Genomic DNA, 57,671 nt, shown 5'->3' on the forward strand with positions numbered 1-57,671 from the left:
ATATCGGAAACCGCGCCGTCCGAGCCCGGAACCAGCGGCAGACCGAGCTTGCCGGCGGTGCGCTTGGCCTCGATCTTGTCGCCCATCGTGCGGATATGTTCGGGCTTGGGGCCGATCCAGGTGATGCCGTGGGCTTCAACGATATCGGCGAACTGGGCGTTCTCCGAGAGGAAGCCGTAGCCGGGGTGGATCGCATCGGCATGGGTGATCTCGGCCGCGGAGATGATCGCGGCCATGTTGAGATAGCTGTCTTTCGCAGCCGGCGGCCCGATGCAGACGGCGTGGTCCGCGAGGCGCACGTGCATGGCATCAGCATCGGCGGTGGAGTGCACCGCGACCGTTTCGATCCCCATTTCATGCGCGGCGCGGTGGATGCGCAGCGCAATTTCGCCGCGGTTGGCGATCAGCAGGCGGGAAATGGCCATGGGGCGCGCGGCCTCAGGCGATGACGACGAGCGGCTGGTCGAATTCGACCGGCTGCGCGTTTTCGACCAGGATCGCGGTGATCTTGCCGCCAGTGGGCGCGGTGATCGGATTCATCACCTTCATCGCCTCAACGATCAGCAGCGTGTCGCCTGCCTTGACCGTCTGCCCGACCGTAATGAACGGCGCGGCGCCGGGTTCGGGGAAGAGATAGACGGTGCCGACCATCGGCGAGCGCAGGGCGTTGGCGTGCGTTTCCGCAGCAGGGGCTTCGGCAACTGCAGCCGGAGCCGCCGCGGGGGCCGGTGCAGCGGCGGGTGCGGGCGCATAGTTCATCACCGGAGCGGCGGTGATCGTGCGGGCAACGCGGATCTTGCGCGTGCCGTCCTCGACTTCGATCTCCGTCAGGCCGGTATCGGAAAGCAGTTCAGCCAGTTCGCGCACCAGCGCGCTGTCGATTGCCATTTTGGCGCCCTCGTCGCCGCGGTCATGCCCCATTTTGTTGTCCTCGCGGGTATACCAATCCAAAGCGGGTTCCATGCCCGCCGCGTTGCACCTAGGCAAGGAAAACCCGTAAGCGCGGCGTGGAAAACGCCCGCATGGGTCAATCAGAGCCGGCGCGCGCCTTCGAGGGCAAGGAGGTAGCTCAGCGGCCCGAAGCCCGCGATGGTGGCCTTGGCCGCCATGCCGACAAAGGACTTGTGGCGGAAGGCCTCACGCGTGTGCGGGTTCGAAAGGTGGACTTCGATCACCGGGGTGCGGATGGCCAGAATCGCATCGTGCAGCGCCACGCTGGTGTGGGTGAAGGCACCGGCATTGAGCAGCACGGCCTTGGCACCGACCGCCTGCGCTTCATGAAGCCAATCAACGAGATGGCCTTCATGGTTCGACTGGCGCAGATCGATTTCGAGACCGAGTTCGCGGGCGCGATCTTCGAGCATCCCTGCGATATCATCCAGCGTGGCCGAGCCGTAGATCTCCGGCTCGCGCGTGCCGAGCAAGTTGAGATTAGGGCCGTTGAGGACGAAAACGGTCTCTGGCATGGCGGGCTCCGGCGAAGGCAATGGCAAGGCAAACGGCTCTGATAGAGCGTGAAACCAGCCGCGCAAGCCTTGCGCGTATCAGCGCCTGGCCCGCTCAGCCCTTCCCATTATCCGCCATCGGCGGCGGTGCGCCCGGTTCGCCGCCATCGTCGATGGACGCGGCGGGGTCGTCACCGTCCGGATTGTCATCGCTTTGCACGACAGGGTCGGGCTGCGAGATGGCTTGCGGCTGGTTGGTTGCGGCCAGCGATTCGGCAGCCTTGGCCTTCTTTTCCGCCGCATCGGCCTTGGCCTCGACCGCCGTCATGCGCTCCTCGAGCGCACTCACGCGGTCGACGTCGCAGCCGGTCAGCAGCAGCGAAAGCGCGGCCGCCGCGCCAGCGAGGGCGAGGCGGCGCGCGAGTGGCCGATTGGCGGAAAAGAAGCGGTGTGCGTCCATGCTGCCAAGCGTCATAGCAGGCAAAGATTACCCGAAACTAACCAAGCAGGTGCTTTTTACTGATCCGTGCCGCGTGCCTTGCCCCACTGGCGGGCCGCCGTGTAGCCGAGATAGGCCGCGCCGAAGAGCGCGTAGAGCGGCTCGGGCAGACCGGCGAAATAGGCGGTCATCGCGTCGGTCATCGCGCGGGCGGAGGCGGGGCGCACGGCGCCGAGCAGGCCGAGCGGGATGGCCCAGAGAATCATGGCGTACATCACGTAGAGGAAAGTCGGGCGGGCAAGCGCCACAAAGCGGCGGGAAGCGGCGGGGAGGGGCCGGGTGGTCATGGTGGCTGCGTCCTTTCAGGGGGGATGGGGACGCCGGGCCAGATAGCGGCAAAAGGGTGTGTAGGAAAATGGTTTGGAGCTGCGGGCAGGCTCCACCCCCACCCACCCCGCACCCCACCCGAATTATCGCTACCCCCCGTCCGGTTTATGGCAATGGACGTGCTGCACTGCGGTAGATAGGGCAGTGGCCTTGCTGTCATGCTGATGTAAACAGATGGCATCGCGCAGGTTCAGGGGCAGGCATTTGGTCGAGGCTTTGCGGCGGATTTCTTTCGGGCGGGGCCTGCTGGCGCTGAGCGCGCTGGTCTCGGGCTCGTGCCTCTATGCCGCGGCGGACGAGACTGCCGCGCCTGCGCCATCGCTGGACGAGCGGCGCGCTGCGCTGATCGAGCCGATGCTCGAGGACTACTGCTCGCGCTGCCACAACGATTTCGATCATGTCGCAGGTCTTTCGGTCGCCGACCTCAAGGCGAGCGACATCGCGGCGGGCCGCAATGCCGAGGCTTGGGAGAAGATCCTGCGGCGCGTGGCGGCGGGCGAGATGCCGCCGCACAGCAAGAAGCAGCCCGATCCTGCGATGCGGGCGGACTTCGTTTCGTGGCTGGATGAAGGCCGCGCGCAATACGTCGCGGCGCATCCCGATCCGGGCGCGGCCCCGGTGCGGCGGCTCAACCGGCGTGAATATGCCAATGCGGTGCGCGATCTGCTGGGCGTGGAGGGCGACTTTGCCGCCGCGCTGCCGCCGGACAATTCCGGCTTCGGCTTCGACAATATTGCCGATGTGCTCAGCGTCTCGCCCACCTTGATGGAGCGCTATGTCGCAGTCGCGGGCAAGGCGGCGCGGCTGGCGACGGGGCTGGTGCCCAAGCGCGATTTTGTCACGACATGGCAGGTCGCCAAGGATGGCTCGGTGATGAATTCGGGTATCCCCGCCTTCAACGAGCGCGCCGGGGCGGACCTGCCGCTGGGATCGCGCGGGGGGACGGCAGTGCGCTACACGGCGCGCTGGGACGGGGCCTATGACATTGCCGTCTGGCTCAATTCGAACACCAACAACGAAAGCGACCGGCTGCCGGAAGACCGCTTTGCGCTGCGCGTGCCGATGAAGGCGGGCGCGCACCGGATCGCGGTTTCGTTCCGGCGGCAGACCTGGCCGAACGAGGCGGTGCAGGTGCTGCGCAACTCGACCGACTATGTGCCGCTGCCGGTGGACAAGCCGGTCGATCTGCCGCTCGATGTATGGGTGGACGGCCAGCGCGCGGGTACGATGACGGTGCCTTCGTTCCGGGTGCACCCGCGCTATTCGCAAGCCAATTTCCCGCGCGACGTGCTGCAACTGGATGTGGCGGGGCCGTTCGATGCGGCGGGCAATGCCGATCTCCCGAGCCGCAAGGCGGTGTTTGTCTGCCAGCCAAAGCGGGCGGCGGAAGAAGCACCTTGCGCACGGCGTATCCTTGGCGGTTTGGCGAAGCGCGCGTGGCGCGGGCCGGTGAGCGCGGCAGAGCTGGCACCGCTTCTGAAGATCTACGAGGGCGAGCGTGCGGCGGGCGGATTTGAAAGCGGCGTGGAAGCGGGCATCGAGGCGCTGCTGGTCTCGCCGCGCTTCCTTTTTGCAGTGGAGACGCCGCCTCCGGCCGGCAAGGTTGGCAGCGTTATTCCGGTTTCCGACTACGATCTGGCGACGCGGCTTTCGCTGTTCCTGTGGAGCTCGATTCCGGACGAGCGGCTGCTCGCGCTGGCGGGGCAGGGCAAACTGCACCAGCCCTCCGTGCTCAGCGCCGAGATCGCGCGGATGCTGGCGGACAAGCGCGGCGAGGCGCTGACCGAGAATTTCGCCGGGCAGTGGCTCTATTTGCGCAATCTGGATCAGCAGCGGCCCGATATCACTGAATTCCCGCAGTTCGACGTGCCGCTGCGCGCCGCGATGGCGACCGAGACGCGGATGTTCTTCGGCCATGTGCTTTCCGCGAACCGGCCGGTGACGGACTTCATCCGCGCGGACTACACGTTCCTCAACGAGCGGCTGGCGCGGCATTACGGGATCGAGGGCGTGCGCGGACCGGCGTTCCGCAAGGTCGCGTTGGGGGCGGACATGCCGCGCGGCGGGCTGCTGGGGCAGGCGAGCATCCTGACCGTGACGAGCTATGGCAACCGCACCTCGGTGGTGAAGCGCGGCAAGTGGATCCTCGACAACATGCTCGCCTCACCGCCGCCGCCGCCGCCGGCGGATGTGCCAGCGCTGAAGGCCGAGCACGACGGCAAGAAGCTGACCGCGCGCGAGCAGCTGGAGCTGCACCGCGCTAATCCGGCCTGCGCATCGTGCCACCAGCGGATGGACCCGCTGGGCTTTGCATTGGAGAACTTCGACGCAGTGGGTGCATGGCGCGCGCAGGATGCGGGGCAGTTGATCGATGCGGGCGCGGTGCTGGCAGACGGGACGGCGTTCAAGGGTTTCAGCGGCTTGCAGCAGATTCTGCTGGATCGGCGCGAGGAATTTGCGCGGGCGTTCACCGAGCGGCTCATGACCTATGCCCTGGGGCGGGGTCTGGGACCGCAGGACATGCCTGCGGTGCGGGCCATCGCGCGCGAAGCGGCCAAGGATGACTGGCGGGTGCAGACGATCATCAAGGGCATCGTGATGAGCCCCGGCTTTACCTTGCGGCGGGTTCCGACGCCGCCGACCAACGTGGCGCTCGCCGCGAGCGGATGGAGACCGCATCGATGATCATCAAACGCGCGAGCCTCAGCCGCCGTACCGTGCTGCGCGGGCTAGGCACTACGCTGGCGCTGCCGTTCCTTGAAGCGATGATCCCGGCGGCGCGCGCGGCGGAGGCGGCGGCTCGGCCCAAGCGGTTATCGGTGTTCTACACGCCCAACGGCATGACGATGGACGCCTATCGCCCGGTGGCGACGGGTGCGGACTATGCCTTGCCGCCAACGCTCGCGCCGCTGGAGCCCTTCCGCAGCGACGTGGTGGTGGTGAGCGGGTTGGGCCATCCGCAGGCGGCGGCATTCGGGGACCGACCGGCGGGACATGGCCGTTCGTGCCCGGCGTTCCTGACCGGCGCCCATGCGCGGCAGACCGAGGGGCCGGACATTCGCTGCGGCGTTTCGATGGATCAAGTCTTCGCCGCGCATCTCGGCGAGACGACGACGATCCCCAGCCTTGAACTCGGGATCGATCAGGCGAGCCTGCTGGGCAGCTGCGACATCAACTATTCCTGTGCCTATACCAATGGCATTTCGTGGCTGACGCCGACGGTGCCGCTGCCGGTCATGGCCAATCCGCGCGACGTGTTCGAACGTTTGTTCGGTGATGGCGAGGCGCTCGATCCCGCGAGCCGGCTGGCGCAGGCGCGGCGGCAGGCCTCGATCCTCGACTATGTGCGCGAGGATGCGGCGCGGCTCTCGCAGGCGCTGGGCGCGGAGGACAAGCGCAAGCTCGACGAGTATCTCGACGCGACGCGCAGCATCGAGAAGCGCATCCAGCGTGCGGCGACGGGGCCGCAGGCAGAGGCGGGAAGCTTTGCCGAGCCGGCAGGCATCCCGGCAGACTTTGCCGAGCATGTGCGGCTGATGATCGATCTGCAGGTGCTCGCCCTGCAGGCGGACCTCACGCGGGCCGCCACCTTCATGCTGGGGCGCGAGATCTCGAACCGGACTTATCCCGAAATCGGCGTGCCGGATTCGCACCATATGCTGAGCCATCACGGCAAGAACCCCGACAAGATGGCCAAGCTCGCGGTGATCAATCGCTATCACATGGAATTCTTCGCCTATGCGCTGAAGCGGCTCAAGGAGACGCGCGACGGGGCAGGATCGCTGCTCGAAACCACGCTGGTGATCCGGGGTTCGGCCTTCGGCGATTCCAACGATCATGACTTCATGGACTTGCCGGTGATCGTGGCGGGCGGGTTGGTGCAGGGCGGGCAGCATCTCGGCGTGGGCAAGGGGACGTCGATGTCGAACCTGCTGCTGACCGGACTCCAGTTGCTCGATGTACCGGCCGCGAAGTTCGGCGACAGCACCGGGACGCTGGCGGGGCTGGTGCGTGCGTAGGCTGGCGGCGTTCCTGCTGGCGATGACGCCGCTGCCCGCCATCGCGCATGGAGCGGACGATATCGCCCGCGCGATTGCGGATGATGATCCCGCGGCGCTGGCGGCGGCGCTGGCGCATGGGGCGGATGCCAATGCCGCGCTTGAATATGGCGAGACGCCGCTGGCGCGCGCGGTTGAGACGCAGGATCCGGCGCTGGCCGATGCGCTGCTCAAGGCCGGGGCAAAGACCGACCGCGCCGATGCGCTGGGCATGACACCGCTGCTGCTCGCCTGTGAGCGCGGTAATGGCGCAATCGTGGCGGCGCTGGTGGCGGCGGGCGCGCCGGTCGCTCAGTCCAATGCGGACGCAGTGACGCCGCTGGCGATGTGCGCGCGGTTTTCCGATGCGGAAGGTGTGCGGGCGCTGCTGGCGCGCGGCGCGGCGGCTGAAAGCGCCGATCTGCGCGGGCAGACGCCGCTGATGTGGGCCGCTTCCGCAGGGCGGCTCGATGCGGTTTCGGCGCTGCTTGCGGCGGGCGCGCAAGTGAACCGGGAAACGCCGAACGGCTTCACCCCTCTGTTCTTTGCCTTGGCGAGCGGGAAGGCCAATCTGGCGTCCGCGCTGATCGCGGCTGGGGCGGATGTGATGCATCGCGGGCCGGAGAACACCAGCGCGCTGCAGATGGCGCTCTACCAGAAGAACTGGGCGGCGGCGGAGGAACTGGTGCGGCTGGGCGGCGGCGATGTGTCCGAGCTTGACCGCGAGGGGCGGCGGCCGCTCCATGTGGCGGCGGCAGCAGGGCAAGGCTCGCTGGTGGCGGCGCTGCTCGAGCGCGGGGCCGAGCCTGATGCGCTGTCCGGCCCGTCCAAGATCACTTGGGTGACCGAGGCCAATTTCGGCATGCCGCCCCCGCCGGTGCAGCCGACGACCGCGCTGATGGCCGCGGCCAAGTCGGGACAGGCGGATGTGATGTGGCAGTTGGTGCGGGCGGGCGCGAACGAGCATTTCGTCGATGGCGCCGGGGTCAACCTCGTGCTGGCAGCGGCGCAGGGGCGCGATCCGACCGCGCTGACGCTGGCGATCGAGCTGGCGGGGGATGCCAACGTGATGGACAAGGACAAGACAACCGCGCTCCATATGCTGGCAGGCGGACCGTTCTTCCCCACGCTTCCGGCGATGCTGCGCGTGTTGGCGGCGAAAGGCGCGCGGGCGGACCTTCCCAACGCCAAGGGCAAGACCGCGCTGCAAGTGCTCACCGATGGGCTTGCCACGGTGCAGGCCGCGTTTCATGAAGTCTATCCGGACAAGGCGGCTGTCTTGGCCCAGTCGCACTGAGTTGCCCCACTGATTTTCTCTGCAGAAGGACCACTGCCGATGACCCGAGCAAGACCGTTCCTGATCGCCGCCGCACTCACCGCCCTGGTGGCTGGCGGGGCCGCCTCCATCGCTGCCTCGCCTGCCGAGACGATTGCGGCGCGGCAGGCCAATTTCAAGAAGATGGGCGGCGCGATGAAGGCGCTGAAGGATGAGCTGGGCGGCGGGGCTGACAAGGCCAAGCTGCTTGCCGCCGCGCGCACGCTGGCGGCCACGGCGCGGACGCAATGGGTGCTGTTCACGCCGGGGACCGGGCCGTCCTCGGGCGTGAAGACCGATGCGCTGCCGGCGATCTGGACGCAAAAGGGCGCCTTCGATGCCGCCTCTGCCAAGTTGGTGGCCGAGGCAGACAAGCTGGTCGGGATTGCCGGATCGGGCGACACTGCGGCGGTGCTGGCGCAGTTCAAGGCCGTTGGCGGCACGTGCGCAGCCTGCCACAAGCAGTTCCGCGCCGAGGACTGAGGCGAAGAGGCCATTGGGGATGAGCACTGAAGACGAAACCGTGAAGGTGTGGGACCCGTTCGTGCGGGTCTTCCACTGGAGCCTGATCGCGCTGTTCGGCATTGCCTGGTGGAGCGGTGAGAACCACGACATGGAGCGCCACCGGCAGGCGGGATACGCCATCTTCGCGCTGGTGGTGTTCCGCGTGTTCTGGGGCTTTGCCGGATCGCGCACGGCGCGCTTTGCGCAGTTCCTGAAAGGGCCGGGCGCGATTGCCGCCTATCTGAGGACGCACGACGGCGAGACGCCTTCGGACGGGCACAATCCCTTGGGCGGCTGGAGCGTGGCCGTGCTGCTGGCGGTGATCCTGACGATCACAGTGGCGGGGCTTTTCGCGGTCGATATCGACGGGATCGAATCCGGGCCGCTGGCGGACTGGGTGAGCTTTGATGCGGGCCGCACGGCCTCCGAATGGCACGAAGCCGTGTTCAAGGCGGCGCTGGCGGTGATTGGCCTGCACATCCTCGCTATCGGCTACTATCAGGTGCTCAATGCGCACAACCTGATCGGGCCGATGATCACCGGGCGGCGGGACCGGGCCAAAGGCGAAGCGGTCGAGGATGTGAAGTGGTCGCCGGTTGCTGCGCTGGCCGGGATAGCGGCGGTCGGCGCGCTGACCTGGCTGGTGATGAACGGGTTCAAGCTGGGCTGAACACACTACCTTCGTCATTCCCGCGAAGGCGGGAATCCAGGGCGGGCGCCGTTCTGGTGGCTCTGGACCCCCGCCTTCGCGGGGGTGACGAGAATTTTCGTTTTTTAGCGCAGGACTACGAAAGCCGCTCCGGCACGGCCTGCGCTTCTTCGGCCAGCGTTTCGGCGGTCATCACCGCTTCCCACGGGAAGACAAACCAGCGCTTGTCGTCGGCGCGGTCGATCACTTCGGCGGTGTAATCAACGCGGGCCTTGGAGCGGCAATTGTCCTTGAGCACGGCGAAGCGCAAGTTATCGGGGTTGCAGCCGTTTTCCGAAAGCAGGCCCCGGATGTAGGCAATCGTGCCGCCGCTGTCGTTGATATCGTCCACGAAGAGCAGGCGCGTGCCGGTGGTGGACTTGTCAGCCACCTTGCCGAGCAGTTCGTCGGCAAAGCCCGGGACTTTCGAGGAATGATCGATCGAGAGCATCGGCACTTGCAACTCGTGGCTGATGTAGACCGCAGGGACGAGGCCGCCTCTGCCGATGCCGATGATGAAGTCGGGCTTCCAGCTATCGGCTGCCAGCAGCCGCGACAGGCTGCGAACGCTGCGCAGGAAATCCTCGTAGGGGATGTAGTTCAGCACGGGAGCGGCAGCTTCGGTCATGTCCGTTGGGGTCCGTTTGTCGGGCAGCAAAGGAGAGCGGTTACCGATTCCCGCCGCGCGGGGCAATTGCGGCAAGGGCACCTTTTCAACCGGAATTGCGCGCGGTGCCTGCCGGGGGCCAGGCGAGTTCGGCAAACGCGGTCTGGATCTCGCCCAGCACGATATCGGCGGCATAGCTCGGCGGGCGGGCGGCGGCAGTGCACAGCGCGAGGGTCATCGGGCGCAGCACGGGATCGGAAATGCGGGTGAACGAGAGGAGTCCCTCGCGCACCTCCGTCACCACATCGAGCGAGGTGAGGATGCCGATGCCGATGCCCTGCAGCACGAGGCTGGTGATCATCTGGATGTTGTTGCTTGTCGCCTTCCGGTCGAGCGTGATGCGCGTGGTGCCCTCGAGCACGGCGATCTGCTGGTGGACCGCAAGCGGGCTGGAGGGCACGACGACGGGCGAGCCGACGCAGGATGAAAAGCGCGCCTCGGCCTGTTCGCCGAAGGGGTGGCCGGCGGGGGTAATGAAGCCGAGATGCACGTCGACGAAAGCGCGAACGGTGATGTCGCGGTAGGATTCGGGGCCGAAGAACACGCCGAAATCGACTTCGCCGCTGGCGATCATCCGGCGCACGGTATCGTTCGCGGCGACTTTCACTTCGATGGTGATGCCGGGGTAGCGGGTCTGGAGCGACTGGATCGCAGCCGGAATCACGCCCTTGGCCAGCGCATCGATCACCGCGATCTCGACATGGCCGCGTTTGAGCCCGCGCAAGTCCTCGATCTGGGCGCGCACTTCGGCGAGGCTCTTCTGCCAGCGCCCGCCCGCCGCCATGAGGATCTCGCCCGCCGCCGTGAGGCGCAGACCGGTGGGCAGGCGCTCGAACAGCGGCATGCCGATTTCTGCCTCGACGTTGAGGATCTGGCGGTCGATCGCCGAGGCGGACACGTTGAGCTCGTCTGCCGCCTTGCGGATCGAGCCGAGGCGGCCGACGGCGAGGAAATAGCGCAGGAAGCGGGAGAAAGCCGGCACCGATTTTTACCCTACCTAATTTTCGCAACACCTTGCGCGATTCATTGCATTTGCGTGAAACAGGTCAAGGTCATAATCACGCTGCAACGCAACAAACGGGATCGAAAATTGGGTCGCAGGGCAGGGGGCAGTTGGACGATGGCACGGTGCGCGCTGGGCGCGGCGCTGCTCGTCGCTTCCGCCGCCCCGGTGATCGCCGAGCCCGTTTTGAACGATGCCGCGCGCGAGGCCGCGGTTGCCAAGCTGATCGAGGAGGCGCGTGAGAGCCCGCCGGCGCTGCGCGTGCTGCTGCGCGGCATGCCCAAGGGCGGTGATCTGCACAATCACCTTGCCGGCGCGATCTATGCCGAGGATTTCCTGACCTGGGCCGCGGCCAAGGGCTTGTGTGTCGACGAGGCGGGGCTGAGCGTTGAGCCGCCACCGTGCCCGGCGGAGCGCGCGATCGATCGGTTCGCGGCGACCAACGAATTCGGCATGGACCGGCTGATCGACGCGATGTCGACGCGCGGTTTCCAGCGCGGCGTGGGGCAGAACGACGTTTCCGGCCATACCCAGTTCTTCCGCTCGTTCGACCGCTTCGGGAAAATGGGCGGCGAGACCGCGAAGATGCTCACCGCGACGCGGCGCATCGCGGCGGGGGACCATGTTTCCTATCTCGAGCTGGATCACAACACGAATACCCTCGTTTCGGTGGTGCGCGCAGCGGGCGATGCGCCCATCGCCGCAGCGGACCTTGCTGCCGCCTACGCAAGCGAGGCAAAGGATTTTGCGCCGCTGGTGCCCCGGGCGCGGGCCGAACTCGATGCGGACGAAGCGGCTTCGGCCAAGGCCATGGCCTGCGGCACGGCGGCGGCCGAGCCCGCCTGCAAGGTGGCGGTGCATTACCTGTTCCAGGCGCTGCGCGCGCTGCCGCCGCGGCAGGTCTACCGCTCGCTGATCCTCGGTTTCATGATGGCGGATGCGGATCCGCGCTTCGTTGGCGTCAATATCGTGATGCCCGAGGATGCCTGGCTGGCGCGCCGCGATTACGGCCTGCACATGGCGATGATCCGCTTCCTCGTCGCGAAGTATCCGCGCGTGAAGCTTACGCTGCACGCCGGCGAGGTAACGCTTGGGCAGGTGCCGCCAGCGGACCTCAAGGACCATATTGCGCAGGCCGTGGCGGTTGGCGCGAAGCGGATCGGGCATGGCACCGGCATCGCCTTCGAGGACGAGGCCGAGGATACCATGGCCCGCATGGCGCGTGAGGGGATTGCGGTCGAGATCAACCTCACCAGCAACGCTGTGATCCTTGGCGTCAAGGGCGCGGACCACCCCATGCGGCTCTACCGTGCGCACGGCGTGCCGGTGGTACTTTCGACCGATGATGAGGGTGTGCTGCGCTCCGACATGACGAATGAATATGTCCGTGCCGTGCGCGAGCAGGGGCTGACCTATCCTGAGCTCAAGCAGATCGCGCGGGCGGGCCTTGCTTATTCCTTCGTGCCCGGCGGGCCGCTGTGGAGCGATCCGGTCGCGCTGGTGCCGGTGGCGGCCTGTGCTGATTTTGCCACACCTTCTTGCAGCAAGTATCTGGCGGGCAACGAGAAGGCCCGGTTGCAGGCAGATCTTGAACACCAATTTGCAGCATACGAGGGCGCACGTCTGGCGCGGGCCGGAAAGGTGCCTTAAGAGCGTAATACGATTTGCCAAGTCAGTGGCATTATAAAAAACGGGTGCACCCAGCCACGGGGATGCCGCGAAAAGCGGCATGGCGGCGGGGAAGATACCCGAGGGTTTGCGGGAGAGGCGCGGTTTCAACCACGCGCATTGCGGCCTTCACGGCGAGTGAGGGCGGTGCGCCTTTTGCGTCCCAGGGGGTTTCTCAATGCTCTACCCGAATAGTTCCGCGCAAGTTTTTGCGCCGCGCAGCCTTGTGAAAGGTCTTGTTGCGCTTCTTGGTTGCACCGCGCTGACCGCGCCCGCCTTCGCGCAGGAAGCCCCCGCCGATGAGCCGCCCGCCAAGGAAGAAATCGTCGTCGTAGGCTCGCTGAACGCGCTGCCGGTGAAGGACGTCGGCTCGATCTTCGGCTTCGACAAGAACCTGGTTGAAACCCCGCGTTCGGCCTCGACCGTCTCCAAGGAGCAGATCGAGCGTTTCGGCATCACCGAGATCTATGATCTCGTGTCGCAATCGCCGGGCGTGTTCACCAACTCGTTCTTCGGCGTCGGCGGCGCTCTCGACATTCGCGGCACCCCCGGCGAAGTCTATTTCCGCGGGATCCGCCGCCTCGACAACCCGGGCAACTACCCGACCCCGATCGGCGCTTCGGACCGCATCGACATCGTGCGCGGCCCCGCCTCGCCGATCTATGGCCCGTCGAAGACCGGCGGCTACATGAACTTCGTGCCGCTGACCTCGCGCGCGGCGGGCGGCAAGTTCCTCGACAATCCCGAAGGGCAGCTTTCGTACACGGGCGGCAGCTGGGCGCGCAACGTGCTGAGCGCGCAGGTGCGCGGTCCGGGCAAGATCGGCGGCCAGGAATTCGGCTACAGCCTCTATGGCCAGGTTGAGGATTCGGGCAGCTACTACCGCAACATGTCGACCCGGCAGACGATCCTGCAGGCCGCTTTCGATACCGACCTTGCGCCCAACCTGCGGCTCGAGTTCGGCGGCATGCACCATAACTTCAAGGGCCAGCAGAACGGCGGCTGGAACCGCCTGACGCAGGACCTCGTCGACAACGGCAATTACATCACCGGCGCGGCCAAGCCGCTGGACACCAACGGTGACGGCCAGATTTCCCATGCCGAAGCCAAGGTCGCCAACGGCGGTTTCGGGCTCAATCCGTTCGGCAGCGCGTTCTGCTCCAGCCCGCCGTTTGCCAACCCGTTTGGCGGCCTGAACAATGCGTGCCTTGCCACGCTGTACCCCGATTCCGGCCTGACCGGCGTGGGCACGGCCAAGCTGGACCGGCGCAACACGCTGACCGCGAAAGATGACAAGCTGAACAACGTGGCCAATACGGCCTATCTTGATCTCGCCTTCGATGCCGGCAACGACCTCGAGATCAAGAACCAGCTGTTCTACGATGGCTACAGGAACGAGAACGAGAACCAGTACGGCTTCTCGCAGTTCCACAAGTCTTACGTGATCGAAGACCGTATCGTCGTCTCGAAGGTGTTCAAGACCGATATCGGCAAGTTCTCGCTCGAAGTCTCGCCGTCGATCCGTTACACGAACTTCCGCCATGGCGACGACTTCAACTATGAGTACTTCAACCGCGTCGACCTGACCGTGGGGTATAACGCGCTTTCGGATCGTCTGCTTTCGACCGAATGCGACTGCAACTATACCAGCTACAACGTCGGTCACTACACCGACCTCGGCTTTGCCGGTCTGGCCAACCTCGATTTCAACTTCGGCCTCGATGTCACGCTCGGTGCCCGCTACGATCACGTCAAGGTGACGACGGCCGATCTGGCTTCGAAGCTCGAGAATCCTGCCAGTGCAGGCTCGGCGAAGAATTCGAAGGGTGGCTGGTCGTGGTCGGCCAGCGCCAATTACAAGTTGCCCCTCGGGCTGATCCCCTATGTCACCATTTCGCGCCAATCGACGATCATCGCCGGGCAGGGCGCGGAAATCACGACGGCTGACGCGCTTTCGGGCGCGTTCATCAGCGCCTCGAAGCTCTATGAAGGCGGCATCAAGGGCAGCTTCCTGAACAGCCGGCTCTATGCGGCGGTCTCGGTCTACAAGCAGACCCGCACGGATCGCAATTCGCAGGCGATCGTGACCAACCAGGCGGTGCAGACCAAGGGTATCGAAGCCGAACTGCGCTGGTCGGTCGACAAGCACTTCCTGCTTTCGGCCAACTACACCAAGACCAAGGTCGAGAACCTGACCGCGATCGGCGACGGCGTGCTGTTCAGCTTCTTCGGCATCGAGGATCTGAAGGGCCTGAACCCGGCGCTGTACCTTGGCGGCCAGCCGATCGGTCTCGTGCCGATCCCCAACCGCAATGCCTCGCGCCGCGCGGGTATTCCGGAGGATCTGTACTCGGCAACCGCGACCTACTCGTTCGACAATGGTCTGGCCTTCGCGGGCAGCATTTCGCACGTGCCGTCGGTGTTCTCGGGTCAGTCGCAGACGGTCCGGCTGCCGGCCTACACGCTGGTTGACGTGAGCGCTTCGTTCACCACCGGTCCGTGGCTGTTCCGCGCGGTTGTGAAGAACGCGACCAACGCCTCCTACTTCCGCGCCAACTTCACCGAACTGTTCGGCGCAACGATTGCCCTGCCCGAGCGTCCGCGCAACTGGCAGGCTTCGGTCGTCTACAAGTTCTGACGAGGCCATGGGCGAGGGGCGGCAGTGCCGTCCCTCGCAACTTTTCTGACATGATTTCAGGGTGATCGAACCCATGCGCCTGCTCGCGCGACTTGCGTTCCTTGCCGCCGCCTTGCTGGCACCGGCCGCTGTTTCTGCCGCGCCAGTGGCCGATGCCGCGACGCTGGCTGCGGTCAAGGCTTGCGCCCCGGCGCGGCCCTGCGCGGCCAAACTGCCGGTGCGGGTGGTGGTCGTCACCATGTTCGAGATCGGCGCGGATAGCGGCGACAAGCCGGGCGAGTTCCAGCTCTGGAAAGAGCGCCGTCACCTCACCGAAACGCTGCCGTTCCCGCAAGGGTGGCACGATCTCGCCTATGATCCCGAAACCGGCGTGCTGGCCATCGTGACCGGCATGGGTTCGATCAAATCGGCCACGGCGGCGCTGGCGCTGGGGCTGGATGATCGGCTTGACCTTTCCAAGGCCTACTGGCTGGTGGCGGGGATCGCCGGGATCGATCCGGAGGATGCCTCGGTCGGTTCGGCCGCCTGGGCGCGCTATCTGATCGACGGCGATATCGCGCACGAGATCGATGCGCGCGAAATTCCGAAAGGCTGGTCGAGCGGCTACTTTGCGCTCCACAGCAAGGGGCCGATGGACAAGGCCCCGCTCGATCCGGTGAACGGCGAGATGTTCGAGCTCAATCCCGCGCTGCAGGACTGGGCTTATGCGCTGACGAAAGACACGGCGCTGCCCGATGATGCCCGGATTGCCGAGGCCCGCAAGGCGTTCAAGGGCTATCCCAATGCGCAGAAGCCGCCGTTCGTGCTGAAGGGCGACAACCTTGCGGCGATGACGTTCTGGCACGGCGCGAAGATGACGCAGTGGGCCAATGACTGGACCCGGTTCTGGACGCGCGGGAAAGGCGAATTCGTCACCTCCGCGATGGAGGAAACGGGCACGTTCCAGTCTATCGAATATCTCACCAAGGTCGGCCGGGCGGACCGGGACCGCGTGCTGGTGCTGCGCGCAGGCAGCAATTTCACGATGCCGCCGCCGGGCCTGGATGCGGCGACGTATCTTCTCAGCGAGAATCAGGGCTATGCCGGGATGACCGCGGCGCTGGAAAGCCTGTACATCGTGGGCGGCAAGGTGGTCGACGAGATCGTGGGGCACTGGGACCGCTACGAAAGAAGCCCGCCGAAATGAGCGGCAGCTCATGACCCTGACGCTGATCCGCAATGCGGCCGTGGTGGCGGCGATGGATGACGCGGGGAGCGAGATTGCGGGCGGCGCGGTGGCCATGCGCGATGGTGTTATCCTCGCGGTGGGAACGACCGCCGAACTGGCGCCGCTGGCCGGGCATGCCGACGAGATTATCGAGGCGGCGGGCTGCGTGGTGACGCCGGGGCTGATCAACACCCACCACCATCTCTACCAGACGCTGACCCGCGCGGTGCCCGGCGCAACCGAGGCTTCGCTGTTCGGCTGGCTCAAGCGGCTCTACCCGATCTGGGCGCGGTATACGCCGGACGACGTGTTTGCCGCGACGCAACTGGGGCTGGCGGAGCTGGCGCTTTCGGGTTGCTCGCTCAGCTCGGATCATCTGTACTTGTTCCCGAATGGCGTGACGCTGGATGATACGATCCATGCCGCCGCCGGAATCGGCGTGCGCTTCCATGCGACGCGCGGCAGCATGAGCGTGGGGGAAAGCGCCGGGGGCCTGCCGCCGGACAGTCTTGTCGAGCGTGAGGATGCGATTCTGGCGGACTGCATCCGCGTGATCGACCGCTTCCACGATGCTTCGGACGGCGCGATGGTGCGTGTGGGCGTGGCGCCGTGCTCGCCTTTCTCGGTGAGCCGCGAGCTGATGCGCGATGCGGCGCTGCTGGCGCGCGACAAGGGCGTGATGCTGCACACCCATCTCGCCGAAGATGCTGATGACGTGGCCTTCAGCCTTGAGCGGTTCGGCTGCCGGCCGGGGCAATATGCCGAGGAGCTCGGCTGGACCGGGCCTGACGTGTGGCATGCGCACTGCGTGCAGCTCGATGCGAAAGAGATCGACCTCTTTGCGCGCACGCGGACCGGGGTGGCGCATTGTCCGGGCTCGAACTGCCGGCTGGGCTCGGGCGTCGCGCCGGTGCGGGCGATGGTCGATGCCGGGGTGCCGGTGGGGCTGGGAGTCGATGGCTCGGCCTCGAATGACACGGCGAACCTGCTGGGCGAGGCGCGGCAGGCCATGCTGCTCCAGCGGGTGACGCACGGCGCGACAGCATTTGCCGCACGCGAGGCGCTGAAGCTGGCGACACGCGGCGGCGCGGCGGTGCTCGGGCGGCCTGATCTGGGCCAGCTGAAACCGGGCATGCGCGGCGATGTGGCGGTGTGGGACATGGCCGAGGTAGCCTCGACCGGGGCGTGGGATCTGGTCGCCGGGCTCATCCTCGCGCCGCCTTCCGGTGTGCGGGACCTGTTTGTGGAAGGCCGCGCGGTCGTGCGCGGCGGCGACCTCGTCCGTACGCCCCGCGCGCATATCCTGGCGGCAGCCCGCCGCTCGCTCGACCGGCTTATCGCCACCGGCTAGGAGACTGCCCGCCGTGCCCCCCTCTGCTGGAAGATTGCCCAACTCGGTCAGCCGCGCGCAGGCCCGTGATCCGGATTTCTTTCCCGGCATGGCCCTCGCGCTTCCCCTGGGCATCCAGCACGTTCTGGCGATGTTTGTTTCGAACCTGACGCCGCCGATCATTGTCGCGGGGGCGGCGGGCTTCGGGTTCGGTTCGGCGGACCCCTCGCAGCTGATCTACATGATCCAGATGGCCATGTTGTTCGCCGGGATCGCGACCCTGATGCAGACTGTCGGCTTTGGCCCGGTGGGCGCGCGGCTGCCGCTGGTGCAGGGGACGAGCTTTGCGTTCATCCCGGTGATGATTCCGATCGTGGCGGGCCGAGGCGTGGGCGCGATGGCGGAGCTGACCACGGCGGCGTTGATCGGCGGGCTGGTGCATGGGGCCCTTAGCGTGTTCGTGGGCCGCGTGCGGTTTGCGCTTCCGCCGCTGATCACCGGGCTGGTGGTGCTGATGATCGGGCTCTCGCTGATGCGGATCGGGGTGCAGTATTCGGCGGGCGGTGTGCCGGCAGTGGGCACACCGGCGTTTGGCGCCGGGAGCAGCTGGCTGCTGGCGGGCGTTGTCGTTTTCGCGACGCTGGGCCTCAAGTTCTTCGCGCGCGGGCTGTGGTCGACGGCATCGGTGCTGCTGGGGCTGCTTGCGGGCTATCTGGTGGCGCTGGCGATGGGGCGGATTTCGTTCGAAGCCGTGGGGGCAGCGCCGCTGGTAATGGTGCCGCAGCCGTTCCATTTCGGTTTTGCGCTTTCGGCCTCGGCGGTGCTGGGCTTCGTGCTGACGGGGTTTGTCTCCTCGATCGAATCCATCGGCGATGTCGAGGCGATCTGCGAGGGGACGGCGGGTCGGCCCGCGACCGATGCCGAGTTAAAGGGCGCGGTGGCGGCGGATGGGGCGGGCACGGCGCTCGCAGCGATCTTCGGTGCGCTGCCCAACACGACCTTCAGCCAGAACGTGGGTCTGATCGCGATCACCGGCATGATGAGCCGCCATGTCGTGACCTTGGGCGCGCTGTTCCTGATCGTGTGCGGACTGGTGCCGAAGATCGGCGCGGTGATCACCACGATCCCCATCGAAGTGCTGGGCGGCGGGGTGATCGTGATGTTCGGCATGGTTGCCTCGGCCGCGCTTTCGATGCTGGCGGGGGTGACCTGGAACCAACGCAACATGCTGGTGTTCGGGGTTAGCCTGTCGCTTGCGCTCGGCCTGCAACTGGAACCGACGGCGCTGGCGCATCTGCCCGAGACGGCGCGGATGCTGCTCTCTTCCGGCGTGCTGCCGGCGGCGGTGCTGGCGATCCTGCTCAATCTGCTCCTGCCCGAAGAGACTGCCGATGACGAGGAGCCGCAAGGCGCAGTTCTCGCCGGGGATGGGGGGTGAGCACATGGTGACGAGCGCTCTCTTTTTTGCAACAAACCGTCCGGTTCATTGCGTTGGATCGGTAGGGGTCGGCGCGGCATAGGGGCGGCACCATGGCAGCGCGCATCAAACTTCCCACGGTCGATCCGTTCCTGATGTGGCTGGTGGGCTGCGTCGTGGCGGCGAGCGTGCTGCCGGCGCGCGGCGCGGTGCTGACGGGGTTCGACTGGGCTGCGAATGCCGCCATCGTGCTGCTGTTCTTCCTCCACGGCGCCAAGCTTTCGCGCGAGGCGGTGCTGGCGGGCGTCGGGCACTGGCGCCTGCACCTGATGACGCTGGCGTTCACGTTCGTGCTGTTTCCAGTGCTGGGCTTGGCGGCGCAGGCGGTGACGGGGCGGCTGATCGACCCGACTTTGGCGATGGGGCTGCTGTTCCTCGCGCTGCTGCCCTCGACCGTGCAGAGCTCGATCGCGATGACTGCGATGGCGGGCGGCAATGTGGCGGCGGCGGTGTGCAGCGCTTCGCTCTCCAATCTGATTGGCGTGGTGCTGACCCCGCTGCTGGTGACGGTGTTCATCCATTCGAATGGCGGCTCCGGCGGCAGTATGGACGGCCTCGGTTCGGCGCAGAAGATCGCCACGCAGCTGTTGCTGCCGTTTGTGGTGGGGCATTTGCTGCGGCCGGTGATCGGCAAGTGGGTGGATACGCACAAAAAGCTGCTGCAGCCGGTGGACCGTTCCTCGGTGCTGCTGGTGGTCTATTCGGCGTTCAGTGCGGCGGTGGTCAACGGGGTGTGGCTCCGCGTCGGGCTGTTTGATCTGGCGGTGCTGCTGGCCGCCTCGGCGGCGATGCTGGCCATCGTGATCGCGGTGAACGGTGTGGTTGCGCGTGCAGCAGGCTTCAGCCGCGAGGATACCATCGTGCTGCTGTTTTGCGGTTCCAAGAAGAGCCTTGTTTCGGGCGTACCGATGGCGGGCGCGCTGTTTGCCCCGGCGCAAGTCGGCATCGTGATTTTGCCGCTGATGGTGTTCCATCAGTTGCAGCTCTTCGTCTGCGCCTGGCTGGCGGGGCGCTGGCGGCGTGAGGGCGAGGCCCTAGCCGCCGCCGCGGCGGCCGCAGTGCTGCCGCCACAGGACGAGGCGGCGATGTTGGCGCGTGCAGGGGAGATCGGCCTGCCGGTGCCGGAGGAGTGCCGCGCGGGGGTTAGCAGCAACCTCGCCTTGCTGACGCAGCATGCGCGCGTTGCGCTGGGCGAGGGCGGAGCGTGAGGACGGCAAGCGACATTGCTGCCGCCGTGCGCGCGGGGCGCGAAAGCGCGGTATCGGTAACTTCGCTCGCGCTCGATGCCCTGAAAGCGGACCGGCATGTCGCAGTGACGCGGGTGCTGGCCGAGCGCGCCATGGGTGAGGCGGCGGCGGTCGATGCCCGGATCGCGCGCGGCGAGGATCCGGGGCCGCTGGCCGGCGTGCCCTTTGCGGTGAAGGACTTGTTCGACGTGGCGGGCCTGCCGACGACGGCGGGCTCTGCGGCGCGCGCCAAAGGCCCTGCGGCGAGCGCGGATGCCGAGGCGATCCGCAGGCTGAACGCAGCAGGCGCGGTGCTGTGTGCGACGCTCAACATGGATGCCTTTGCCTATGGCTTTGCCACGGTGAACGCGGACTATGGCACCACGCGCAATCCGCATGATCCGGCGCGGCTGGCTGGCGGCTCCTCGGGCGGATCGGCGGCCGCGGTGGCGGCGGGGCTGGTTCCGCTGGCGCTGGGATCGGACACCAATGGATCGGTGCGCGTGCCCGCCAGCCTCTGCGGGCTCTATGGCCTGAGGCCCGCGCGGGGTGATCTGCCGCTTGAGGGGACGTTCCCGTTTGCCGAGAGCTTTGACGAGATCGGGCCATTTGCCGCGAGCCTTGAGGACTTGGCGCTAGTCTGGGCGGCGCTGCGGGGCAGTGCGGTTTCGCCGTCTGCCACGGCACCGAGGATCGCGCGGCTGGGCGGGCGGTTTCGTGAGAATGCCGATCCGGTGCAGCTCGCCGCCATCGATGCGATTGCACCGGACGCGCCATTGATCGAATTGCCCGATGTGGCGCGGGCGCGCAGCGCGGCCTTTGTCATCACGGCTTTTGAGGGCGGGCGGCTGCACCGGGATGCGCTGGCCGCCGATCCGTTTACATACGATCCCGCGGTGCGCGACCGGCTGATCGCGGGAGCCTTGCTGCCCTATGCGCTTTACGAACGAGCGCTGGCGTTCCGCGCCGAATATGTCACGCGGATCGAGGCGCTTGCTGCAAGCTACGATGTTCTGCTGGCGCCATCCGCGCCCTGCGCTGCGCCGCTCACTGACGATCCGGTGATCCTGATCGATGGCGAACCGAGCCCGGCGCGGGCGAACCTTGGCATCCATACGCAGCCGATAACCTTCACCGCGCTGCCGGTGCTGGCGGTGCCGCTGAAGCGACCCGGGAAGCTGCCGCTCGGGCTGCAATTGATCGGCAAGCGGGGCGGCGAGGGCGCGCTGCTGCGGCTGGCGGCAGAGCTTGAAGACAGGGATTTGACCGGCGTGACCATGCCGGAAAGCGCATTTGCGGGGGAAATGACATGAGCGATGCAGTGGCAGCCGAGCAGGGGATGCTCGAGCGCCAGTTCCAGCTGAGTGCGCGCGGCACCGATGTGCGCACTGAAGTGCTGGCGGGCTTCACCACGTTTCTCACCATGGCCTATATCGTGCTCGTCAATCCGGCGATCCTGGGGCAGGCGGGGCTGCCGGTGGCTTCGGTGGCGGCGGCGACGTGCTTTGCCGCAGCTTTTGCCTCGATCCTGATGGGCATGGTGGCGAACACGCCGCTGGCGCTGGCGCCGGGCATGGGGCTCAACGCCTATTTCAGTTTCACCGTGGTGCAGCAGATGGGCGTGCCCTGGCCCATCGCGCTGGGCTGCGTGTTCATTTCGGGCGTGGCGTTCCTGATCCTCACGCTGACGGGGGTGCGGCAGCTGATCGTCTCGGTGATCCCGCAGCATCTGTTTGCGGCGGTGGCGGGCGGCATCGGCCTGTTCATCGGCTTTATCGGGCTGAAGGATGCGGGCATCGTTGTCGCCAATCCGGCGACCTTCGTGGCGCTGGGCAGCGTGACGCAGCCGGGGCCGGCGCTGGCGCTGTTCGGCCTTGTCATCATCGGCACGCTGAGCGTGTGGAACGTGCGCGCCGCCATGCTGATCGGAATCGTGCTGACGACGCTGGCGGGCTGGGTCATGGGGCAGGTCCATGCGCCGACCGAACCCTATAGCCTTGCGGCGCTGACGGGCACCGCGTTCAAGCTCGACATTCCGGGCGTGTTTGGACTTTCGGGCAAGGCAGGGCTGGGGCTGCTCGAGATCCTCTTCGTGTTCCTCTTCGTCGATCTGTTCGACAACATCGGCACCTTGGTGGCGGTGACCAAGCGCGCGGGGCTGATGGATGCGGCGGGGAAGATCCCGGGTTTGAACCGCATACTGATGACCGATGCCGTGGCGACCATGGTGGGCGCAGTGGCGGGCACTTCGACCGTCACCAGCTATGTCGAGAGCGCGGCGGGCGTGCAGGCGGGCGGGCGCACGGGGCTCACGGCGGTGGTCTGCGGGCTTTTGTTCTTCGCGACCATGTTCGTTGCGCCTTATGCGCAGCTCGTGCCGCTGGCGGCGACCGCGCCCGCGCTCGTCGTGGTCGGCGGGCTGATGCTGCTGCCGCTGACCGAGGTGGACTGGGAGGACCCGATGGCGGCGATCCCGGCGTTCCTCACGGTGGCGATGATCCCGCTGACGTTCTCGATCGCCAATGGCCTCGCCTTCGGCATCACCGCGCATGCCTTGCTCAAGCTGCTCAAGGGGCAGGCGAGCACGAAGGACTGGTTTCTCTACACGCTCGCCGCGCTGTTCGTGGCGCGCTTTGTCTGGATGGCTGCAGCATGATCCGTCTGATTCTTCTGGTTTTCGCCACGCTGCTGGCGGCGCCCGCTTTTGCCCAGAAGCTGGATGACACCCCGCGCACAGTGGTGATGACGGCGTTTTATCCCGAGTGGCATTCGCTCGTGCCCACGATCAAGGATGCCAAGGAGCACACGATTAACGGCAGCACTTTCCTGACCGGCACGCTGGAAGGCAAGCCGGTCGTGCTGATGCAGAGCGGGGTCAGCGTGGTGAACGCGGCGATGAGCACGCAAATCGTGCTCGACCGGTTCAATGTGAAGCGGATCGTGTTTTCGGGGATAGCGGGCGGAGTCGATCCGGCGCTGTCCATCGGCGATGTGGTGGTGCCGGAGAACTGGGGGCAATATCTCGAAGGGTCTTTTGCGCGCAAGACCAAGAAGGGCTGGATGCCGCCCGATGAAGGCCACCCGGAATCGCCTGCGAACTGGAACTTCATCTTCCCGCGCGGGACGCTGATCACCAGCAAGGACGCGAAGATGAGCCGCGTCTACCGAATTCCGGTGGATGCCGAACTGCTCGCCCTAGCGAAGAAGGTGGTGACCACGGTCACGCTGGAGCGCTGCGTGCCGCCATCTGACAAGATGCGCCCCGGCTCGGCGCTGTGCCTGCCGCGCATGCCCAAGATTCAGGTCGGTGGGACGGGGGTGACGGCGGGAATCTATGCCGACAATGCCGCGTTCCGCATCTACCTCCAGCGCGCGTGGAAAGCGCGGGTGCTCGATATGGAAAGCGCAGCGGTGATGCAGGTGGCGATGAGCAACGGCGTGCCGGCCATCGTGTTCCGCAGCCTCTCCGACCTTGCGGGCGGGGACCAGCACAAGAACATGGAGTACACCTTCGAGCATCTCGCCTCGGCCAATTCGGCGCATGTCGTGCGGGCATTTGTCGCAGCACTGGCAGATTGATGGTGCTGACAACCGTCTCAGGTCGTGAGGGCATTGTCACCGCGCCGCATTGGCTGGCGGCGGAGGCGGGGCTGGCCGTGCTGCAGGATGGCGGCAATGCGGTGGAAGCGACCGTTGCGGTCGCGGCGTGCCTGGCGGTGGTCTATCCGCACATGACCGGGATCGGCGGGGATGGCTTCTGGGTGATCCACGAGCCGGACGGCGCGGTGCATGGTATCCATGGCTGCGGCGGCGCGGCGGGGGCGGTTTCGCTCGAGATGTATGCCGGGCTGGAGGCGGTGCCGTTTCGCGGTCCGTTGGCTGCGAATACGGTGGCGGGGACGATTTCCGGCTGGGCGACGGCGCTGGCGAGTGCAGGCGGTTCGCTGCCGATGGAGCGGCTGCTGCGCGATGCCATTACCCATGCCGAGGCGGGCGTGGCGGTGACGGCGGGGCAGGCGGCGATTGCTGCTGCCAAGGGGCCGGAACTGCGCGCGCAGCCGGGGGCCTATGCGGCGACCTTCGAGCCGGAAGGGCGGCCCTTGCAGGCAGGCGATGTGCTGCGCCAGCCGGTGCTGGCGGAAACCTTGCGGCGGCTATGCGAGGAGGGGCTGGAAAGCTTCTACAGCGGCCCGTTGGCAGAGGACATTGCGGCGGATCTGGAGGCACTGGGCAGCCCGGTTTCAGCAGCCGATCTGGCAGCCCATGCGGCAACGCGGGCCGAGCCGCTGACGACGCGGATCAGGGATGCGCAGCTGTGGAACAGCGCGCCGCCGACGCAGGGCTTTGCCTCGCTCCTGATTCTGGCGCTGTTCGATCGGTTGGAAGCCAGCGCGGCGGACGGATTTGACCATGTCCATGGGCTGGTCGAGGTGACGAAGCAGGCATTCCTGCTGCGCGATCGGCACGTGGGCGATCCGGCCTTTACCGGGTTCGATTTTCAGGGGCTGCTGGATGATGCGGCGGCGCTCGATGCGCTGGCGGCGAAGATCGATCCGGCGGGGGCGCTGGCCTGGCCGCAGCCGCCGCAGTGGGGGGATACCTGCTGGTTCGGCGCGGCGGACGGCGAGGGACGCGTGGTCAGCGCGATCCAGTCGACCTATTTCGAGTTCGGTTCGGGGCTCGTGCTGCCGAGGACGGGGATCACCTGGCAGAACCGGGGGAGCAGCTTCCGGCTCGCGGAACATGGCTGGAATGCGCTGAAACCCTATCGCAAGCCCTTCCACACGCTCAATCCGGCGCTCGCGCGTTTCGATGACGGGCGGGTAATGGCCTATGGCACGATGGGCGGCGAGGGGCAGCCGCAGACGCAGGCGGCACTGTTCACCCGCTACGCCCGGTTCGGGGTGGACTTGCAGGCGGCGATTAGCGCGCCGCGCTGGCTGCTGGGGCGGACATGGGGGGATCAATCGACCACGCTCAAGCTGGAGGATGGCTTTGCGCCGGACCTCTACGCGGCGTTGGAAGCGGCGGGGCATGCGGTTGAGCGCGTCGGGCCGCTGACAGCGACGATGGGCCACGCCGGGGCGATTGTGCGCCATGCGGACGGGCGGTTCGATGGGGCGACCGATCCGCGCAGCAATGGCGCAGTGGCAGCATGGTAACCGGCGGCGCCAGAGCAGTCGCGCGCTGTGATGCGCTGGCGCTGCCGCCGTTCAGCGACAGCGCCGAGGGGTTGACGCGCACGTATCTTTCGCCCGCCTACGGAGCGACGCAGGAGAAGCTGGCCGAATGGATGGCGGAGGCGGGCATGACGGTCCGCCGCGATTCGGCCGCGAACCTGATCGGGCGCTATGAAGGGCGCGTGGCGCATGCTCCGGCGCTGGTGATCGGCAGCCATATCGACAGCGTTCGCAATGCCGGGGCTTATGACGGGCCGCTCGGGATCATGCTGGGAATTGAGACAGTTGCTGCGCTTTCCTCAAGCGGTACGCAACTGCCCTTTGCGGTCGAAATCTATGCATTCGGCGACGAGGAAGGCAGCCGCTTTCCCGCCGCGATGCTGACCAGCCGCGCGGTGGCGGGCACGCTCGATCCGGCGGCGCTGGATGTGACGGACCGCGACGGGGTGCGGCTGGGCGATCTCGTTGATCTGGCGGCTTATCCTTCGGCGGCGCGCGCGCCGGGTGAGGTGCTGGCCTATCTGGAAGCGCATATCGAGCAGGGGCCGGTGCTGGAGGCCGAAGGGCTGGCGCTGGGCACGGTGACCGGGATTGCGGCGCAGCTGCGCTTCGAGATCGGGCTTTCGGGGACTGCCGGCCATGCCGGGACGACCGCAATGGGCCTGCGCCGCGATGCGGTGGCGGGGATGGCCGAGATGGTGCTGGCCGCCGAAGCTGTGGCGACGGCCGGGCCGCCCGATCTTGTCGCTACGGTGGGCGTGGTCGAGGTGCCTTCGGGCGCGGCCAATGTGATTGCGGGGCGCAGCCGGTTCACGCTCGATGTGCGCGCTGGCGATGCGGGCGTGCGCGACCGGGCAGCCGATGAGGTTCTGCGCCGGTTCCGTGACATTGCCGAACGGCGCGACCTCGGCCTTTCAGTGCGGCAGGTGCATGACTTGCCAGCAAGCCCCTGTGATCCGGCGCTGATGGACCTGCTTGAAGAAGCCACCGTGGCGGCGGGGCAGAGGCCCTTCCGCCTCGTTTCGGGCGCAGGGCACGATGCCATGATCATGGCCGCGCTCTGCCCCACCGCCATGCTGTTTCTGCGCTGCCGCGGCGGCGTGAGCCACAACCCGGCCGAATATGTCGAGCCTGCGGATGCCGAAGCGGCGCTGGCGGTCATGTCCGGCTTTATCAAGAGATTGGGAGCGAAACTTGAACCCGCTTGATCCCACCCTGTTCGGCGAGATCGATCCGCCGCAGCGTCTGCTGATGGGGCCGGGGCCGGTCAATGCCCACCCGCGCGTGCTTCGCGCGATGGCGGCGGACCTGCTCGGCCAGTTCGATCCGGAAATGACCGGGTTCATGAACCAGGTCATGGCGCTTTATCGCCCGGTGTTCGGCACGCAGAACCAGTGGACCATGCTGATCGACGGCACCGCACGCGCGGCAATCGAGGCTTCGCTGGTGAGCCTCGTGGAGCCGGGTGATACCGTGCTGGTGGTCAATTTCGGGCGCTTCGGCCTGCTGCTGACGGAGATTCTTGGGCGCATCGGCGCGAGGATCGAGACGGTGAGCGCGCCCTGGGGTGAGGTCGTGCCGATGGAGGCGATAGCCGAGGCGATCGAGCGCCATGGTCCCAAAGTGGTGGCGACGGTGCACGGCGATACTTCGACGACGATGGCGCAGCCCCTCGAAGGGCTGGGGGCGCTGTGCAAAGCGGCAGGCGCGTATGCCTATGTCGATGCCTGCGCGACCTTGGGCGGGATGGAGATCGCGGCGGACCGGTGGGGTGTCGATGTGGTGACCGCGGGCCTGCAGAAGTGCCTTGGCGGGCCTTCGGGCAGCGCGCCGATCACAATTTCGGACCGGGCGGCGGAGCGCATCTTTGCGCGGAGGCATGTCGAGCAGGGCATCCGCCGCGCGGATATAAGCGATGGCGTGGGCCCGCGCATTCCCTCCAACTACTTCGATCTTGCGATGATCATGGATTACTGGTCGGAGAAGCGGCTCAACCACCATACCGAGGCGACCTCGATGCTCTATGCCGCGCGCGAATGTGCGCGGGTGGCGCTGGGTGAGGGGCTGGACATGCGCTTTGCCCGGCACCGCAAGGCAGGTGCGGCGATGACGGCGGGCGTGCGGGCGATGGGGCTCACGGTGTTTGGCGATGACGCGCACCGGATGACCAACGTGACGGGCGTGTACATCCCCGAAGGCGTGGACGGCGAGACGATCCGCACCGCGATGCGCGCGCACTTCGAGATCGAGATCGGCACCGCCTTTGGGCCGCTGCAAGGCAAGATCTGGCGGCTGGGCGCGATGGGTTACAACGCGATGAAGCACAAGGTGCTGCTGACGCTGGGCGCGCTGGAGGCTTGTCTGACGGCGGCGGGGCATGCGGTTCCGCTTGGCGCGGCGGTGCCGGTGGCGCTGGCAGCGTGGGAAGCGGCATGACGAGCCCGCGCGATCTGGTCGGCTATGGCGCATCGCTGCCCGAGGCCCGCTGGCCGGGTGGCGCGCGCGTGGCCGTGCAGTTCGTGATCAACTACGAGGAGGGCGCGGAAAACTCGGTCCTCAATGGCGACAAGGGTTCGGAAGCGTTCCTTTCGGACATGGTGGGCGCGGCGAGCCATCCGGCGCGGGCGATGGCGATGGAGAGCCTCTACGAATACGGGAGCCGCGCCGGGTTCTGGCGGCTGCACCGGCTATTCACTGAGCGGGGTGTGCCGGTGACGGTGTTCGGCGTGGCGGCGGCGATGGCCGCCAATCCGGCGGCGGTCGAGGCGATGCTCAAGGCCGATTGGGAAGTGGCAAGCCACGGCTATCGCTGGATCGATTACCAGTATGTGCCCGAAGCGGTTGAGCGCGAGCATATCGCCAAGGCGATTGCATTGCATACCGAGCTGACCGGGGCGCGGCCGCTGGGGTGGTATCAGGGGCGGACGTCGCCCAATACGGCGCGGCTCGTGGCTGAGGAAGGTGGCTTTCTCTATGACGCGGACAGCTATGCCGATGATCTGCCCTACTGGGACCGGCGCCATGGCAAGCCGCAGCTGATCGTGCCCTATTCGCTTGATGCCAACGATATGAAGATCGTGTCGCTCAATGGCTTTACCGAGGGCGAGCAATTTTTCAGGTACTTGCACGATACCTTTGAGCAGCTGCGCGAGGAAGGCGGGCGGATGATGTCCGTGGGCCTCCATGGCCGGATTGCTGGCCGTCCGGGGCGGGCGCGGGCGGTGGCGCGGTTTGTCGATCATGTGCTGGGGAGCGGGGACGCGTGGATCGCCCGGCGCGTGGAAATCGCTCGGCACTGGCTGGCGGAGCATCCCGCATGAGGGTGAACGATCCCGCGCTGCTGGCCGAAGTGACGGCCGCGTTCCACGAATACGAGCGTGCGTTGATGGCGGACGATCTGCCCGCAATGGACGCGCTTTTTCACGATGCGCCTACGACCAACCGCTTCGGCGTGGGTGAGGTGCTGTGGGGCATCGAGGCGATCCGTGAATTTCGCAAAGGGCGCGGCGGTTCGCCGCAGCGGCGGTTTGGGCACGTTGCGATTACCGTTTACGGCGATGGTTTCGCCACGGCGGATGCCGAGTTTTTCCGCGAAGGCAGCGAGCGGCGCGGGCGGCAGAGCCAGAGCTGGGTGAAGTTTGCGGATGGCTGGAAGGTCGTTTCTGCTCACGTGAGCCTCGAAGGAGCGAGCTCGTGACCGCGCTGTTCGAGCATAGCCCGTGGATCGAGGCACGAGCGGATGCGGCGCCTTCGAGCGGGGATCGCTATGCGGACCTTATGGCGGTGGTCCATGCGGCGAGCCCTGAGGAGCAACTAGCGCTGATCCGTGCGCATCCGGAATTGGCGGGCAAGGCGGCGATTGACCGGACGCTGACCGAGGCATCGGCGGCGGAGCAGGCCAGCGCAGGGCTTGATCGGCTGAGCGCAGAAGAGTTTGCGCGGTTCCATGCGCTCAACGCGGCATACCGCGAGCGCTTCGGTTTTCCCTTCATCATCTGTGTGCGGCTGACCGACAAGGCGGGCATTCTCGCGGCGATGGAGGCGCGGCTGGCGCATGATCCGGATACCGAGATTGCCACGGCGATTGCGCAGATCGGCGAGATCGTGCGGCTCCGGCTGGAGGATGCGCGATGAGCATCGACTGGGCGGAATGGCTCAACCTGGCGATCCGCTGGTTCCATCTGACCGCAGGCATCGCGTGGATTGGCTCCTCGTTCTATTTCGTGTGGCTTGACAACCATCTGGTGCCGCCGAAATCAGGCGAGGCTTCGGGCGAGGTGTGGTCGGTCCACGGCGGCGGGTTTTACCACAAGCAGAAGTATCAGGTCGCGCCGAGCCAGATGCCCGAGGACCTGCACTGGTTCAAATGGGAGGCCTATACCACTTGGGTGACGGGCTTCCTGCTGCTGGCGCTGGTCTACTGGGTCGGCGCGGCGAGCTTTCTGATCGATCCGGCCAAGGCGGCGCTGACCCCGATGCAGGCCTCCGGGATTGGGGCGGCGGCGTTGGTTGCCGGCTGGCTCGTCTATGATGGCTTGTGCCGTTCACCGCTGGGGCGCGATGATCGGATGCTGGGTGCGGCCTGGTATGCCGTGCTGGTCGCGGCGGCCTGGGGGCTGTGCCAGATCTTCAGCGCGCGCGGGGCCTATTTGCATGTGGGGGCGATCATCGGCACGGCGATGGTCGGCAACGTGTTCTTCGTGATCATCCCGAACCAGCGCAAGGTGGTGGCGGCGCTGGTAGCGGGGGAAGTGCCCGATCCGGCGCTGGGCAAGGCGGCGAAGAGCCGTTCGCTGCACAACAACTACATGACACTGCCGGTGCTGTTCGTGATGATCAGCCACCACTACGCGATGACCTTCGGCGCCGCGCGGCCCTGGCTGGTGCTGGCGCTGCTGGGGCTGACGGGCGTGGCGGTGCGGCATGTGTTCAATTTGCGGCATCGGGGCCAGCCAATGGGCCGCGCGATGGCGGTGGTGGCTGTGCTGGCGCTGGTGAGCGTGACCTATGTTTCCGCCGAGAAGGCGACTTTGCCCGCGCGCGCGGCAAGCGCGGCGGCCGGGTCGGCGGATTGGGCGAGCGTACAGCCGATCTTCGCCAAGCACTGCACGACCTGCCATGCCGAGAAACCGACCAGCGATCTCGTCACCGCGCCGCCGCTGGGCGTGATGCTCGATAATCATGCGCATGCGCGGATGTTTGCGGCGCGGGTGAAGAAAGTGGCGGTCGATGCCGAGATCATGCCGCTGGGCAACACGACCGGGATGACCAAGGCCGAGCGCGAGACGCTGGGCCGCTGGATCGAGGCAGGAGCACCGTGATGGCGACGCTTTCAACGCATGTGCTGGATACGATGCAGGGCAAGCCCGCCGCGGGGATGCAGTTGTGGCTGGAGGACGCGGGCGGCGAGGAGCTGTTTGCGGGTGAGACCAATGCAGACGGGCGCTGTCCCGGCCTGCCTGAGCTGGTGCCGGGGCGCTATGCGCTGACGTTTGCGGTGGCGGAGTATTTCTCGGCCGAGGGCGCGGTGCTGCCTGATCCGCCGTTTCTGGGCGATGTGCGGATCGCGTTCGGGGTGTCAGACACTCCAGAGTCAGGGGGGGGGCACTACCATGTGCCGCTGCTCGTCTCGCCGTTTGCCTATTCGACCTATCGGGGGAGTTGAGCAGTGGGGGTGCGCTTCCTCCTCGATGGCTCGGTGGTCGAACTGGCGGAGCCCGATCCTACGGCCACGCTGCTGGAGACCTTGCGCGGGCCGCTGCGGCGGACAGGGACCAAGGAAGGCTGCGCGGAAGGGGACTGCGGGGCCTGCACAGTGCTGGTGGGCGAGGCGGTTGGCGCTGCGGTGCAATGGCGCGCGGTGAATGCCTGCATCCTGTTTCTGCCGATGATCCACGGCAAGGCGGTGATGACGGTGGACAGCCTTGCGCCGGGGGGCAAGCTCAACCCGTTGCAGGCGTGCATGGCAGCCAATGGCAGCTCGCAGTGCGGGTTCTGCACGCCGGGCTTCGCGATGTCGCTGCATGGGCGGGCGATCGGGGCGCTGGGGAGCGAACTGCCGGTGGCGGACGCGATTGCCGGGAACCTGTGCCGCTGCACCGGGTATGGGCCGATCCTTGAAGCCGGGGAGACGGTGCCAAGGCTGGCGCAGGATGATGGCGCGGTGCTGGCGGGGCTTTCCGAGCTTGCGGGCCATGCGATGGCGAGCGGGAGTTTCGAAGGACGGCAGTGGTTTGTGCCGCGTAGTTCGGACGAGCTGGTCGAAGTGTTGGCGGCGCATCCGCAGGCGCGGATCGTAGCCGGAGCAACCGATGTCGGTCTGTGGGTGACCAAGGGGCTGCGCGATCTGGATTGCCTCGTGTTCATCGGCGATGTGGCTGACCTCAAGGCCATCGAGGAGACGCCGGAGGGCGTCAGGCTGAGTGCAGGCGTGCGTTATGCCGAGGCGCATGGGGCGCTGGCGCGGCTGCATCCGGATCTGGGCGAACTGGTGCGGCGGATCGGGGGCTTGCAGGTGCGCTCTTCGGCAACGGTCTGCGGGAATATCGCCAATGGTTCGCCTATCGGGGATGGTCCGCCCGCGTTGATTGCGCTGGGGGCGGAGCTGACGCTGCGGTCAGCGGCGGGGCGGCGGACGATGCCGCTGGAGGATTATTTTCTCGATTACGGGAAGCAGGACCGGCGGCCGGGCGAGTTTGTCGAGAGCGTCTTCGTGCCGCGTCTGGCGGCGGGAAGTGTAGTACATGTTTCCAAGCTTTCCAGGCGTTTTGACAGCGATATCTCGGCGGTTCTGGGGGCCTTTGCGCTGACTGTGGAGGCGGGAACGATCACCGCCGCGCGGGTGGCGTTTGGCGGCATGGCGGCGACACCGCGGCGAGCGGCGGGGTGCGAGGCGGCGCTAGTGGGCAAGCCGTTCAGCGAGGCAGCGATTGCGGCGGCGGCTGAGGCGCTGAAGGGGGATTTCAGCCCGCTTTCCGATGTGCGCGGCAGCGCGGCCTATCGGATCGAGGTGGCCTCCGCGCTGCTGTGGCGGTTGTGGCACCGCGAGCAGGGCGTGGCTGTTTCCGTGCTGGATGTGGAGGCCTGCTGATGGCGGACAGCAATCCGCTCTGGCCAGAAGCCGCGATGCCGGCGCTGGCGCACGATAGCGCGCATCTGCATGTGGCTGGGCTGGCGCGCTACGTTGATGATGAGCCGGAACTGCCAGGTACTCTGCACCTGACCTTTGGGCTTTCGAGCGAGGCGCGGGCGCGGATTGTCGGGATGGACCTCGATGCCGTGCGCGCGTTTCCGGGGGTGGTGGCAGTCTATACGGCGGCGGATATTCCCGGCGAAAACAATGTCGGCCCGATTGCGCATGACGACCGCGTGTTGGCCGATGGCGAAGTGGTGAGCCATGGCCAGCCGGTGTTTTTGGTCGTGGCGGAAACGCGCCTCGCGGCGCGCAAGGCGGCGCGGCTGGGCAAGGTGAGCTACGAGCCGCATGAGCCTGCGATCACTGTGGAGCAAGCGCGCGCGGCGGGCTCGCGGATCGAGGCTGACCAGCGCATGGCGCGCGGGGATGCCGATGCGGCGCTGGCGGCGGCGGAGCACCGGCTTTCTGGAAGCATCAAGGTCGGGGCGCAGGACCATTTCTATCTCGAGGGACAGGTTGCCCACGCGCGGCCGGGGGAGGATGGGCAGATTCACCTCGTCTCCTCCAGCCAGCATCCCAGCGAAGTGCAACATCTGGTGGGGCATCTGCTGGGCAAGGCCAGCGCTGATGTCACCGTGGAAGTGCGCCGTATGGGCGGGGCGTTCGGCGGCAAGGAAAGCCAGGCCGCGCTGTTTGCCGCCGCCGCCGCGTTGGTTGTGCACCACACCGGGCGGCCCGCAAAGTTCCGCTGCGACCGCGATGACGACATGATCGTGACTGGCAAGCGGCATGATTTCGAGGTGGACTATGACGTCGGCCACGATGGCGAGGGGCGGCTTTCCGCCGTGAAGCTGCGCTTTGGCGGGCGCTGCGGGGCGACGATGGACCTCTCGCCGGGCATCAACGACCGGACGATGTTTCATGCGGACAACTGCTATTTCCTGCCCGAGGTGGAAATCCTTTCGGAGCGGCTGAAGACCAATACGGTTTCAGCGACGGCGTTCCGGGGCTTTGGCGGGCCGCAGGGGATGCTGGCGATCGAGCGGGTCTGCGATGCGGTCGCGGCGCGGCTGGGGCTTGATCCACTGGAGGTGCGCCAGCGCAATCTCTATGGGCCGGGGCGCGATGTGACGCCTTATGGCATGACAATCGAGGATAACATTGCACCGCAACTGGTTGCGCGGCTTCGGGAAACCTCGCGCTATGATGCGCGGCGTGAAGCGATTGCGGCGTTCAATGCGGCCAGCCTGGTGCTCAAGAAGGGGATCGCGCTCACGCCGGTGAAGTTCGGTATCAGCTTTACGACGACGCACCTCAATCAGGCAGGCGCGCTGGTCCATGTCTATTCCGATGGTTCGATCCAGGCGAACCATGGCGGGACCGAGATGGGGCAGGGCCTCCATATCAAGATCGCGCAGATCGTGGCGGACGTGTTCGGCGTGGACGTGGGCACGGTGCGGATCACCGCGACGCGGACCGACAAGGTGCCCAATACTTCGGCGACGGCGGCCTCTTCAGGTGCAGACCTCAACGGCATGGCGGCGTGGCGCGCGGCTATGGCGATCCGCGAACGGATGGCGGATTTTCTGGCGCAGGTGTTCGGCTGCGCGGCGGAGGAAGTGCGGTTTACGGCAGAGGGCGTGGTGGCGGGCGAGGCAAAGCTCTCGTTTGCCGAGGCGGCGCGCAAGGCGTGGCTGGGGCGGATTTCGCTGTCCTCGACCGGGTTTTATGCGACGCCTGAGATCGAATACGACCGGGCTGCGCACCGGGGGCGTCCGTTCTACTACTTTGCCTATGGCGCCGCGGTTTCCGAAGTGGTGGTCGATACGCTGACGGGTGAGCACAAGGTGCTGGCCGTCGATATCCTGCACGATGTGGGGCGCTCGCTGAACCCGGCGATTGACCGGGGGCAGATCGAAGGCGGGTTCGTGCAGGGGCAGGGTTGGCTGACGACCGAAGTGGTGGAGTGGGACGCGAAGGGGCGGCTGCTTAACCATTCGCCCGCGACCTACAAGGTGCCCACGGCTTCTGATCGGCCCAAGCGGATGCAGATCGACTTGTGGGACGGGGAGAACGCGAAGCCGACGATCCACCGCTCCAAGGCCGTCGGCGAGCCCCCGCTGATGCTGGCCAATTCGGTGTTCTGCGCGATTTCGGCGGCGATTGCCGCGACGGCGCCCGAGGTTCGCGAACTGCCGAAGCTCGATGCGCCGGCGACGCCCGAGGCGGTGCTGCGCGCGATTGCCGGGATGCGTGCGTGATGGAGTGGCTGGGTGATCTGGCGCGGTTGGCGGCGGCGGGGCCGGTCGCGATGATCAGCGTGCTCGCGACCGAAGGCTCTGCGCCGCGCGGGGCGGGGACGCGGATGCTGGTGACGGCGGGCGGCCTTACCGGCACCATCGGCGGCGGGGCGCTGGAGTTTCGCGCGGTGGAGCAGGCGCGCGCCGTGCTGGACCATACGCCGGGCACGTGGCGGGTGCAGGACTATCCGCTGGGTCCGCTGCTGGGCCAATGCTGCGGCGGGCGGGTGCGGCTGCTGGTCGAGCATGTGGACCGCGATGCGCTTGGCTGGCTGGCCGGGGCGAGCGAGGGCCGCGTGCTGGTGAGTGTACTTCGGGCCGGTGGAATCGAGCGGCACGTGGGCGATGGTCCGGCGGCGGTGCTGTCGGCGCGGGGCGACAAACCGCGCGAGGGTTCGCGCCTGGCCGAGGTGCTCGGGGGCTATCGGCGGCCACTCTTTCTGTTTGGCGCGGGGCATGTGGGGCAGGCGATTGCGCGGCATGCCATCGGACTGCCGATCCGGCTGGCGTGGTTCGATACGCGGCCCGTGTTTGAGTCGATTTCGGGTGTGACGGTGGTGCCCGAGGCGGCGGCCGAGCAATGCGTGGCGGAGGCACCGGGCGAGGCGGCGCTGGTGATCCTGACGCATGACCATGCGCTCGATTACAGGCTGACTTTGGCGGCGCTGCGCCGCGCGCCGCTGGCGTTTACGGGGCTGATCGGATCGCAGACCAAGCGGGCGCGGTTCCTTTCGCGGCTGGAGCGGGACGGGGTTTCGGCGGAAGCGCGGGGGCGGCTGACCTGCCCGATCGGCCTGCCCGGCGTGACGGGGAAGGAGCCCGACGTGATCGCGGTGGCACTGCTGGCGCAGTTGCTGCAACTTCCGCAAGCGCGGGCCGTGCGGGCAGTGGCGGCATGAGTATCAAGGGGTTCCGGGGTGAAATTCTGAGCCTTTCGCACGATCCGGCGGAAGCGCCGGAGGCGGTGCGGTATGAGGCGGACGGGCTGCTGGTAGTCGAAGCCGGGCGCGTGGTGGCGCGCGGGGCCTTTGACGTCGTTTGCCCTCGCTTTCCGGGGCTTGCCGTGGAGCAACTGGACGGGCTGATCGTCCCCGGCCTCATTGACGCGCATGTCCATTATCCGCAGCTTGGCCGGATCGCGAGCCATGGGGCGCAGCTGCTCGACTGGCTTGAGCGGCATATCTTTCCGGCGGAAAAGGCCTTTGCCGATCCGGCCCACGCGGCGGGCGTGGCGGAAGAGTTCCTCGATGAGTTGCTACGCCATGGGACGACCAGCGCGCTCGTGTTTGCCACTGTGCATGCGGCCTCGGTGGAAGCGTTCTTTGCAGCGGCGGAGGCGCGTGAGCTGCGCATGATCTGCGGCAAGGTGCTGATGGATCTGGGGCCGGATGGTTTGCGCGATACCGTGGAGGAGGCGCGGGCCGAAAGCGCGGCGCTGATTGCCAAGTGGCATGGGCGTGGGCGGCTGGGTTATGCGGTGACGCCGCGCTATGCACTGACGTCGAGCGATGAACAGCTGGCGGCGGCGGGGGAATTGCTGGCCGCGCATCCTGGGGTGCTGCTGCACACGCATCTGGCCGAGAACCATGCGGAGATTGCTGAAGTGGCGGCGCGGTTTACCGAGGCGGTGGACTATCTCGATGCCTATGACCGGTTCGGCCTGGTGACAGAGCGTGCGGTGTTTGCGCATGGGGTGCATCTGCCGGACCGGTCTTGCGCAAGGCTGGCGGAGACGGGCGCGGGGATCGCGGTGTGCCCGAGTTCGAACTTCTTTCTGGGTTCGGGCATGTTCGATTTCGGGCAGGCGGAGCGGCACGGGGTTCGGCTGGGGCTGGGATCGGATATCGGGGCGGGGACTTCGCTTTCGCTGCTCCACAATGGCGGACTGGCCTATCAGGCGGGGCTACCGGGTGGGTATGTGCTCGATCCCTTCCGCGCCTTGTGGCTGGCAACGGGCGGATCGGCGCGGCTGCTCCACATCGAGAGCGAAGTAGGCATGCTGGCCGAGGGGCAGGAGGCGGATTTCGTGGTGCTCGATGATGCCGCAACGCCGTTGATGGCGCGGCGGACGGCGGGGGCCTCGCTGGCGGAGCGGTTGTTTGCGCTGCAGGTACTGGGCGATGATCGGGCCGTGCGGCGGACGTACGTGCTGGGGCGCTGCGCTTGGGATCGTGATGGAGGACGCAAGTGAAGGATTTCATCGCCAGCCTGCCCAAGGCCGAGCTCCACCTCCATATCGAGGGGAGCCTTGAGCCCGAGCTGATGTTTGCGCTGGCGGAGCGCAACGGGATCGCCATTCCCTATGGGAGCGTGGAGGACGTGCGGGCGGCCTATGCCTTCTCCAACCTGCAGGACTTCCTCGACATCTACTATGCGGGTGCAGGTGTGCTGCAAACCGAGGCGGATTTTCGCGATCTCGCCATGGCCTACTTCGAGCGCGCGGCGGCGGACGGCGTGGTCCATGCCGAGATCATGTTCGATCCGCAGACGCACACCGACCGGGGGATCGCCTTTGCCACAGTGATCGAGGGGCTGCTGGCGGCTATGGCCGAGGCTGAAGCGCGGCTTGGGATCACTTCGCTGCTGATCATGAGTTTCCTGCGGCACTTGAGCGAGGAGGCGGCGTTCGAGACACTGACAATGGCGGAGCCTTGGCTCGACCGGATCACGGCAGTCGGGCTGGATTCGAGCGAAGTCGGGCATCCGCCGAGCAAGTTCGCGCGGGTGTTTGCGGCGGCGCGGGCCAAGGGCTTGATGCTGACCGCGCACGCAGGCGAGGAAGGTCCTCCCGAATATGTTTATGATGCGCTCGATCAGCTTGGGGTCGACCGGATCGACCATGGCAACCGGGCGCTGGAAGATGCGGCGCTAGTGGCGCGGCTCGCGGCTGAGGGGATGACGCTGACGGTGTGTCCGCTCTCCAACCTCAAACTATGCGTGGTGGACGATCTGGCAGCGCATCCGATCGACCGGATGCTGGCGGCGGGCCTGAAGGCCACGATCAATTCGGACGATCCCGCCTATTTCGGCGGCTATATTGCCGACAACTACCGCGCGGTGGCGTCTGCGCGGGGGCTTTCGCGGGGTGATCTGGTGCAGCTCGCCAAAAACAGCTTTACCGGCTCGTTCCTGCCGGCGGACGCAGTGGCGCGGCACCTTGCGGCTATCGACGCTGTTGCAGGCGCATAAAACACCTCTTGCGCGGGGGCGGGCGCGCAGGCCAAGGACGGTGCAACGATCCATCACATGGGAATTTGCCATGCTTCGCCAGACGCTTGCCTTGCTTCTGCTCTCGACCTCAGTGTCTGCTGCCGCGCAGTCCGCACCAGCGGCGGTGACCGAACAGCCTTCACGCGTGTTCGCCGGGTCCGATCTGTTCGGCCTGGAAATGGCGGATGGCCCCCAGATCAGCCCGGACGGAACCCGCGTTGCCTATGTGCGCAAGGCGGGTGATGTGATGGCCGACAAGATGCGCTCATCCATCTGGCTGGTCGATGCGAAGACGGGCGAGCAAGTGCCGCTGGCGGGCTCGGGCTCGCAGTTCTCGCCCGTCTGGTCGCCAGATGGCAAGCGGCTGGCCTATGTCGGGATGGAAGAGGGCGGCTCGCCGCAGCTTTATGTCCGCTGGATGGAGAGCGGGGCGACGGCGCGGATCACGGGGCTGCCGGATTCGCCTTCGAGCCTCGCGTGGTCGCCCGATGGCAAGCAGATCGCTTATGTGATGCACGTGCCGGGCGAGGCGACCAAGTTTGGTGAAGCGCCCGCCAAGCCCGAGGGCGCGAAGTGGGCTGAGCCGCTCGAAGTGATCGACCGCGTGACGTACCGCGCCGATGGCGGCGGATATATCAAGCCGGGGTACGATCAGGTGTTTGTCGTTTCTGCCGACGGCGGGGCACCGCGCCAGCTGACCTTCGGCAAGTTCGATGTTTCGGGGCCGCTCTCGTTTGCGCCCGATGGCAAGACGCTGGTGCTTTCCTCCAATCGCCGGGGCGATTGGGAGCGTGAGCCGAACGACAGCGAGGTCTTTGCGCTGGATGTGGCGGGCGGAGCGCTGACGCAGCTGACCAGGCGCTATGGGCCGGATCATGGCGCCGTGGTTTCGCCCGATGGCAGCCGGATCGCCTACCTCGGCTATGACGATACGCACCTGAGCTACCAGCCGGATGTGCTCTCTGTGATGGACCGTGACGGTTCGAACGGACGCGCGCTGACTGCCGGTCTCGATCGCAGCATCGAGGATGTGCAGTGGGCCGCAGACGGGCGCTCGGTCTATGTTGCCTATGACGACAAGGCCGTGCGCAAGGTGGCGCGGGTCGATCTGGCGGGCAAGCTGACGGTGCTGGCCGAAGGGCTGGCCGGGGGCGGGATCGACCGGCCTTATACCGGGGGCAGCTTCAGCGTTTCCAAGGGCGGGGTGATTGCCTGGACTGGCGATGCGAGTGGCGGCGCGCGTCCGGCCAATCTCTTCGTGGGCAAGCGGCAAGTCACACAGCTGAACGAGACACAGCTCTCGGCCAAGACGCTCGGCAAGGTTGAGCCGCTTGACGTGACGGCGAGCGACGGGCGCAAGATCGGCGCTTGGCTCGTGCTGCCGCCGGGGTATCAGGCGGGCAAGCGCGTGCCCCTGATCCTTGAAATCCATGGCGGGCCACACAGCGCCTATGGTCAGGTCTTCTCGACCGACGACCAGCTTTATGCGGCGCACGGCTATGCGGTGCTGTTCACCAATCCGCGCGGCTCCACCTCGTATGGCAGCGATTTTGCCAACCTGATCGACAAGAACTACCCCAGCGACGACTACGGCGATCTGATGAGCGCGGTGGATGCGGCGATCGCGAAGGGCGTGGCCGATCCTGACAACCTGTTCGTGACGGGCGGTTCGGGTGGCGGCGTGCTGACCAGCTGGATCGTGGGCAAGACCGACCGGTTCAAGGCGGCGGCGGCGCAGAAGCCAGTGATCAACTGGATCAGCGAGGCGCTGACCATGGACGGCACCGGCTTCACCTCGCGCTACTGGTTCAAGAAGCAGCCTTGGGAAGACCCGATGAGCTACTGGAACCGCTCGCCGCTCTCGTTGGTCGGCAATGTGAAGACGCCGACGATGGTCGTGGTGGGGAGCGAGGACTTCCGCACGCCGGTGAGCGAATCCGAACAGTACTATGCGGCGCTCCAGATTCGGGGCGTGCCAACCGCGCTGGTCAAGGTGCCGGGGGCCAGCCACGGCGGGTTCACCGCGCGGCCTTCGCAATCGGCGGCGAAGGCATCGGCGATCCTTGCGTGGTTCGACAAGTATCGGACCGATGCGGGCAAGGCGAAGTGAGGCGCTGATGCTGCGGCGGGTTCTTCTGGCGCTTCTGCTCTTGCTGGCGGCACCTGCGTGGGCCGCCGAGCCTAGGCGGCAGGTGATCATCGATGACGAGGGTTTCGCGATCCCGCATCTGATGCTGCTGGAGGACCCGCGCGTGGAAGTGCTGGGGATCACCACGGTTTCGGGTAACGTCTGGGCCAACCGCGCAACCGCGATGGTGCTGCGCGGGCTTGAGCTGCTCGGCCGCACCGAGGTTCCGGTGGCCGAGGGCGCGACCTTTCCGCTGCTCAACAGCGAGGCGCGCACCGAGCGGTGGGAAGCGCTTTACGGCAAGCTGGTGTGGAAAGGCGCCTTCATGAAGCAGTGGGCCGAGCCGACTGCGCAATCTGCTCCGCCCTATCACGGGCCGTTCGATCCGGTGGACCTGCCGTGGGGCAACCCCAAGCTCAAGGCGCTGAATGAGCCGGCGGCGCAGTTCCTGATCCGCACGGTGCGGGCGCATCCGCATGCCGTGACAATCTTTGCGACCGGGCCGCTTACCAATCTGGCGCTGGCGCAGCGGCTCGATCCCGAGTTCGCCTCGCTGGTGAAAGAGCTTGTGATCATGGGCGGGAGCCTTGCGCCCCGGCAGGTGCTGGAGGGCAAGTCCGCCGCGGATTTCGCGCGCGAGTTTGTCAACACGCCGCGGCGCGAGTTCAACATCCGCTTTGATCCCGAAGCGGCAAGCATGGCGGCGCATGCGCCCTGGCCCAAGGTGACCATCGTGCCCGCCGATCCTTCGACCGCGACGCAGCTTTCGCCGGCGCTGCTGGAGCGGCTGGCCAAGGCCTCGCGCCCGCCGGTGGCGGCGTTCCTGCGGCGGATGGAACCTGGCTTTCCGATGTGGGACGAGATTGCTGTGGCGGTCTGGCTCGACCCGTCCATCGTCACGAAGGCGGAGCGGCTGTGGTATGATTTCGATGTGCAGTTCGGGCCGGGCTACGGCGACATGCTGACCTGGCACGATGCCTATCGCCCCGGGCTCGACGAGGGGCAGGCCGATGTGGTGATGTCGGTCGATGTGCCGCGCATGGAAGCGCTGATGGCGAGGGCGCTGGGAGAAAAGTAGGGATTTGTTCGCGCAGAGCCCGCAGAGAGCGCAGAGATGCCGTGTGCGCCGCAGGCGATGCGCTTTGCTGATCACTTGATGAATTGAAGCGGCTTTGCCGCATGCGCTGACAACTCCGCGCGCTCTGCGCGAGCCCATCCCGGCCGCGCGTGGGTGGTGACAGCGGCGCCGTGTGAGTTCTAAGGAACGTCGAAATACTGCGGAGGCTTGCGCCATGAATGCCAATCTCGTTGCCGTGTTCCTTGCCCGCCATGCGGGGCACGAGGCCAAGCCGGCGTGGTTGTGGCAGGGGGATACGGTCTGCACCTTCGGCGAACTGCCTGCCGCCATCGGCAGGTATCGTGCGGCAATGGCGCAGCTGGGCGTGACGCGCGGCGACCGGGTGATGATCAAGGCGGAAAACTCGCCGGCTTTCGCGCTGACCTATCTGTCGGTGCTTGCCTCCGGCGCGATCGCGGTGCCGGTGAACCCGGCCTATACCGCGAGCGAACTGGCGATGCTGATCGAGGATGCCGCGCCGGTGCTGCTGGTGCATGGCAGCGCGACAGCGGTGCCGGAAGGCAAAACGCCGCAGCGCATGACGTTGGAGCCGGACGGTTCGGGCACGCTGCCCGCGCTGGCGGCGGGGCTGGAGCCGGATCTGGCCGTAGAAGTCATGGCCGAGACGGATCTGGCTGCGATTCTGTTTACTTCGGGCACCACCGGGCGGCCCAAGGGCGCGATGCTGATGCACCGCAACCTCTCGTCCAATGTGGCGGCGCTGTTCGAGACCTGGCAGTTTTCGGACGCCGACTCCATCCTGCACAGCCTGCCCTTGTTTCATGCGCACGGGCTGTTCGTGGCGCTGCATCTGGGGCTCTACAGCGCGGCGACGGTGCATCTGCTGGGCAAGTTCGATGCGGCGAAAGTCGTGGCGCTGCTGCCCAAGGTGAGCGTGTTCATGGGGGTGCCGACCTTCTACACGCGGCTGCTGGAGCGCGCGGACTTCGGGCGCGAGGCGGTGCGCACTATCCGGCTGATGATTTGCGGTTCGGCGCCGCTGCTGCCTTCGGTGTTCGCCGAGATCGAGGCGCGCACCGGGCACCGCATTCTGGAACGCTACGGCATGACAGAGGCGGCGATGATCACCTCGAACCCCTACGCGCCTGAGGGCCGGATTCCGGGGACTGTCGGCTATCCGCTGCCGGGCGTGGAGCTGCGCGTGGTCGGCGGGGAAAGGCGGAGCGAATTGCCGCCGGGCGAAGTTGGCGAGATCGAGATTAGGGGGCCGAACCTGTGCGCCGGGTACTGGCGCCGCCCCGAAGCGACGGCAGAGGCCATCGGGCCGGACGGGTTCTTCGTGACGGGGGACACCGGCTTCAAGGACGAGAGCGGGCGCGTGACCATCGCGGGGCGGTCCAAGGACCTGATCATTTCGGGCGGCTTCAACATCTATCCGGCGGAGCTGGAAATGGTGCTCGCCGAAGTGGACGGGGTCAGCGACGTTGCCATCATCGGGGTGCCGCATCCCGATTTCGGCGAAGGCGTGGTTGCGGTGGTGACGGCGGCGCGGCCTGATCTGGAACTTGCGGCGATCGAGGCGGTTGCCCGCGAGAAGCTGGCGCGCTTCAAGCAGCCCAAGGCAATCCGCATCGTGCCGGAGTTTCCCCGCAACGCCATGGGCAAAGTGCTGAAAGCCGAGCTTCGGCGGCGGTTCGCCGGTCTCTTTTCAGAAGAAATCTAGCGGCTTTGAACGGCATTGCCCGGAGCTGGGACACCGGAGAAATCGTCACCTCCTAGCGCGCGGTAGAGCGCGACGAGGTTGCTTGCGCGCAGCAGCCGGGCGCTGATCAGCGAGCGCTGCGCGGCGTAGAGCGCGCGCTGCGCGTCGAGGCTTTCGAGGAACGAGGCAACGCCGCCGCGATACCGATCGGTGGTCAGAAAGGCGGTATCGCGGGCCGCCGCCTCCAGCGCGGACTGCGCGGCGATCTGATCTGATATCGTCGCCCGGCGCGCGAGGGCATCGGAGACGTCGCGGAAGGCGACCTGGATCGCGCGCTGGTAGCTAGCCGTCGCCGCCTCGGTCTGTGCACGCGCGGCGACGAGATTGCCGCTGTTGGCGCCCCCGGCGAAGATCGGGAGGCTGGCCGATGCTCCGGCGTTGTAAGCGAATGCACCGCCGGTGAAGAGCCCGGACAGCGCCGAACTCGCAAGGCCACCCGCGCCAGTGAGCGAGATGCGCGGGAAGAATGCAGCGCGCGCGGCGCCGATGCGGGCATTGGCGGCGCGCAGCTGGTATTCCGCTTCCATCACGTCCGGTCGGCGGAGCAGGATGCTCGAGGCGAGCCCGACTGGAACCGGCCCGACCTGACCGTCGATGCTCTCGATCGCGTCAGGCAGATCGGCATCGCGCACAGGTCCGCCGATGAGCAGTTCGAGCGCGTTGCGATCCTGTTCGACGATTGTCGTCAGGTTCGCCAGGTCCGAGCGCGCCGTTGCCTGAATGGTTTCGGCCTGCCGCAGATCGGTACGCGGCGCGATCCCGCCCGCGAGGCGTGCGCTGGTAAGGCCGACGCTGCGCTGGGCGCTGACCGCAGTCTGCCGTGCGATTGCCAGCAGGCTGCGGTCGGCCGCGAGGGTGAAGTAGACGTCGGCGATATCAGCGGCGAGGGTCAGCCGGGTCGCGCGGGCCGCCTGCTCGGTTGCGAAATAGGCGTTGAGCTGGGCATCGCTGAGGCTGCGCAGCCGCCCGAACAGATCGAGCTCGAACGCGGACGCGCCAATGTTGACGCTGTAGTTCTCGCGCAGCCCGCCACCCGCTGTTCCGTTGCCCACGTTGCCGCTGCCGACGTTGCCGCTGCCGATGTTGCCTGCGCCGCCATCGTTCAGGGTGGCAGCGGCCGCTGCGTTGATCGCGGGGAGCAGCGCGGCACGCTGGACGCGGTAGAGCCCGCGTGCGGCGGCGACGTTGGCCACGGCTGCTTTGAGGTCCTGGCTATGTTCCAGCCCGCGCTCGATCAGGGCTTGCAGCCGGACATCGTGAAAGATCGCGCGATAGCCGAGCGCGGCGAGATCGGTCTCGCTCGCCAGCAGGGCCGGATCGGCGATCCGCCAGCCTGTTGGAACTGCTGGCGCGGGCCGCATGTACTTGGGCTGGAGACTGCATGCACCCAGCAGGCCCGGCAGCGCCGCGATCAGCAGGAGGGTGGCTGCGCGCTTCATACCGGTTTGCTCCTGCGGCTGAACGCGCGGCGCACGAGCACGAAGAACAGCGGCACGAAGAAGATCGCGAGGGCAGTGGCCGTCAGCATGCCGCCGATCACGGCGGTGCCGATCTCGACGCGGCTCTTGGCCCCCGCGCCGGTCGAAAGCGCGAGCGGCAGGACGCCGAAGATGAAGGCAAGGCTGGTCATGACAATCGGGCGCAGCCGCAGCCGCGCGGCCTCAAGCGCGGCTTCCACGGCCGATTTCCCCGCCTTTTCGGCCTGCTCCGCAAATTCGATGATGAGGATCGCGTTCTTCGCGGAAAGGCCCATCGTGGTGAGCAGCCCCACCTGGAAGAACACGTCGTTGTCCAGCCCGCGCAGCCAGACGGCGAGAGCCGCGCCGAGAAGTCCGATGGGGATCACCAGCATGACCGCAAACGGCACGGACCAGCTTTCATAAAGCGCCGCGAGGCACAGGAACACGACGAGCAGCGAGATCGCGTAGAGAAACGGCGCCTGATTTCCGGACAGGCGTTCCTGAAAGGACAGATCCGACCATGCCACCGAGGTTCCCGGCTGCTTCGCCGCCAGCGCAGCGATTGCGTTCATCGCCTCGCCCGAACTGTGGCCCGGCGCGGCCTGGCCCTGGATCTGGTACGCCGGTGTCGCATTGAAGCGGGACAGGTTCGATGGTGCCTGCCCCCAGCTGACTTTGGCGAACGCGGAGAAGGGCGCCATTTCTCCCGTGTTGCCCCGGACGAACCAGTTCGCAAGATCCTCGGGCCGGCTGCGATAGGGTGCGTCACCCTGAACATAGACGCGCTTGACCCTGCCCCTGTCGATGAAATCGTTCACATAGGTGCCGCCCCATGCCGTGGCGAGAGTCTGATCGACTTGCGTGGAAGTCAGCCCCAGCGCGCCGATCTTCTCGTCGTCGATTGTCACCGCAAGCGTGGGATTGTCCTCGAGCGTGCCGAGGCGGATGGCGGCGAGGGCGGGATCGCTTTGCGCATCCTGCAACAGGGCATCGCGCCGGGCCTTGAATTCGGCGCGGCTCAATCCCCCGGTGTTGAGGAATTGCATGGTGAATCCGTTCGACTGGCCAAGCCCGCGCACGGCAGGCGGGGCCAGCGCGAAGAATTCCGCATCGCGCAGCAGCTTGCCCAGTTCGGCGGTCGCCTTCTTGGTGATCGAGTCCGAACTCAGCGCACTTCCCGTGCGCTCGTCCCACGGCTTCAGCAGGATGAAGCCGCGCCCCGCGTTTTGCCCGCCGCCGCCGCCGCCGCCCTGGCCCGATACGGTGTAAACCGCCTCGACCCCATCCTGCATCGATGTGCGGAAGTAGTCCTGAATGATCTTCGCGACCGCCTCCGTGCGAGGCTGGATCGCCCCCGGAGGCAGTGTATACTGAAGCTGGGCGCGGCCCTGATCCTCCACCGGCAGGAAGCTGGAGGGGAGGAAAGTGAAGACGAGCACCAGCAAGCCGACGATCGCGGCATAGGCGGCCATTGCCCCCCTCGCGCCTGTGATCGTTTTCGCCACGCGTTCCCGGTAGCGATCCGATGTGCGGGCGAACCACGCATTGAAACGATCGCCCTGCAGCGCCGCCCATCCGCGCAGGCCCGCCTGCGGCTTTGCCGCCGCATCTGGACGCTTCAGCAAGGTGGAGGTGAGCGCGGGGGTCAGCACCAGCGCGACAATCACCGAGAGTGCCATCGAGGCGACAATGGTTATCGAGAACTGCTTGTAGATCACGCCGACCGAACCGCCGAAGAATGCCATCGGCAGAAACACGGCGGAAAGGACGAGAGCAATCGCGATGAGGGCCGTCTGGATCTCGCCCATCGACTTGATCGTGGCGTCATGGGCCGAGATATCGGGCTCTTCGTCCATCACCCGCTCGACATTCTCGACCACCACGATCGCATCGTCGACAAGCAGGCCGATGGAGAGCACCATGCCGAACAGGGTCAGTGTGTTGATGCTGAACCCGGCGATGGCAAGAACACCGAAGGTGCCCAGCAGCACCACCGGCACCGCGATTGCGGGTATCAGCGTGGCGCGCCAGCTCTGCAGAAACACGAACATCACGATGACCACCAGAATGATGGCCTCGATCAGGGTCTTGACGACTTCTTCCACCGAGAGGCGGATGAACGTCGTGCTGTCGACCGGATAGGCAAACTTGAAGCCGTCCGGGAAGGTTGCCGATTGGGCCTGGACTTCGGCCTTGACCAGTTCGGCAGTCTTGAGCGCATCGGCACCCGGTGCGAGCTGCACGGCAAGCCCTGCGGCCGGGTGGCCGTTGAACCGGCTCACGATGCTGTAGTTTTCTGCGCCCAGTTCGATCCGCGCCACGTCCTGCAGCAGCACACGGGATCCGTCGCTCTGGGTCTTGAGCACGATCTTGCGGAATTCCTCGGGCGTGGTCAGCCGCGAGCGCGCCGTGACCGTGGCGGTGAGGCGCTGCTCGTCCGAGGAGGGCTGAGCGCCGATCTGGCCCGCTGCGACTTGCGTGTTCTGCGCCTGAATCGCACTGGTCACGTCCGAGGGCATGAGCTTGACCGCGGCAAGCTTGAAGGGATCGAGCCAGATCCGCATCGCATATTGCGACCCGAACACGCTGACATCGCCCACGCCGTCGATCCGCCCGATCCGGTCCTGCAGGTTCGAGACGAGGAAGTCCGAGACGTCGTTGTTGGTCACCCGGTCGGTCGAATCATAGACCGAGACAATCATCAGGAAGTCCGAGCTGGCTTTGGTGACCGTGAGCCCCTGCTGCTGCACCTGCTGCGGCAACCGCGCCAGAGCCTGCTGAACCTTGTTCTGGACCTGCACTTGCGCGATGTCCGGATTGACCCCCTTGGCGAAGGTGGCGGTGATCGTGGCCGAGCCGGACGAACTGGATGACGCGGTGAAGTAGATCAGGCCGTCGATGCCGGTCAGTTGCTGCTCGATCACCTGCGTGACGCTGGATTCAAGCGTTTCGGCAGAGGCGCCCGGATAGTTTGCGCGGATGTTGACAGAAGGCGGAGCGATATCGGGATACTGCTCGATCGGCAGCGTATAGACCGCGCCGAGCCCGCCCAGCATGATGATGATCGCGATGACCCACGCAAAGATCGGGCGATCGATGAAAATGCGGGAAATCATGCCCGTCTCAAGGCTTGCGCTGTTTCGGGCCGGCCGCCGGCTTCGATCCCGCGGGAACAGGGACGATCTTGCCATCCGGCTTGATCTTGCCCAGCCCTTCAACGATCACCCGGTCGCCCGGCTTCAGTCCGCCGGTCACCAGCCACTTGTCGCCAATGGTCTGTTCGGCGGTGATGCTGGTGCGCTTCGCCGTGTTTCCCGGGCCGACGAGCATGACCGTGGCGACCCCGCGCGCATCGCGCGAAACGCCTGCTTGTGGCACGAGCATGCCGCGCGCCACGGTTGCCTGTGACAGCACCGCACGGACGTACATGCCGGGAAGCAGGAGGCCATCCGGATTGGGAAAGCGTGCGCGCAAGGTCACCGTTCCGGTGCTGGCATCGACCATTGGTTCGGTAAACTGCAAGGTCCCGGTATGGCTGTAGCGGCTGCCATCCTCGAGCGTGAGGCTGACCGGCGCCGAAGACGGCGAGGTCGATCCCGACGCCAGCGAGCGGCGCAGCTTGAGCAGATCCACACTGGATTGCTGGATATCGACGAAGATCGGGTCCAGCCGCTCGATCGTGGTGAGCGGTGCGGCCTGGTTGGCGGTCACCAGCGCTCCGGTGGTCGCGAGCGACCTGCCGATCCGCCCGCTGATCGGGGCAGGAACCCGCGTGAAGCGCAAGTTGATCCTCGCCGTATCGAGCTGCGCGCGCGTCTGGGCCACGCTCGCAGATGCCTGGCGCGATGCCGCGAGCGCGTCGGTATAGTCCTGCTTGCTGACCGCCTCGATCTCGGCCAGCGGACGCAGCCGTTCGGCCTTCTGCGCCACAGAGGCGCGCAGGGCGGTTGCGCTCGCGAGATTTGCCTCAGCCTCTGCGGCGGCTGCGCGGTAGAGGCTGGGATCGATCTGGTAGAGTGTCTGCCCGGCGCTGACCAGCGCGCCCTCGGTAAACTGCCTGGCCCGGATCACGCCTGAAACCTGCGGCCGGACTTCGGACACCTCATAAGCTGCCGTGCGGCCTGCCAGCACGGTGGGGAGCGCAACCTCCTCCTCGCGCATGACCACATACCCCGCCTCCGGCGTCGGCGGGGCACGCTTTGCAGGCGCCCCCGAGCATCCGGAGAGGAGCGCGCCCAGACCGGCTGCGGCGCAAAGCGCATGGTGCATGACATTGCTGCGGCGCGCTGGATGGCTGGCCGAAACCCGGGTCCGCCAAAATTCGTGAATCACCTTGGAGGAGCGCCTTTCCTGCTTGCCAACGGACACAGCGCGCACTTCACAATTCGCAGCGGGTCTACGCAAGCGAAAACCCACCGGTTGGCCCGGCGTTCCTGTTGTAGTATCACCTTTTTTTGGCATTCATGCAATCAAGGAACGGGGTTGGTTAACACACACTGTCGACGTTTTCCTTCCGGTTAGCTTCTCACCGGGCGGAGCACATGCAACGCCCTGCTGATCCCGCCGCTTCCAAATCCCGTTTAACCGGCAATCAGCCGATACCCGATTGCCGGTTCGTTGCGGATACAGGAGGATTGCACCTCCTCGCCCAGCTTGCGCCGGATGGCACGGATCGTCACCCGCAAGTATTCCAGATCGGCTTCATGGGCCGGGCCCCAGATCTTGCGCAGGAGATGCGCATGCGTGACGACGCGGCCGGCGTTTCGCGCCAGTTCGGTCAGCACGGCGTACTCCTTCGGTGCGAGGTGTATTTCGGTGCCGCCCTTGGTTACCCGGCGAACGGCGAAGTCGATCTCCAGATCTCCCGTTCTCACAGTCTCCTCGTCGGCGTTTTCGCGGCGGGCCCGGTGGCGCAGGGCGGTGCGGACGCGCGCGGTGACTTCTTCGGTGTCGAATGGCTTTGTGATGTAATCATCGGCACCGAGGTCGAGCGCGGCGACTTTCTCTTCCGTGGCATCGCGCGCGGAAACGACGAGCAGGGCCGTGCCCGTGCGCTTGATGACCGGCACGAGCTCCAGGCCGTCCCGATCAGGAAGGCCAAGATCAAGCAGCACGACTTCGGGGTGATCGATGGCGAGCGCGGCCACTGTCTCGCGGGCGTTGCCGGCCTCGATAACGCGATAGTCCTGCCGCTCGAGCGCCCGCCTGAGCAGGCGGCGGATGGAGGCTTCGTCGTCCACGACAAGAACCACCGTTGTCCCGGTCATGCGAGGTCCTCTGCGGCAATCGGGCTGATGATCGCGGCCGGAAATCCGATCACGAAACGGGCGCCGGTGTGGTCTGGCCTGTTCTGTGCCCTGACCTTGAGGCCCATGGCTTCGGCAAAGCCCTTCACGATCGCCAGGCCAAGCCCGGTCCCGCCCTTGCGGTCAGACCCATCGAGCCGGGTGAAGGAATCGAATATCCGCAGCTCCTCCCCAGCGGGAATGCCGGGGCCGGCATCGCAGATATCCATCTCGATGCCATCGGGCCTGCGCCGTGCGGCGATGCGGATCGGTGTGCCTGCCGGCCCATGCTTGGCCGCGTTGTCGATCAGGTTGATCAGGCAGTGATGGAAGAGCCGGGGATCGATGCGTACAAGCGGCAGGCTCGGCGGAATGGCGATCTCGACCGGGTGCTCATCGAGCACGCGGCGCAGATCATGGGCGGCGGCCGAGACCGCCTCGGCAAGATCAACCGGCTCGAGCGATTGCTGGAGAGCGCCCGCCTCGATCCGCACCATATCGAGCAGATTGGCAACGAAGCGGTTGACCCGCTCGGCCTCGCCGCGCGCCTGGGTGATCTGTTCGCGCTGCACGGCGCTTGCGGGTTCGATTTCGGCAAGCAGGCCCACAACGGCGGTGAGGGGCGTGCGCAGATCGTGGCCGACCGAGGAGAGCAAGGCTGCTCGCAGCCGATCACGCTCGCGCATCTGGGCGACGTCCGTCATCTGCTCTTCGAGAGCGATGCGTTCAAGGGTCTGGCCCGCTTGATCGAGGAGCGATAACAGCAGTGGCAACTGGTCTGGCCGCACAGGCCGCCCCGCATCGCGGCGGGCCAGACCGATCACCGCATGGACGCGTTCGCCCGATGCGATCGGATGGAAGCTCCATTCCGAGGCGGTCAGCGTATCGGAGCCGTTGCCGGCCGGGCGGCCCTGGGCGAACGCCCACTGCGCCGCTGCCATTTCGATCGGTGCGATCTGCACGTTACCCGGCAGGGACGCTTCGACCGCGAGCTCGCCCCCTGCCGGGCGCAGCAGCACGGTATGGGCATCGAACACGCGGGCCGTTTCGCCGCAGAGGAGCATCCCGAGTTCGGTTCGCTGGCTCACCCCGGTCAACTGCCGGGCAAATCCGGCCAGCGTGGAGTTCTGCAGCGCGCTCGCGCGCGAAAGCTCCGCCTGATCGCGCGTCTGCGAGGCAATCTGGCTCGCAACCACGGCAACGCCCAGCAGCACCAGCACGGTAATCAGGTTCTGCGGGTCGGAAATGGTGAATGTGTAGAGCGGCGGAATGAAGAAGAAATTGTAGGCGAGCGAGGAAGCCACCGCGGTGGCCAGGGCCGGCCGCAAGCCGAACCGCGTGGCCGCCGCCATGACCGGCAGCAGATAGAGCAAGGCGACATTGGTGATCGAGCCAAGGCTGGTGATGTAGGATCCCAAGGCCGTGACCACACCGGTCAGGGCCAAGGCGATGGCATAGTGGCGCGGCATGCCCCAGTGCGTCGCTGTCCCGGTGCCGGGCCTGCTTACCTCAGGCGTGTTGCCAAGCGGGAGGACATGGACCGCAATTCCCGGCATTTCGCGCACCAGCCTGTCGACCACGGAACCGTGGCGCAGCTCGAACCAGCGCGAGCGGGCGGTCTTTCCGACAAAGAGCTGCGTCGCCCGCGCTTCGGCGACTGCAAGCTTGAGCCCCTCCGTGACCGAAGCGGCGGGGATCGTCACAACCGCTGCGCCAAGCTGGGTTGCGAGATGCAGGACGTCGGCCAGCGTCTTGCGCGCGCCGTCGCCCAGTTGCAGCGAGCGGGGTGTCTCGATGTGGACGGCGGTCCATGGTGCATGGAGCGCATCGGCCATCCGGCGCCCGGCGCGCACGAGTTCCGCCGCCGATTCCTGCTCGCTCAGGGCGACGAGGATGCGTTCACCCGAACCCCAGATCCCGCCAAGCGCCTGCGCGCGAACCAGTTCGAGGATCTGCGTATCGACCACTTGCGCGGCGCGGCGCAGCGCCAGTTCGCGCAAGGCCGAAAGATTGGATTTCGAGAAGAAATGGCCAAGCGCGCGGCTGGCCTCTTCGGGGACATAGACCTTGCCCTCGCGCAGCCGCTCGATCAGCTCGTCGGGCGGGATGTCGACAACCTCGATCTCCGCAGAATCGAGCACGCGGTCGGGCACGGTTTCGCGCACGCGGACACGCGTGAAGGAGGCGACCAGATCGTTGAGGCTTTCCAGGTGCTGGATATTGAGCGTGCTCCAGACATCGAGCCCGGCGGACCGCAATTCCTCGACATCCTGCCAGCGCTTGTCATGCCGGCTGCCCGGTGCGTTGGTATGCGCCAGCTCGTCGACCAGCACGAGCGCCGGCCGCCGCGCGAGGATGGCATCGATGTCCATTTCCTCAAGCGTCTGGCCGCGATGCTCGAACCGCGCGCGCGGCAGGACTTCGAACCCGCGCAGCCGGGCTGCCGTTTCCGCCCGCCCATGGGTCTCGACCACGCCGACCACCACATCGACGCCGCTGTCGCGCCGTTCGGCGGCGCGGCTCAGCATCTCGAACGTCTTGCCCACGCCGGGAGCCGCCCCGAGGAAAACCTTGAGGCGGCCACGTCCCTCGCGCTGCGCGGCACGCAGCAGGGCATCGGGATCCGGGCGGGCTTCGTTCACCGCTTCGATGATGCACCGCTCGCGGGCAGGGAGTCGAGCGCCAGATTGAGTTCCAGCACGTTGATCACGGGCTCTCCGAACACGCCGAAAAGCGGTTGCTGGGTGTGCGCCGCGACCTGCGCCGCAACCTCCGCCAGGCTCAACTTCCGCGCTGTAGCGACGCGTGCGGCCTGGAACAAAGCCGCCTCGGGGCTGATATGGGGGTCGAGCCCCGAGGCGGAAGTGGTCACCAGATCGGCAGGAACGGGGGAATCTGGTGAGGTCCGGAGCGTGGCAAGATCGGTGCGGACGCGGTCGGCAAGGGCTGCGCTGGCAGGGCCGAGATTCGATCCCGACGACGCGGTGGGATCATACCCTTTGCCCGCTGCCGAGAGACGGCCATGGAAATAGCGATCGCTGGTGAAGGCCTGCCCGATCAGCGAAGAGCCGATCACGCGGTCGCCGCTGCGGATCAGGCTGCCATTGGCCTGCGCGGGGAACAGGGCCTGTCCAATGCCGGTCAGCACCAGCGGGTAGACGAGGCCCAGCAGCAGCGCGAACAACGCCGTCATCATGAAGGCCGGCCGCAGGGTGGAAGCAATGTCCTTGAGCATGGAACCAGTACCTCTCAGACGAGATGGAAGGACACGACGGCGAGATCGATCAGCTTGATGCCCGCGAAGGGCGCGACGAGGCCGCCAAGGCCGTAGATGGAAAGGTTGCGCGCCAGCAGGGGGCCTGCGCCCATGGGTGTGTACTTCACGCCCTTGAGCGCCAGCGGCACCAGCGCGGGAATGATCAGCGCATTGAACATGATCGCCGAAAGGATCGCGCTTTGCGGGCTCGCCAGACCCATCACGTTGAGCACGCCGAGACCGGGGTAGAGCGCGACGAAGATGGCCGGGATGATCGCGAAATACTTGGCGACATCGTTGGCGACGGAGAACGTGGTGAGCGCACCGCGGGTCATCAGCAGTTGCTTGCCGAGCCCGACGATCTCGATCAGCTTGGTCGGGTCGCTGTCGAGATCAACCATGTTGCCGGCCTCGCGCGCGGCCTGGGTGCCGGTGTTCATGGCGACGCCGACATCGGCCTGCGCAAGCGCGGGCGCATCATTGGTGCCGTCGCCGCACATGGCGACCAGCCGCCCGCCCTGCTGCTCCTTGCGGATGAGCGCGAGCTTGTCCTCGGGCGTGGCCTCGGCCAGAAAGTCGTCGACACCGGCTTCCGCCGCGATGGCAGCGGCAGTCAAGGGATTGTCGCCGGTGATCATCACGGTGCGGATGCCCATGCGGCGCAATTCGCCGAACCGTTCGCGCACCCCGGCCTTGATCACGTCCTTGAGCGCGATGACGCCGAGCAGTTCACCGCCATCGGCCACCGCCAGCGGGGTCTGCCCCTGCCGTGCGATCATGTCGGACGCGCGGCGCAGGGCCTCTCCGGCAGGCGTTTCAGCCGCTGCCGGATTGGCCCGCAGCACCGCATCGACCGCGCCCTTCTGCACCAGCCGCGTACCGAGCCGAAGTCCGGACAGGCGGGTCTGCGCGGTGAACGGGATGACCTCGGCGCTGGCGGGAAGGGCAATCTCGGCAAGACCGAAGGTATCGCGGGCCAACCGGACGATCGAGCGGCCTTCGGGCGTCTCGTCGGCAAGGCTTGCAAGCAAAGCGGCCTGGGCGAGGGCATCCGCCTGCACCTCGGGCAGCGGCGCAAACTCGCTCGCCTGCCGGTCGCCGATGGTGATCGTGCCGGTCTTGTCGAGCAGCAGCACGTCGACATCGCCCGCCGCCTCCACCGCGCGGCCCGACTTGGCAAGCACGTTGAAGCGCACCAGCCGGTCCATCCCGGCGATCCCGATCGCGGAGAGCAGCGCGGCAATCGTGGTGGGGATCAGGGTGATGAGCAGTGCTGCCAGCATCGCGACGGGTACGCGTCCCCCGGCATAGGCGGCGAAGGCCGGAATGGTCGTGACCGCGATCAGGAAGATGATGGTGAGGCCCACCAGCAGGATCGTCAGCGCGATCTCGTTGGGAGTCTTCTGCCGCTCCGCCCCTTCGACGAGCGCGATCATGCGGTCGAGGAAGCCCTGACCCGGTTCCTGCGTCACCCGCACCACGATGCGGTCGGAAATGACGCGCGTGCCGGCGGTGACGGCCGAGCGGTCGCCGCCCGCCTCACGGATCACCGGCGCACTTTCGCCGGTGATCGCGGCTTCGTTGACGCTGGCGACGCCTTCGATGACTTCGCCGTCGGCCGGGATGAGATCGCCGGTCTCGACCAGCACGGTGTCGCCGCGCTTGAGCCGGGCTGCCGGAACGCTGGTGCCATCAGGTAGCCGCGCGACGAGATCAGACTTGGTGGCCCGCAGCGAGGCCGCCTGCGCCCGGCCGCGTCCTTCGGCGAGCGCTTCGGCAAAGGTGCCGAAGAGCACGGTCAGCCAGAGCCAGGCGATCAGCTGGATCTGGAACGCCAGCGAAAGCCCGCTGTCGCCGACGGCAAGCAGCACGGTGAGCAACAGCGCGACCACGGCGGTGGTGAACAGCACCGGATTGCGCACGAGCTGCGCCGGTGCGAGCTTGCGGACGGAATCGCCGAGCGCCGGGATGATCAGTTCAGCCGAAAACATCGATGTGGGATGGGACACGGGGGTTGGTCCTCAATAGGTCGTGCCGGCAAGGCCGGTCACGTGATCGGCGACCGGGCCAAGCGCGAGGCTGGGCAGGAAGGTGAGACCGCCGACCAGCAGGATCGTGCCGATCAGCAGCGCGATCCACAGCGGGCCGGTGGTGGGGAATGAGCCAGCGCTGGCGGGCGTGTGCTTCTTGGCCGCGAGGCTGCCGGCAATCGCCAGCACCGGCACGATGACGAAGAAGCGGCCAAGCCACATCGCCGCACCGAGCAGGCCGTTGTAGAACGGCGTTCCCGCCGAGAGGCCCGCAAATGCCGAGCCATTGTTGCCCGTAGCGGACGTGAAGGCGTAGAGGATCTCGGAAAAGCCGTGCGGCCCCTTGTTGAGCGGCCCGGCGAGGCCTGCGGGAAGCACTGCGGCAATCGCGGTGAAGCCGAGGATGCACAGCGGGAGCACGGCAATCGCCAGCACCGCCAGCTTTACCTCGCGCGCTTCGATCTTCTTGCCGACGTACTCGGGCGTGCGGCCCACCATCAGGCCCGCAATGAACACCGCGAGCAGGGCGAAAAGCAGGAAACCATAGATGCCCGAGCCGACGCCGCCGATGACGATTTCGCCAAGCTGGATGTTGAACAGCGGAACGAGGCCGCCGAGCGCGGTGAAACTGTCGTGCATGGCGTTGACCGCCCCGCAGGATGCTGCGGTGGTAACGGCTGCGAAGAGCGCGCTGGCAGCGATGCCGAAGCGCACTTCCTTGCCTTCCATGTTGGCCCCGGCAACGCCGAGGTGGTGGAGCACCGGGCCGCCTACGGCTTCCTGCCAATAGGCGATCGATGCACCCGCAAGGAACAGCGCCAGCATCGCCGCGAGCACCGCCCAACCCTGCCGCGTGTTGCCCACCGCCTTGCCGAAGCACCAGGTGAGGCCCGCGCCCAGCACGAAGATCGACAGCATCTGGACGAGATTGGTCAGCGCGCTCGGATTCTCGAAGGGATGCGCTGAGTTCGCATTGAAGAAGCCGCCGCCGTTGGTCCCCAGCATCTTGATGGCTTCCTGCGACGCGACCGGCCCCACGACGATGGTCTGCCGTGCACCTTCGAGGGTCGCGGCGTCGACCGTGCTCGCCAGCGTCTGCGGCACGCCGCTGGCGATGAGGAACACCGCATAGAGGATGCACGCCGGCAGAAGGATATAGAGCGTCACCCGCACGAGATCGGCCCAGAAGTTGCCGACAGTGCGGGTTTCAGTGCGCGCAAAGCCGCGGAACAGCGCAAAGGCCACGGCGATGCCGGTCGCGGCCGAAAGGAAGTTGTGGATCGTCAGCCCCAGCATCTGGCTGAGGTTCGAAAGCGCCGCCTCGCCGGAATACCATTGCCAGTTGGTGTTGGTGACGAAGGCAATCGCCGTGTTGAAAGCGCCGTCCGCGCCGAGCCCGGGCAGGGCGCGCGGATTGAGTGGAAGCACGCCCTGAAGGCGCAGCACGGCATATGTGAACAATGCCGTCACCACCTGGAAGGCGAGCAAGTGGAGCGCGTAGGCGCGCCAACCCTGCTCGCGCTGCGGGTCTACGCCAGACAGGCGGTAGAACCCGTGCTCAAGCGGACCGAGCACGGGATGCAGCACGGTTCGCCGCCCTTCGTAGACGGCATGCAGCCACAGCCCGAAAGGCTTGGCGAGCAGTGCGACAAGCGCGGTGAAACCGAAGATCAGGAGCCAGCCTGCAAACGTCGTCATGGCCGGTTCCTTCAGAAACGCTCGGGTCGCAGCAGCACGACCACGAGATAGACAAGCAATCCCGCCGCGGTCAGCGCGGCGATGAGTTCGGGCAAAGGCATTGCGGAGATCCTCAGGCGCGTTCGCAGAGCGCGACAAATGCGGTGGTCAGCAGGGTGAGACCGGCAAGGACGCCGATCCAGAGAAGGTCGGTCATGGGTTCTTTGCTTTCCGAAGGGGGAAACAGGGGGCGCGGAGGCATCGCTTGGGGACGGAACCACTCCGCGCCGCCGACCAGCAGGGCGAGCCCGGTCCAGATCAGCAAGACTGCGAGCGTGGCGAACCCGAAACCGGCTGGGCTCGCCATCTGCTGCTCGGGCACGCGTCCCACGCGTGTCGCGACGAGCCCCAGTAGCGCCAGAACAAGGGCTCCTGCCGCGCGCAGTCCGCAATCCATCCAGCGCGACAAGGGATGATCCCGCGCGACAAGTGGCTGAAGGTTCATGGCATGCTCCGTTCGTTCGGTGCAGCGTTGCGGCGAACGGGCATTAAGTTTCCAGAGCAAGGTCGGACGCGCCGCGTAAAGAATCCATAAGGGCGACCAACGTGGACCCCACGGGGATGCCGATCCGGAACGCATTCGGCAGGCCGCCAAGCAGGCGACGCCGGTGGCTTTGCGCGATCCTGTTGCCCGAAATCCGCAGCTTCCGGGAAATGCGCAAATGCCGGTCATTGACATCGATCATAAAATAATCAGATTATGTTCGCAGTTGTTGGGGAGTGTCGGGCATCCGGCGGCAGCGGGAGTTTGAGATCATGAAGTCAGTGTGGATGCAGAGCGCCTGCCGGACAGCGGCTTGGGCCATATCGACCGGAATCGTGGCAGGCGCGATGCCTGGTGCCGCACTGGCCCAGTCAGCTGCGCCCGCAGCGGCAAGCCCTGACGCGTCCGAGATCGTCGTCACCGCCCGCAAGCGCGAGGAGCGGCTGTTCGATGTACCGGGCGCTGTCTCGGCAGTCAGCAATGCGCAAGTTGAGAAGCTTCGCCTGTTCGATGCGCGCGACCTGCTCAGCCTCACGCCGAGCGCATTCCTGCAGGAGAACAACGCTGGCACCGCGCGCGATTTCAGCATCCGCGG

At 66.6% G+C, this 57,671-nt stretch carries 49 protein-coding genes (1 of these 49 running past the window's edge); 31 read left to right on the forward strand and 18 right to left on the reverse strand.

Annotated elements, in window-relative coordinates:
- The 5 genes from Q0071_RS08945 to Q0071_RS08965 all read right to left on the reverse strand — a co-directional run.
- Window positions 1–425: biotin carboxylase N-terminal domain-containing protein (locus tag Q0071_RS08945; protein WP_298167680.1), on the reverse strand; the 425-nt coding region annotated here is incomplete at its 3' end.
- Window positions 426–438: 13 nt separating this feature from the next.
- The gene (gene accB, locus Q0071_RS08950; protein ID WP_298167683.1) at window positions 439–888 is read right to left on the reverse strand and encodes an acetyl-CoA carboxylase biotin carboxyl carrier protein; all 450 of its coding nucleotides are present in this window, start codon (window positions 886–888) and stop codon (window positions 439–441) included.
- A 143-nt stretch (window positions 889–1,031) separates the two neighbouring features.
- Window positions 1,032–1,466 carry a type II 3-dehydroquinate dehydratase gene (aroQ, locus tag Q0071_RS08955; protein WP_298167686.1) on the reverse strand — a complete coding sequence of 145 codons (435 nt, stop codon included), beginning with the start codon at window positions 1,464–1,466 and terminating at the stop codon, window positions 1,032–1,034.
- 94 nt (window positions 1,467–1,560) lie between these two features.
- Entirely contained in the window at window positions 1,561–1,905 is a 345-nt protein-coding gene (locus Q0071_RS08960; RefSeq protein ID WP_298167689.1) for a hypothetical protein, read from the reverse strand.
- Between the two features lie 56 nt (window positions 1,906–1,961).
- The gene (locus tag Q0071_RS08965) at window positions 1,962–2,231 is read right to left on the reverse strand and encodes a 3TM-type holin (RefSeq protein WP_366886291.1); all 270 of its coding nucleotides are present in this window, start codon (window positions 2,229–2,231) and stop codon (window positions 1,962–1,964) included.
- A 244-nt stretch (window positions 2,232–2,475) separates the two neighbouring features.
- Here Q0071_RS08965 and Q0071_RS08970 point away from each other — a divergent pair, with 244 nt between their 5' ends.
- The 5 genes from Q0071_RS08970 to Q0071_RS08990 are packed head-to-tail and all read left to right on the forward strand — an operon-like array spanning window position 2,476 to window position 8,797.
- A complete protein-coding gene (locus tag Q0071_RS08970) occupies window positions 2,476–4,956 on the forward strand; it encodes a DUF1592 domain-containing protein (RefSeq protein WP_298167692.1) in 2,481 nt (826 codons plus the stop codon).
- A complete protein-coding gene (locus Q0071_RS08975) occupies window positions 4,953–6,290 on the forward strand; it encodes a DUF1552 domain-containing protein (protein WP_298167695.1) in 1,338 nt (445 codons plus the stop codon). The genes Q0071_RS08970 and Q0071_RS08975 overlap by 4 nt, the downstream gene beginning before the upstream one ends.
- The gene (locus Q0071_RS08980; protein ID WP_298167699.1) at window positions 6,283–7,605 is read left to right on the forward strand and encodes an ankyrin repeat domain-containing protein; all 1,323 of its coding nucleotides are present in this window, start codon (window positions 6,283–6,285) and stop codon (window positions 7,603–7,605) included. Before Q0071_RS08975 ends, Q0071_RS08980 begins: the two co-directional genes overlap by 8 nt.
- Window positions 7,606–7,644: 39 nt before the next feature.
- Window positions 7,645–8,106, forward strand: a complete 462-nt coding sequence (locus Q0071_RS08985) for a cytochrome c (RefSeq protein WP_298167703.1) — start codon at window positions 7,645–7,647, stop codon at window positions 8,104–8,106.
- 19 nt (window positions 8,107–8,125) lie between these two features.
- The gene (locus Q0071_RS08990; protein ID WP_298167707.1) at window positions 8,126–8,797 is read left to right on the forward strand and encodes a cytochrome b/b6 domain-containing protein; all 672 of its coding nucleotides are present in this window, start codon (window positions 8,126–8,128) and stop codon (window positions 8,795–8,797) included.
- A gap of 115 nt (window positions 8,798–8,912) precedes the next feature.
- Here Q0071_RS08990 and Q0071_RS08995 read toward each other — a convergent pair whose 3' ends face one another.
- Both Q0071_RS08995 and Q0071_RS09000 read right to left on the reverse strand, forming a co-directional pair.
- Window positions 8,913–9,443, reverse strand: coding sequence for a phosphoribosyltransferase family protein (locus Q0071_RS08995; protein WP_298167710.1), 531 nt, complete (start codon window positions 9,441–9,443; stop codon window positions 8,913–8,915).
- 85 nt (window positions 9,444–9,528) lie between these two features.
- Window positions 9,529–10,464 carry a LysR family transcriptional regulator gene (locus Q0071_RS09000; RefSeq protein WP_298167713.1) on the reverse strand — a complete coding sequence of 312 codons (936 nt, stop codon included), beginning with the start codon at window positions 10,462–10,464 and terminating at the stop codon, window positions 9,529–9,531.
- A gap of 138 nt (window positions 10,465–10,602) precedes the next feature.
- Between Q0071_RS09000 and Q0071_RS09005 the strand changes: the two genes are divergently transcribed.
- The 25 genes from Q0071_RS09005 to Q0071_RS09125 all read left to right on the forward strand — a co-directional run bounded on the left by Q0071_RS09005 (window position 10,603) and on the right by Q0071_RS09125 (window position 42,785).
- A complete protein-coding gene (locus Q0071_RS09005) occupies window positions 10,603–12,135 on the forward strand; it encodes an adenosine deaminase (RefSeq protein WP_298167716.1) in 1,533 nt (510 codons plus the stop codon).
- 196 nt (window positions 12,136–12,331) lie between these two features.
- Entirely contained in the window at window positions 12,332–14,791 is a 2,460-nt protein-coding gene (locus Q0071_RS09010; protein ID WP_298167720.1) for a TonB-dependent receptor, read from the forward strand.
- A 61-nt stretch (window positions 14,792–14,852) separates the two neighbouring features.
- Window positions 14,853–15,977 carry a purine nucleoside permease gene (locus Q0071_RS09015; protein ID WP_298167723.1) on the forward strand — a complete coding sequence of 375 codons (1,125 nt, stop codon included), beginning with the start codon at window positions 14,853–14,855 and terminating at the stop codon, window positions 15,975–15,977.
- A gap of 10 nt (window positions 15,978–15,987) precedes the next feature.
- A complete protein-coding gene (locus tag Q0071_RS09020; protein ID WP_298167726.1) occupies window positions 15,988–17,349 on the forward strand; it encodes an 8-oxoguanine deaminase in 1,362 nt (453 codons plus the stop codon).
- Window positions 17,350–17,362: 13 nt separating this feature from the next.
- Window positions 17,363–18,766, forward strand: a complete 1,404-nt coding sequence (locus Q0071_RS09025) for a nucleobase:cation symporter-2 family protein (RefSeq protein ID WP_298167729.1) — start codon at window positions 17,363–17,365, stop codon at window positions 18,764–18,766.
- 92 nt (window positions 18,767–18,858) lie between these two features.
- The gene (locus Q0071_RS09030; RefSeq protein WP_298167732.1) at window positions 18,859–20,013 is read left to right on the forward strand and encodes a bile acid:sodium symporter family protein; all 1,155 of its coding nucleotides are present in this window, start codon (window positions 18,859–18,861) and stop codon (window positions 20,011–20,013) included.
- On the forward strand, window positions 20,010–21,344 hold the full coding sequence (locus tag Q0071_RS09035) for an AtzE family amidohydrolase (protein ID WP_298167735.1): 1,335 nt from the start codon (window positions 20,010–20,012) through the stop codon (window positions 21,342–21,344). Before Q0071_RS09030 ends, Q0071_RS09035 begins: the two co-directional genes overlap by 4 nt.
- Window positions 21,341–22,687, forward strand: a complete 1,347-nt coding sequence (locus Q0071_RS09040) for an NCS2 family permease (protein ID WP_298167738.1) — start codon at window positions 21,341–21,343, stop codon at window positions 22,685–22,687. The genes Q0071_RS09035 and Q0071_RS09040 overlap by 4 nt, the downstream gene beginning before the upstream one ends.
- Window positions 22,684–23,610 (forward strand): 5'-methylthioadenosine/S-adenosylhomocysteine nucleosidase, encoded by a 927-nt coding sequence (locus tag Q0071_RS09045; protein ID WP_298167741.1) that lies wholly within the window; start codon window positions 22,684–22,686, stop codon window positions 23,608–23,610. The genes Q0071_RS09040 and Q0071_RS09045 overlap by 4 nt, the downstream gene beginning before the upstream one ends.
- On the forward strand, window positions 23,610–25,193 hold the full coding sequence (locus Q0071_RS09050; protein ID WP_298167744.1) for a gamma-glutamyltransferase: 1,584 nt from the start codon (window positions 23,610–23,612) through the stop codon (window positions 25,191–25,193). Before Q0071_RS09045 ends, Q0071_RS09050 begins: the two co-directional genes overlap by 1 nt.
- A complete protein-coding gene (locus Q0071_RS09055; RefSeq protein ID WP_298167747.1) occupies window positions 25,187–26,419 on the forward strand; it encodes an allantoate amidohydrolase in 1,233 nt (410 codons plus the stop codon). The genes Q0071_RS09050 and Q0071_RS09055 overlap by 7 nt, the downstream gene beginning before the upstream one ends.
- Complete coding sequence (locus tag Q0071_RS09060; protein ID WP_298167750.1) at window positions 26,406–27,647, forward strand: alanine--glyoxylate aminotransferase family protein; 1,242 nt, start codon at window positions 26,406–26,408, stop codon at window positions 27,645–27,647. The genes Q0071_RS09055 and Q0071_RS09060 overlap by 14 nt, the downstream gene beginning before the upstream one ends.
- Entirely contained in the window at window positions 27,644–28,531 is an 888-nt protein-coding gene (gene puuE / locus Q0071_RS09065) for an allantoinase PuuE (RefSeq protein ID WP_298167753.1), read from the forward strand. Before Q0071_RS09060 ends, puuE begins: the two co-directional genes overlap by 4 nt.
- On the forward strand, window positions 28,528–28,908 hold the full coding sequence (gene hpxZ / locus Q0071_RS09070) for an oxalurate catabolism protein HpxZ (RefSeq protein ID WP_298167756.1): 381 nt from the start codon (window positions 28,528–28,530) through the stop codon (window positions 28,906–28,908). Before puuE ends, hpxZ begins: the two co-directional genes overlap by 4 nt.
- Window positions 28,905–29,345 (forward strand): 2-oxo-4-hydroxy-4-carboxy-5-ureidoimidazoline decarboxylase, encoded by a 441-nt coding sequence (gene uraD / locus Q0071_RS09075; protein ID WP_298167761.1) that lies wholly within the window; start codon window positions 28,905–28,907, stop codon window positions 29,343–29,345. The genes hpxZ and uraD overlap by 4 nt, the downstream gene beginning before the upstream one ends.
- A complete protein-coding gene (locus Q0071_RS09080) occupies window positions 29,342–30,532 on the forward strand; it encodes a urate hydroxylase PuuD (protein ID WP_298167764.1) in 1,191 nt (396 codons plus the stop codon). Before uraD ends, Q0071_RS09080 begins: the two co-directional genes overlap by 4 nt.
- Window positions 30,532–30,876 carry a hydroxyisourate hydrolase gene (gene uraH, locus Q0071_RS09085; RefSeq protein WP_298167769.1) on the forward strand — a complete coding sequence of 115 codons (345 nt, stop codon included), beginning with the start codon at window positions 30,532–30,534 and terminating at the stop codon, window positions 30,874–30,876. Before Q0071_RS09080 ends, uraH begins: the two co-directional genes overlap by 1 nt.
- A 3-nt stretch (window positions 30,877–30,879) precedes the next feature.
- Complete coding sequence (gene xdhA, locus Q0071_RS09090) at window positions 30,880–32,301, forward strand: xanthine dehydrogenase small subunit (protein WP_298167771.1); 1,422 nt, start codon at window positions 30,880–30,882, stop codon at window positions 32,299–32,301.
- The gene (xdhB, locus tag Q0071_RS09095) at window positions 32,301–34,607 is read left to right on the forward strand and encodes a xanthine dehydrogenase molybdopterin binding subunit (protein ID WP_298167773.1); all 2,307 of its coding nucleotides are present in this window, start codon (window positions 32,301–32,303) and stop codon (window positions 34,605–34,607) included. Before xdhA ends, xdhB begins: the two co-directional genes overlap by 1 nt.
- Entirely contained in the window at window positions 34,607–35,545 is a 939-nt protein-coding gene (gene xdhC / locus Q0071_RS09100) for a xanthine dehydrogenase accessory protein XdhC (protein ID WP_366886309.1), read from the forward strand. The genes xdhB and xdhC overlap by 1 nt, the downstream gene beginning before the upstream one ends.
- Window positions 35,542–36,837: a guanine deaminase gene (gene guaD, locus Q0071_RS09105; protein WP_298167777.1), complete on the forward strand. Its 1,296-nt coding sequence runs from the start codon at window positions 35,542–35,544 to the stop codon at window positions 36,835–36,837. Before xdhC ends, guaD begins: the two co-directional genes overlap by 4 nt.
- The gene (locus Q0071_RS09110; protein ID WP_298167779.1) at window positions 36,834–37,835 is read left to right on the forward strand and encodes an adenosine deaminase; all 1,002 of its coding nucleotides are present in this window, start codon (window positions 36,834–36,836) and stop codon (window positions 37,833–37,835) included. The genes guaD and Q0071_RS09110 overlap by 4 nt, the downstream gene beginning before the upstream one ends.
- Window positions 37,836–37,905: 70 nt before the next feature.
- On the forward strand, window positions 37,906–39,966 hold the full coding sequence (locus Q0071_RS09115) for a S9 family peptidase (RefSeq protein ID WP_298167781.1): 2,061 nt from the start codon (window positions 37,906–37,908) through the stop codon (window positions 39,964–39,966).
- Window positions 39,967–39,973: 7 nt separating this feature from the next.
- On the forward strand, window positions 39,974–41,062 hold the full coding sequence (locus tag Q0071_RS09120) for a nucleoside hydrolase (protein ID WP_298167782.1): 1,089 nt from the start codon (window positions 39,974–39,976) through the stop codon (window positions 41,060–41,062).
- 214 nt (window positions 41,063–41,276) lie between these two features.
- On the forward strand, window positions 41,277–42,785 hold the full coding sequence (locus Q0071_RS09125; protein ID WP_298167785.1) for an AMP-binding protein: 1,509 nt from the start codon (window positions 41,277–41,279) through the stop codon (window positions 42,783–42,785).
- Here the strand turns inward: Q0071_RS09125 and Q0071_RS09130 are convergent.
- The 11 genes from Q0071_RS09130 to Q0071_RS09180 form a co-directional block, all read right to left on the reverse strand.
- Window positions 42,782–44,263: an efflux transporter outer membrane subunit gene (locus tag Q0071_RS09130; protein WP_298167789.1), complete on the reverse strand. Its 1,482-nt coding sequence runs from the start codon at window positions 44,261–44,263 to the stop codon at window positions 42,782–42,784. The two genes, Q0071_RS09125 and Q0071_RS09130, sit on opposite strands and share 4 nt — an antisense overlap.
- On the reverse strand, window positions 44,260–47,400 hold the full coding sequence (locus Q0071_RS09135) for a multidrug efflux RND transporter permease subunit (protein ID WP_298167791.1): 3,141 nt from the start codon (window positions 47,398–47,400) through the stop codon (window positions 44,260–44,262). The genes Q0071_RS09130 and Q0071_RS09135 overlap by 4 nt, the downstream gene beginning before the upstream one ends.
- Before the next feature lie 7 nt (window positions 47,401–47,407).
- Window positions 47,408–48,553: an efflux RND transporter periplasmic adaptor subunit gene (locus tag Q0071_RS09140; RefSeq protein WP_298167883.1), complete on the reverse strand. Its 1,146-nt coding sequence runs from the start codon at window positions 48,551–48,553 to the stop codon at window positions 47,408–47,410.
- A gap of 311 nt (window positions 48,554–48,864) precedes the next feature.
- Window positions 48,865–49,551: a response regulator transcription factor gene (locus Q0071_RS09145; protein WP_298167794.1), complete on the reverse strand. Its 687-nt coding sequence runs from the start codon at window positions 49,549–49,551 to the stop codon at window positions 48,865–48,867.
- Window positions 49,548–52,211 carry a sensor histidine kinase KdpD gene (locus Q0071_RS09150; protein WP_298167797.1) on the reverse strand — a complete coding sequence of 888 codons (2,664 nt, stop codon included), beginning with the start codon at window positions 52,209–52,211 and terminating at the stop codon, window positions 49,548–49,550. Before Q0071_RS09150 ends, Q0071_RS09145 begins: the two co-directional genes overlap by 4 nt.
- Window positions 52,208–52,804 carry a potassium-transporting ATPase subunit KdpC gene (kdpC, locus tag Q0071_RS09155; RefSeq protein ID WP_298167800.1) on the reverse strand — a complete coding sequence of 199 codons (597 nt, stop codon included), beginning with the start codon at window positions 52,802–52,804 and terminating at the stop codon, window positions 52,208–52,210. The genes Q0071_RS09150 and kdpC overlap by 4 nt, the downstream gene beginning before the upstream one ends.
- 14 nt (window positions 52,805–52,818) lie before the next feature.
- Window positions 52,819–54,816 carry a potassium-transporting ATPase subunit KdpB gene (gene kdpB / locus Q0071_RS09160; RefSeq protein ID WP_298167885.1) on the reverse strand — a complete coding sequence of 666 codons (1,998 nt, stop codon included), beginning with the start codon at window positions 54,814–54,816 and terminating at the stop codon, window positions 52,819–52,821.
- Window positions 54,817–54,846: 30 nt separating this feature from the next.
- Window positions 54,847–56,553: a potassium-transporting ATPase subunit KdpA gene (gene kdpA / locus Q0071_RS09165; RefSeq protein ID WP_298167803.1), complete on the reverse strand. Its 1,707-nt coding sequence runs from the start codon at window positions 56,551–56,553 to the stop codon at window positions 54,847–54,849.
- A gap of 11 nt (window positions 56,554–56,564) precedes the next feature.
- The gene (gene kdpF / locus Q0071_RS09170) at window positions 56,565–56,654 is read right to left on the reverse strand and encodes a K(+)-transporting ATPase subunit F (protein ID WP_298167806.1); all 90 of its coding nucleotides are present in this window, start codon (window positions 56,652–56,654) and stop codon (window positions 56,565–56,567) included.
- Between the two features lie 11 nt (window positions 56,655–56,665).
- Window positions 56,666–57,037: a hypothetical protein gene (locus tag Q0071_RS09175; RefSeq protein WP_298167809.1), complete on the reverse strand. Its 372-nt coding sequence runs from the start codon at window positions 57,035–57,037 to the stop codon at window positions 56,666–56,668.
- A gap of 43 nt (window positions 57,038–57,080) precedes the next feature.
- A complete protein-coding gene (locus tag Q0071_RS09180; RefSeq protein ID WP_298167810.1) occupies window positions 57,081–57,278 on the reverse strand; it encodes a hypothetical protein in 198 nt (65 codons plus the stop codon).
- Window positions 57,279–57,348: 70 nt separating this feature from the next.
- Between Q0071_RS09180 and Q0071_RS09185 the strand changes: the two genes are divergently transcribed.
- Window positions 57,349–57,671 carry the beginning of a TonB-dependent receptor gene (locus Q0071_RS09185; protein WP_298167813.1) on the forward strand. 1,852 nt of this gene lie beyond the right edge of the window, so only the first 323 of its 2,175 coding nucleotides appear in the window; the start codon lies at window positions 57,349–57,351; its stop codon lies off the right edge, out of view.

It is taken from the genome of Novosphingobium sp. (assembly GCF_027486195.1).
Classification (GTDB): Bacteria; Pseudomonadota; Alphaproteobacteria; order Sphingomonadales; family Sphingomonadaceae; genus Novosphingobium.

Excerpts from the sequence above, each read along its gene's own strand:
- accB (WP_298167683.1), bottom strand. The coding sequence starts at position 888 with ATGGCAATCGACAGCGCGCTGGTGCGCGAACTGGCTGAACTGCTTTCC.
- aroQ (WP_298167686.1), bottom strand. The coding sequence starts at position 1,466 with ATGCCAGAGACCGTTTTCGTCCTCAACGGCCCTAATCTCAACTTGCTC.
- Q0071_RS08960 (WP_298167689.1), bottom strand. The coding sequence starts at position 1,905 with ATGGACGCACACCGCTTCTTTTCCGCCAATCGGCCACTCGCGCGCCGC.
- Q0071_RS08965 (WP_366886291.1), bottom strand. The coding sequence starts at position 2,231 with ATGACCACCCGGCCCCTCCCCGCCGCTTCCCGCCGCTTTGTGGCGCTT.
- Q0071_RS08975 (WP_298167695.1), top strand. The coding sequence starts at position 4,953 with ATGATCATCAAACGCGCGAGCCTCAGCCGCCGTACCGTGCTGCGCGGG.
- Q0071_RS08985 (WP_298167703.1), top strand. The coding sequence starts at position 7,645 with ATGACCCGAGCAAGACCGTTCCTGATCGCCGCCGCACTCACCGCCCTG.
- Q0071_RS08990 (WP_298167707.1), top strand. The coding sequence starts at position 8,126 with ATGAGCACTGAAGACGAAACCGTGAAGGTGTGGGACCCGTTCGTGCGG.
- Q0071_RS08995 (WP_298167710.1), bottom strand. The coding sequence starts at position 9,443 with ATGACCGAAGCTGCCGCTCCCGTGCTGAACTACATCCCCTACGAGGAT.
- Q0071_RS09005 (WP_298167716.1), top strand. The coding sequence starts at position 10,603 with ATGGCACGGTGCGCGCTGGGCGCGGCGCTGCTCGTCGCTTCCGCCGCC.
- Q0071_RS09010 (WP_298167720.1), top strand. The coding sequence starts at position 12,332 with ATGCTCTACCCGAATAGTTCCGCGCAAGTTTTTGCGCCGCGCAGCCTT.
- Q0071_RS09020 (WP_298167726.1), top strand. The coding sequence starts at position 15,988 with ATGACCCTGACGCTGATCCGCAATGCGGCCGTGGTGGCGGCGATGGAT.
- Q0071_RS09030 (WP_298167732.1), top strand. The coding sequence starts at position 18,859 with ATGGCAGCGCGCATCAAACTTCCCACGGTCGATCCGTTCCTGATGTGG.
- Q0071_RS09040 (WP_298167738.1), top strand. The coding sequence starts at position 21,341 with ATGAGCGATGCAGTGGCAGCCGAGCAGGGGATGCTCGAGCGCCAGTTC.
- Q0071_RS09045 (WP_298167741.1), top strand. The coding sequence starts at position 22,684 with ATGATCCGTCTGATTCTTCTGGTTTTCGCCACGCTGCTGGCGGCGCCC.
- Q0071_RS09050 (WP_298167744.1), top strand. The coding sequence starts at position 23,610 with ATGGTGCTGACAACCGTCTCAGGTCGTGAGGGCATTGTCACCGCGCCG.
- Q0071_RS09055 (WP_298167747.1), top strand. The coding sequence starts at position 25,187 with ATGGTAACCGGCGGCGCCAGAGCAGTCGCGCGCTGTGATGCGCTGGCG.
- puuE (WP_298167753.1), top strand. The coding sequence starts at position 27,644 with ATGACGAGCCCGCGCGATCTGGTCGGCTATGGCGCATCGCTGCCCGAG.
- hpxZ (WP_298167756.1), top strand. The coding sequence starts at position 28,528 with ATGAGGGTGAACGATCCCGCGCTGCTGGCCGAAGTGACGGCCGCGTTC.
- Q0071_RS09080 (WP_298167764.1), top strand. The coding sequence starts at position 29,342 with ATGAGCATCGACTGGGCGGAATGGCTCAACCTGGCGATCCGCTGGTTC.
- uraH (WP_298167769.1), top strand. The coding sequence starts at position 30,532 with ATGGCGACGCTTTCAACGCATGTGCTGGATACGATGCAGGGCAAGCCC.
- xdhB (WP_298167773.1), top strand. The coding sequence starts at position 32,301 with ATGGCGGACAGCAATCCGCTCTGGCCAGAAGCCGCGATGCCGGCGCTG.
- xdhC (WP_366886309.1), top strand. The coding sequence starts at position 34,607 with ATGGAGTGGCTGGGTGATCTGGCGCGGTTGGCGGCGGCGGGGCCGGTC.
- guaD (WP_298167777.1), top strand. The coding sequence starts at position 35,542 with ATGAGTATCAAGGGGTTCCGGGGTGAAATTCTGAGCCTTTCGCACGAT.
- Q0071_RS09115 (WP_298167781.1), top strand. The coding sequence starts at position 37,906 with ATGCTTCGCCAGACGCTTGCCTTGCTTCTGCTCTCGACCTCAGTGTCT.
- Q0071_RS09120 (WP_298167782.1), top strand. The coding sequence starts at position 39,974 with ATGCTGCGGCGGGTTCTTCTGGCGCTTCTGCTCTTGCTGGCGGCACCT.
- Q0071_RS09125 (WP_298167785.1), top strand. The coding sequence starts at position 41,277 with ATGAATGCCAATCTCGTTGCCGTGTTCCTTGCCCGCCATGCGGGGCAC.
- Q0071_RS09130 (WP_298167789.1), bottom strand. The coding sequence starts at position 44,263 with ATGAAGCGCGCAGCCACCCTCCTGCTGATCGCGGCGCTGCCGGGCCTG.
- Q0071_RS09135 (WP_298167791.1), bottom strand. The coding sequence starts at position 47,400 with ATGATTTCCCGCATTTTCATCGATCGCCCGATCTTTGCGTGGGTCATC.
- Q0071_RS09140 (WP_298167883.1), bottom strand. The coding sequence starts at position 48,553 with ATGCACCATGCGCTTTGCGCCGCAGCCGGTCTGGGCGCGCTCCTCTCC.
- Q0071_RS09145 (WP_298167794.1), bottom strand. The coding sequence starts at position 49,551 with ATGACCGGGACAACGGTGGTTCTTGTCGTGGACGACGAAGCCTCCATC.
- kdpC (WP_298167800.1), bottom strand. The coding sequence starts at position 52,804 with ATGCTCAAGGACATTGCTTCCACCCTGCGGCCGGCCTTCATGATGACG.
- kdpB (WP_298167885.1), bottom strand. The coding sequence starts at position 54,816 with ATGTTTTCGGCTGAACTGATCATCCCGGCGCTCGGCGATTCCGTCCGC.
- kdpA (WP_298167803.1), bottom strand. The coding sequence starts at position 56,553 with ATGACGACGTTTGCAGGCTGGCTCCTGATCTTCGGTTTCACCGCGCTT.
- kdpF (WP_298167806.1), bottom strand. The coding sequence starts at position 56,654 with ATGCCTTTGCCCGAACTCATCGCCGCGCTGACCGCGGCGGGATTGCTT.
- Q0071_RS09175 (WP_298167809.1), bottom strand. The coding sequence starts at position 57,037 with ATGAACCTTCAGCCACTTGTCGCGCGGGATCATCCCTTGTCGCGCTGG.
- Q0071_RS09180 (WP_298167810.1), bottom strand. The coding sequence starts at position 57,278 with ATGATCGATGTCAATGACCGGCATTTGCGCATTTCCCGGAAGCTGCGG.